The sequence below is a fragment of the Mesorhizobium sp. CA13 genome (assembly GCF_020165235.1).
In the GTDB taxonomy this organism is placed as follows: Bacteria; Pseudomonadota; Alphaproteobacteria; order Rhizobiales; family Rhizobiaceae; genus Mesorhizobium.
Genome location: NZ_JAIUHS010000010.1, coordinates 113406 through 168682, shown reverse-complemented (window position 1 = coordinate 168682; position 55277 = coordinate 113406). Strand labels below are relative to the sequence as shown.

57 protein-coding genes and 9 pseudogenes (2 of these 66 cut by a window edge) are annotated in these 55277 nt (G+C 62.0%); 40 read left to right on the top strand and 26 right to left on the bottom strand.

From position 1 onward, the window contains the following. Positions 1–763, top strand: partial view of a polysaccharide deacetylase family protein gene (locus LB566_RS22035; RefSeq protein WP_140551924.1) — the 3' portion only. The gene continues 182 nt to the left of window position 1, outside the view; the window shows 763 of its 945 coding nt (coding positions 183–945); its start codon lies off the left edge, out of view; the stop codon is at positions 761–763. Between the two features lie 590 nt (positions 764–1353). Here the strand turns inward: LB566_RS22035 and LB566_RS22030 are convergent. Then, positions 1354–1971 carry a TetR/AcrR family transcriptional regulator gene (locus LB566_RS22030; protein WP_140551923.1) on the bottom strand — a complete coding sequence of 206 codons (618 nt, stop codon included), beginning with the start codon at positions 1969–1971 and terminating at the stop codon, positions 1354–1356. A 123-nt stretch (positions 1972–2094) separates the two neighbouring features. Between LB566_RS22030 and LB566_RS22025 the strand changes: the two genes are divergently transcribed. Further along, positions 2095–3294, top strand: coding sequence for a RidA family protein (locus LB566_RS22025; RefSeq protein ID WP_224626952.1), 1200 nt, complete (start codon positions 2095–2097; stop codon positions 3292–3294). Continuing rightward, positions 3294–4451 carry a M24 family metallopeptidase gene (locus LB566_RS22020; protein WP_140551921.1) on the top strand — a complete coding sequence of 386 codons (1158 nt, stop codon included), beginning with the start codon at positions 3294–3296 and terminating at the stop codon, positions 4449–4451. The genes LB566_RS22025 and LB566_RS22020 overlap by 1 nt, the downstream gene beginning before the upstream one ends. A gap of 6 nt (positions 4452–4457) precedes the next feature. Here the strand turns inward: LB566_RS22020 and LB566_RS22015 are convergent, their stop codons facing one another. Then, positions 4458–5219, bottom strand: coding sequence for an IclR family transcriptional regulator (locus LB566_RS22015; protein WP_181172535.1), 762 nt, complete (start codon positions 5217–5219; stop codon positions 4458–4460). A 122-nt stretch (positions 5220–5341) separates the two neighbouring features. Here LB566_RS22015 and LB566_RS22010 point away from each other — a divergent pair, with 122 nt between their 5' ends. The 6 genes from LB566_RS22010 to LB566_RS21985 all read left to right on the top strand — a co-directional run bounded on the left by LB566_RS22010 (position 5342) and on the right by LB566_RS21985 (position 10246). After that, a complete protein-coding gene (locus LB566_RS22010; protein ID WP_140551919.1) occupies positions 5342–6013 on the top strand; it encodes an amino acid ABC transporter permease in 672 nt (223 codons plus the stop codon). After that, positions 6010–6660 (top strand): amino acid ABC transporter permease, encoded by a 651-nt coding sequence (locus LB566_RS22005; RefSeq protein WP_140551918.1) that lies wholly within the window; start codon positions 6010–6012, stop codon positions 6658–6660. The genes LB566_RS22010 and LB566_RS22005 overlap by 4 nt, the downstream gene beginning before the upstream one ends. Further along, on the top strand, positions 6647–7378 hold the full coding sequence (locus LB566_RS22000; protein WP_140551917.1) for an amino acid ABC transporter ATP-binding protein: 732 nt from the start codon (positions 6647–6649) through the stop codon (positions 7376–7378). The genes LB566_RS22005 and LB566_RS22000 overlap by 14 nt, the downstream gene beginning before the upstream one ends. A 35-nt stretch (positions 7379–7413) precedes the next feature. Further along, on the top strand, positions 7414–8202 hold the full coding sequence (locus LB566_RS21995; protein WP_140551916.1) for a transporter substrate-binding domain-containing protein: 789 nt from the start codon (positions 7414–7416) through the stop codon (positions 8200–8202). Between the two features lie 80 nt (positions 8203–8282). After that, positions 8283–9299: a succinylglutamate desuccinylase/aspartoacylase family protein gene (locus LB566_RS21990; protein WP_140551915.1), complete on the top strand. Its 1017-nt coding sequence runs from the start codon at positions 8283–8285 to the stop codon at positions 9297–9299. Next, the gene (locus LB566_RS21985) at positions 9296–10246 is read left to right on the top strand and encodes a threonine/serine dehydratase (RefSeq protein ID WP_140551914.1); all 951 of its coding nucleotides are present in this window, start codon (positions 9296–9298) and stop codon (positions 10244–10246) included. The genes LB566_RS21990 and LB566_RS21985 overlap by 4 nt, the downstream gene beginning before the upstream one ends. 300 nt (positions 10247–10546) lie before the next feature. Here LB566_RS21985 and LB566_RS21980 read toward each other — a convergent pair whose 3' ends face one another. Next, positions 10547–11578 carry a LacI family DNA-binding transcriptional regulator gene (locus tag LB566_RS21980; protein WP_140551913.1) on the bottom strand — a complete coding sequence of 344 codons (1032 nt, stop codon included), beginning with the start codon at positions 11576–11578 and terminating at the stop codon, positions 10547–10549. Positions 11579–11756: 178 nt separating this feature from the next. Here LB566_RS21980 and LB566_RS21975 point away from each other — a divergent pair, with 178 nt between their 5' ends. From LB566_RS21975 to LB566_RS21960, 4 genes are all read left to right on the top strand, one after another. Continuing rightward, complete coding sequence (locus tag LB566_RS21975; RefSeq protein ID WP_140551912.1) at positions 11757–12698, top strand: sugar ABC transporter substrate-binding protein; 942 nt, start codon at positions 11757–11759, stop codon at positions 12696–12698. Positions 12699–12759: 61 nt separating this feature from the next. Then, a complete protein-coding gene (locus LB566_RS21970; RefSeq protein WP_224626950.1) occupies positions 12760–14292 on the top strand; it encodes a sugar ABC transporter ATP-binding protein in 1533 nt (510 codons plus the stop codon). Further along, complete coding sequence (locus LB566_RS21965; protein ID WP_224626938.1) at positions 14289–15284, top strand: ABC transporter permease; 996 nt, start codon at positions 14289–14291, stop codon at positions 15282–15284. The genes LB566_RS21970 and LB566_RS21965 overlap by 4 nt, the downstream gene beginning before the upstream one ends. Positions 15285–15294: 10 nt before the next feature. Beyond that, positions 15295–16131 carry an N-acyl homoserine lactonase family protein gene (locus tag LB566_RS21960; RefSeq protein ID WP_140551909.1) on the top strand — a complete coding sequence of 279 codons (837 nt, stop codon included), beginning with the start codon at positions 15295–15297 and terminating at the stop codon, positions 16129–16131. Between the two features lie 344 nt (positions 16132–16475). On the opposite strand, the gene LB566_RS21955 is transcribed toward LB566_RS21960, so the two are convergent. The 6 genes from LB566_RS21955 to LB566_RS21930 all read right to left on the bottom strand — a co-directional run bounded on the left by LB566_RS21955 (position 16476) and on the right by LB566_RS21930 (position 20299). Continuing rightward, the gene (locus LB566_RS21955; protein WP_181172534.1) at positions 16476–16811 is read right to left on the bottom strand and encodes a hypothetical protein; all 336 of its coding nucleotides are present in this window, start codon (positions 16809–16811) and stop codon (positions 16476–16478) included. 190 nt (positions 16812–17001) lie between these two features. Continuing rightward, positions 17002–17886: a sensor histidine kinase gene (locus LB566_RS21950; RefSeq protein WP_140551908.1), complete on the bottom strand. Its 885-nt coding sequence runs from the start codon at positions 17884–17886 to the stop codon at positions 17002–17004. A gap of 431 nt (positions 17887–18317) precedes the next feature. Then, positions 18318–18563, bottom strand: coding sequence for a hypothetical protein (locus LB566_RS21945; protein WP_140551907.1), 246 nt, complete (start codon positions 18561–18563; stop codon positions 18318–18320). Between the two features lie 119 nt (positions 18564–18682). Further along, positions 18683–19168 (bottom strand): cold-shock protein, encoded by a 486-nt coding sequence (locus tag LB566_RS21940; protein WP_224626935.1) that lies wholly within the window; start codon positions 19166–19168, stop codon positions 18683–18685. A 475-nt stretch (positions 19169–19643) separates the two neighbouring features. Then, the gene (locus tag LB566_RS21935; RefSeq protein ID WP_140551905.1) at positions 19644–19919 is read right to left on the bottom strand and encodes a hypothetical protein; all 276 of its coding nucleotides are present in this window, start codon (positions 19917–19919) and stop codon (positions 19644–19646) included. A 170-nt stretch (positions 19920–20089) separates the two neighbouring features. Then, positions 20090–20299, bottom strand: coding sequence for a cold-shock protein (locus LB566_RS21930; protein WP_027145347.1), 210 nt, complete (start codon positions 20297–20299; stop codon positions 20090–20092). Between the two features lie 273 nt (positions 20300–20572). Here LB566_RS21930 and LB566_RS21925 point away from each other — a divergent pair. Then, positions 20573–20710: pseudogene (locus LB566_RS21925) on the top strand (IS91 family transposase); the annotation flags it as partial. Between the two features lie 119 nt (positions 20711–20829). Here the strand turns inward: LB566_RS21925 and LB566_RS21920 are convergent. The 3 genes and pseudogenes from LB566_RS21920 to LB566_RS21910 all read right to left on the bottom strand — a co-directional run. Continuing rightward, positions 20830–21174, bottom strand: a pseudogene (locus LB566_RS21920) (transposase zinc-binding domain-containing protein); the annotation flags it as partial. 13 nt (positions 21175–21187) lie between these two features. Beyond that, the gene (locus LB566_RS30395) at positions 21188–21589 is read right to left on the bottom strand and encodes a tyrosine-type recombinase/integrase (protein ID WP_140551904.1); all 402 of its coding nucleotides are present in this window, start codon (positions 21587–21589) and stop codon (positions 21188–21190) included. 24 nt (positions 21590–21613) lie between these two features. Further along, positions 21614–22395, bottom strand: a pseudogene (locus LB566_RS21910) (SDR family oxidoreductase). A gap of 170 nt (positions 22396–22565) precedes the next feature. Here LB566_RS21910 and LB566_RS21905 point away from each other — a divergent pair. The 5 genes from LB566_RS21905 to LB566_RS21885 are packed head-to-tail and all read left to right on the top strand — an operon-like array spanning position 22566 to position 27278. Continuing rightward, positions 22566–23072, top strand: coding sequence for a ferritin-like domain-containing protein (locus LB566_RS21905; RefSeq protein WP_140551903.1), 507 nt, complete (start codon positions 22566–22568; stop codon positions 23070–23072). 25 nt (positions 23073–23097) lie between these two features. Next, the gene (locus LB566_RS21900) at positions 23098–24651 is read left to right on the top strand and encodes an FAD-dependent oxidoreductase (RefSeq protein WP_140551902.1); all 1554 of its coding nucleotides are present in this window, start codon (positions 23098–23100) and stop codon (positions 24649–24651) included. After that, a complete protein-coding gene (locus LB566_RS21895; RefSeq protein ID WP_140551901.1) occupies positions 24651–25256 on the top strand; it encodes a cupin in 606 nt (201 codons plus the stop codon). Before LB566_RS21900 ends, LB566_RS21895 begins: the two co-directional genes overlap by 1 nt. A gap of 13 nt (positions 25257–25269) precedes the next feature. After that, positions 25270–26274, top strand: coding sequence for an ATP-dependent DNA ligase (locus LB566_RS21890; protein ID WP_140551900.1), 1005 nt, complete (start codon positions 25270–25272; stop codon positions 26272–26274). A 53-nt stretch (positions 26275–26327) separates the two neighbouring features. Next, entirely contained in the window at positions 26328–27278 is a 951-nt protein-coding gene (locus LB566_RS21885) for a DUF72 domain-containing protein (RefSeq protein WP_224626917.1), read from the top strand. 290 nt (positions 27279–27568) lie between these two features. Here LB566_RS21885 and LB566_RS21880 read toward each other — a convergent pair. From LB566_RS21880 to LB566_RS21855, 6 genes and pseudogenes are all read right to left on the bottom strand, one after another. Beyond that, a pseudogene (locus LB566_RS21880) lies at positions 27569–28087 on the bottom strand (alcohol dehydrogenase catalytic domain-containing protein); the annotation flags it as partial. Between the two features lie 30 nt (positions 28088–28117). After that, positions 28118–28585 (bottom strand): DUF3788 domain-containing protein, encoded by a 468-nt coding sequence (locus LB566_RS21875; protein WP_140551899.1) that lies wholly within the window; start codon positions 28583–28585, stop codon positions 28118–28120. Between the two features lie 71 nt (positions 28586–28656). Next, a complete protein-coding gene (locus LB566_RS21870) occupies positions 28657–29367 on the bottom strand; it encodes an FMN-dependent NADH-azoreductase (RefSeq protein WP_140551898.1) in 711 nt (236 codons plus the stop codon). A gap of 43 nt (positions 29368–29410) precedes the next feature. Beyond that, the gene (locus LB566_RS21865) at positions 29411–29956 is read right to left on the bottom strand and encodes a carboxymuconolactone decarboxylase family protein (protein WP_140551897.1); all 546 of its coding nucleotides are present in this window, start codon (positions 29954–29956) and stop codon (positions 29411–29413) included. 34 nt (positions 29957–29990) lie between these two features. Next, entirely contained in the window at positions 29991–30731 is a 741-nt protein-coding gene (locus LB566_RS21860; RefSeq protein ID WP_224626915.1) for a nitroreductase family protein, read from the bottom strand. Positions 30732–30861: 130 nt separating this feature from the next. Further along, positions 30862–31200: pseudogene (locus LB566_RS21855) on the bottom strand (helix-turn-helix domain-containing protein); the annotation flags it as partial. Positions 31201–31241: 41 nt separating this feature from the next. Between LB566_RS21855 and LB566_RS21850 the strand changes: the two are divergent. The 4 genes from LB566_RS21850 to LB566_RS21835 all read left to right on the top strand — a co-directional run bounded on the left by LB566_RS21850 (position 31242) and on the right by LB566_RS21835 (position 33469). Next, positions 31242–31403, top strand: coding sequence for an SRPBCC domain-containing protein (locus tag LB566_RS21850; protein ID WP_140551896.1), 162 nt, complete (start codon positions 31242–31244; stop codon positions 31401–31403). 69 nt (positions 31404–31472) lie between these two features. Further along, positions 31473–31730, top strand: coding sequence for an antibiotic biosynthesis monooxygenase (locus LB566_RS21845; protein ID WP_140551895.1), 258 nt, complete (start codon positions 31473–31475; stop codon positions 31728–31730). 136 nt (positions 31731–31866) lie between these two features. Then, positions 31867–33075 (top strand): epoxide hydrolase family protein, encoded by a 1209-nt coding sequence (locus tag LB566_RS21840; RefSeq protein WP_224627028.1) that lies wholly within the window; start codon positions 31867–31869, stop codon positions 33073–33075. A 10-nt stretch (positions 33076–33085) separates the two neighbouring features. Beyond that, positions 33086–33469, top strand: coding sequence for a nuclear transport factor 2 family protein (locus LB566_RS21835; RefSeq protein WP_140551894.1), 384 nt, complete (start codon positions 33086–33088; stop codon positions 33467–33469). A gap of 410 nt (positions 33470–33879) precedes the next feature. On the opposite strand, the gene LB566_RS21830 is transcribed toward LB566_RS21835, so the two are convergent. Beyond that, positions 33880–34341 carry a MarR family winged helix-turn-helix transcriptional regulator gene (locus tag LB566_RS21830; protein ID WP_224626897.1) on the bottom strand — a complete coding sequence of 154 codons (462 nt, stop codon included), beginning with the start codon at positions 34339–34341 and terminating at the stop codon, positions 33880–33882. A gap of 66 nt (positions 34342–34407) precedes the next feature. Between LB566_RS21830 and LB566_RS21825 the strand changes: the two genes are divergently transcribed. Then, positions 34408–34887, top strand: coding sequence for a cupin domain-containing protein (locus tag LB566_RS21825; RefSeq protein WP_140551893.1), 480 nt, complete (start codon positions 34408–34410; stop codon positions 34885–34887). 217 nt (positions 34888–35104) lie between these two features. Here the strand turns inward: LB566_RS21825 and LB566_RS21820 are convergent, their stop codons facing one another. Further along, positions 35105–38833 (bottom strand): autotransporter domain-containing protein, encoded by a 3729-nt coding sequence (locus LB566_RS21820; RefSeq protein ID WP_224626893.1) that lies wholly within the window; start codon positions 38831–38833, stop codon positions 35105–35107. An 803-nt stretch (positions 38834–39636) separates the two neighbouring features. On the opposite strand from LB566_RS21820, the gene LB566_RS21815 reads away from it, so the two are divergent. Then, positions 39637–40023 (top strand): hypothetical protein, encoded by a 387-nt coding sequence (locus tag LB566_RS21815; RefSeq protein ID WP_095204923.1) that lies wholly within the window; start codon positions 39637–39639, stop codon positions 40021–40023. Continuing rightward, positions 40020–40544 (top strand): RES family NAD+ phosphorylase, encoded by a 525-nt coding sequence (locus LB566_RS21810; RefSeq protein WP_140551891.1) that lies wholly within the window; start codon positions 40020–40022, stop codon positions 40542–40544. Before LB566_RS21815 ends, LB566_RS21810 begins: the two co-directional genes overlap by 4 nt. A 37-nt stretch (positions 40545–40581) precedes the next feature. Here LB566_RS21810 and scpB read toward each other — a convergent pair. Beyond that, a pseudogene (scpB, locus tag LB566_RS21805) lies at positions 40582–40920 on the bottom strand (SMC-Scp complex subunit ScpB); the annotation flags it as partial. 6 nt (positions 40921–40926) lie between these two features. On the opposite strand from scpB, the pseudogene LB566_RS30590 reads away from it, so the two are divergent. The 11 genes and pseudogenes from LB566_RS30590 to LB566_RS21745 all read left to right on the top strand — a co-directional run bounded on the left by LB566_RS30590 (position 40927) and on the right by LB566_RS21745 (position 50865). After that, positions 40927–41220 (top strand): annotated as a pseudogene (locus LB566_RS30590) (DUF1403 family protein). 391 nt (positions 41221–41611) lie between these two features. Then, positions 41612–42295: a hypothetical protein gene (locus LB566_RS21795; RefSeq protein WP_181172532.1), complete on the top strand. Its 684-nt coding sequence runs from the start codon at positions 41612–41614 to the stop codon at positions 42293–42295. A gap of 203 nt (positions 42296–42498) precedes the next feature. Then, positions 42499–43178: pseudogene (locus LB566_RS21785) on the top strand (ABC transporter ATP-binding protein); the annotation flags it as partial. Positions 43179–43372: 194 nt separating this feature from the next. Continuing rightward, complete coding sequence (locus LB566_RS21780) at positions 43373–44533, top strand: transporter substrate-binding domain-containing protein (RefSeq protein WP_140551888.1); 1161 nt, start codon at positions 43373–43375, stop codon at positions 44531–44533. Next, positions 44530–45174, top strand: a complete 645-nt coding sequence (locus LB566_RS21775; RefSeq protein WP_140551887.1) for an ANTAR domain-containing response regulator — start codon at positions 44530–44532, stop codon at positions 45172–45174. The genes LB566_RS21780 and LB566_RS21775 overlap by 4 nt, the downstream gene beginning before the upstream one ends. A gap of 17 nt (positions 45175–45191) precedes the next feature. Next, positions 45192–46421, top strand: a complete 1230-nt coding sequence (locus tag LB566_RS21770; RefSeq protein WP_140551886.1) for an urea ABC transporter substrate-binding protein — start codon at positions 45192–45194, stop codon at positions 46419–46421. An 80-nt stretch (positions 46422–46501) separates the two neighbouring features. Next, positions 46502–47365, top strand: coding sequence for an ABC transporter permease subunit (locus LB566_RS21765; RefSeq protein WP_140551984.1), 864 nt, complete (start codon positions 46502–46504; stop codon positions 47363–47365). A gap of 8 nt (positions 47366–47373) precedes the next feature. After that, complete coding sequence (locus LB566_RS21760) at positions 47374–48429, top strand: branched-chain amino acid ABC transporter permease (RefSeq protein ID WP_411910498.1); 1056 nt, start codon at positions 47374–47376, stop codon at positions 48427–48429. Positions 48430–48431: 2 nt separating this feature from the next. Continuing rightward, on the top strand, positions 48432–49148 hold the full coding sequence (locus LB566_RS21755) for an ABC transporter ATP-binding protein (protein WP_140551884.1): 717 nt from the start codon (positions 48432–48434) through the stop codon (positions 49146–49148). After that, on the top strand, positions 49141–49851 hold the full coding sequence (gene urtE / locus LB566_RS21750; RefSeq protein ID WP_140551883.1) for an urea ABC transporter ATP-binding subunit UrtE: 711 nt from the start codon (positions 49141–49143) through the stop codon (positions 49849–49851). Before LB566_RS21755 ends, urtE begins: the two co-directional genes overlap by 8 nt. Positions 49852–49875: 24 nt before the next feature. Next, positions 49876–50865 carry an acetamidase/formamidase family protein gene (locus LB566_RS21745; RefSeq protein ID WP_140551882.1) on the top strand — a complete coding sequence of 330 codons (990 nt, stop codon included), beginning with the start codon at positions 49876–49878 and terminating at the stop codon, positions 50863–50865. Between the two features lie 118 nt (positions 50866–50983). Here LB566_RS21745 and LB566_RS30585 read toward each other — a convergent pair whose 3' ends face one another. From LB566_RS30585 to LB566_RS21735, 3 genes and pseudogenes are all read right to left on the bottom strand, one after another. After that, complete coding sequence (locus LB566_RS30585; protein ID WP_411910501.1) at positions 50984–51172, bottom strand: DUF1330 domain-containing protein; 189 nt, start codon at positions 51170–51172, stop codon at positions 50984–50986. Further along, a pseudogene (locus LB566_RS30580) lies at positions 51142–51279 on the bottom strand (DUF1330 domain-containing protein); the annotation flags it as partial. The gene LB566_RS30585 and the pseudogene LB566_RS30580, both read right to left, overlap by 31 nt. Before the next feature lie 48 nt (positions 51280–51327). Continuing rightward, on the bottom strand, positions 51328–51867 hold the full coding sequence (locus tag LB566_RS21735; RefSeq protein ID WP_140551881.1) for an isochorismatase family cysteine hydrolase: 540 nt from the start codon (positions 51865–51867) through the stop codon (positions 51328–51330). A gap of 125 nt (positions 51868–51992) precedes the next feature. On the opposite strand from LB566_RS21735, the gene LB566_RS21730 reads away from it, so the two are divergent. The 3 genes from LB566_RS21730 (at position 51993) to LB566_RS30385 (ending at position 53354) form a co-directional block, all read left to right on the top strand. Further along, complete coding sequence (locus tag LB566_RS21730; RefSeq protein WP_140551880.1) at positions 51993–52520, top strand: amino acid synthesis family protein; 528 nt, start codon at positions 51993–51995, stop codon at positions 52518–52520. Positions 52521–52601: 81 nt separating this feature from the next. Next, complete coding sequence (locus tag LB566_RS30390; RefSeq protein ID WP_263493258.1) at positions 52602–52856, top strand: transposase; 255 nt, start codon at positions 52602–52604, stop codon at positions 52854–52856. A gap of 12 nt (positions 52857–52868) precedes the next feature. Further along, on the top strand, positions 52869–53354 hold the full coding sequence (locus LB566_RS30385; protein WP_281408265.1) for an IS5 family transposase: 486 nt from the start codon (positions 52869–52871) through the stop codon (positions 53352–53354). 91 nt (positions 53355–53445) lie between these two features. Here the strand turns inward: LB566_RS30385 and hydA are convergent, their stop codons facing one another. Continuing rightward, a complete protein-coding gene (gene hydA, locus LB566_RS21720) occupies positions 53446–54807 on the bottom strand; it encodes a dihydropyrimidinase (RefSeq protein ID WP_140551879.1) in 1362 nt (453 codons plus the stop codon). A gap of 137 nt (positions 54808–54944) precedes the next feature. After that, positions 54945–55277, bottom strand: partial view of an ABC transporter substrate-binding protein gene (locus tag LB566_RS21715; protein ID WP_140551878.1) — the 3' end only. The gene runs 1338 nt beyond the window's last position; 333 of the gene's 1671 nt are visible here — the last part of the coding sequence; the start codon falls outside the window, past its right edge; the stop codon is at positions 54945–54947.

The window sequence follows — 55277 nt, the reverse complement described above, 5'->3', positions numbered from 1 at the left end:
TATTCCGAACTGGTCGTGGCACGAATACGGCATGCGGGTGGGCTTCTGGCGTATCCACGAGAGCCTGACATCCCGAACAATTATTCCGACGTTGGCCCTCAATGGATCAGTGTGCGAGGTCTATCCTCGGATCGTGCATGCCGCGCACGGCGCCGGATGGGAACTGATGGGTCACGGTTGGCTGCAAGGGCCGATGCACAATCTCGAAGACCAGCGCATTGCTATTCGGCGCACTATCGACGCGCTGTGCAAGATTTCGGGCAAGCCGCCGGTAGGATGGGAAAGCCCAGGACTTACGGAGACGTCAGACACGGCCGACATCCTCGCTGAAGAAGGCATTCGATATGTCGCCGATTGGGTGATGGACGACCTGCCTTGCGAACTGAAGACGACGGCCGGCCCGCTGGTGACACTCCCTTACACGGTAGAGATCAACGATGTCGCCATAATGGCTGTAGCGCAGCACTCGTCGGCGGAGCTGCTCGAACGTGGCAAGCGCCAGTTCGACCGGCTGTATCAGGAGAGCGCGACCTCGCCACGGATCATGTCCATCAGCGTCCATCCTTATCTCAGCGGTGTTCCGCATAGAATCGGCTATCTGGAGCAATTGCTGGATTATATCTCATCGCATAGCGACGTGGCATTCTGGACGGGCGAGCAGATCTATAATTGGTACACTTCCGCGCAGCTCGCTGCAGGGTCGGTAGAGATTTCTGGCACGATAGGTATCTCGATGGGCGACATGCAGCCGAAAACGACATAGTAACCGAAAGGCGAACGGAACTGGAAAGCGTACGAGGAACGCGAGACCAATACCGGATCGCTACATGGGATTTGAATCGAACTCTCCGCCGATATCCGTGTGCGCCGAACTATGATGTGGCCGAAGAATTATCCGCGGAATTCCGCTATCGGACCACAAGGCACCAAGGTGGCCATAACGCCGATTTTAGACCAAGCCCGTTCCTCTTTGCCATTCAGAATTATCCGTCGCCGTCTGGAATTAAACCGGGCTCCGGAGGTCGTGCCGGCGCTCTTGCAGAGTTCCCGATCGGCCATATCGTTGGAAGCTAGGACCTTGATCGTGTGTTGGGCTCGGGCAACCTTATTCGCTCCCATGACGTCTATGTGCCCATCCTGGTTCTTGTGCTCCTCGGGGGTGCACGAACAACGAAGGAAGCGCCAAGAGAAGCCAAGACCAAGTAAGATGTCCGTAAAACGTTCCCCAACTTGGCCAAAATCGTAGCTAAGGATGATTGGGTCAGAAACCGAGAATGAAAAGTAACCGAAGCAGACGACTAATTCTCGGACAGAATGTCAGATGAAGCGAAGCCTCATTACTATGATATGAGGTTAACATTGTCTTTGGCATGAGTCAGATTTGATCATCCGTATCAGGCTGCGATAGGTTTTCTCCAGCGCATCAAAGCCGCCTTCGCCCAGCGTGATTGGCGCGGCGTTGTCGGCGATCGCCGCAAGCAGCAGGGCTGCATCGCCGGGCACGATATTCAGCGCCAACTCGCCGCGCCGGCCCGCAGCCGATAATGCATCGGCAAACAACGCCGAGAGTTCCGCGCTGAAATGGCCCAACATCTTCTGGCCCTCGACATCAAGGAGGTCGGCATCCTGCCGCAATCTCGAAATCAGGCTCCAGTTGTGTCCTTCTGTACCGGCTGGGTTGAAGTGCCGGAAGCGGGCGCGGCTGTAGGCGATCATCGCCTCGACCTGCTCGGCGAGGCTCGACCCCTCATGCGACCACACTGCCCGCAAGGCGCTCAGCGTCTCCTGCATGTAGTCGCCCAGCACCTCGTCGACCAAGGCCTGCTTGTTGCCGAAATGGTAGTGAATGTTGGCGCGCGTCGTTCCAAGCGCCGCCGAAATATCGCCGAAGCTGGTGCCACGATAGCCATGGCGCACCAGAAGCTCCAGCGCCGTATCCTTGATCGCCTGTCTGGTGTCGGTCTCGTCCATGCTTCCATCATAGCCAAATGCGTTGGCCTTGGACGCCGAAGCTTTGCGGCATCCCCAGCATTTGACGGAATACTGACTTGCAGGTAAGTAAGTAAAAGATCAGGGGGAGGGTACGTGGTGCGGATGCAGACATTCAGCGATATCGAAGGATCGGCGCCGCAGGCCGTCCGCGCCGGTGACCTGGTCTTCATCGGCGGGCTGATGGCGACGGACGCGAACGGCGACATTGTCGCCGCCGACATTGCCGGCCAAGCGCGCGTCATCTTCGAGCGGCTGGCGGCACTTCTCGCCCAGGCCGGCGCCACAATGGCCGATGTGGTCAAGCACAATATCTATTTCAGTTGTGACGCCAATGCCGTCTGCGCCTTCCTCGACGAACTCGATGCCGTGCGCGCCGGCTATTTCACCGCCCCCGGCCCGACCACCACCGAAATCCGCTGCGGCCTCGACCGCGAGGGCGCGCTGCTGATGGTCGACGCCTGGGTGGTGGTCGGCGGCAAGCGCGAACTGCTCGACCCGCCGGGTCACTGGCGCTGGCGCAGGGAGCTGCCCTTCGTCCATGGCTGGAAGGTCGGCGACATGCTGTTCATCGGCGGCCAGCGCTCGCTCGATGCCGACGGCAAGGTGCTCGGGCTCGGCGATATCGAGGTGCAGACCGAGGAGGCCTTCCGCAACCTCGACACCATGCTGCGGCAGGGTGGCGGCGATCGCCACAGCCTGATGCGCCAGAACACCTATTTCCGCTTCTTTGGCGAAGGCCGCGAGGTCACCGACTACTGGGAGAAGATGACCAGTGTGCGCCGCCGCTACATGTCGGTGCCTTCGGCGGCCGGAGCCGGACTGCGCATTCAGGGCATGGGCAATGCCGACGAACTGATCCAGGTCGAGGGCATCGGCATGCTCGGCGACGACAAGCAGCGCCTGCAGCCGGCCAACCATTGGGACTGGAGCATCCCCAACACCCAGTTCACGCAAGGTTGGAAGATCGCCGGGCTCGCCTTCATCGGCGGCCAGATCTCGGCCGACGACAAGGCGCAGGCCGTCGGCGAAGACATGGAGACGCAGGCCCGCAACGTCTTCGAGTTCATCCGCCGCACGCTGGCCGAAGGCGGGCTCGACGAAAGCGACGTCGCCAAGCTCTATATCTACTATCATGCCGAAGGCAGCTGGGCCGGGATCGAGGCGACGCGCGCGGTGATTGCCCGTGTGCAGCGCGAATTCTACCCCGAGCCCGGTCCGGCGGTGACCGCGATCCGCGTCGCCGGCTTTGCCTTCGAGAACCTGCTGGTCGAGATCGAGGCGATGGCGGTGACGCGAGGCTGATGTCGAAACACGATTTCACCGCCGCCGAGTTCGCCGATCGGCTGGCGCGTGTCTGCGCCGCCATGGCCGCACGCGACCTCGATTGGCTGGTTGCCGTCCACCCCGCCTCCATCCATTGGCTGACCGGCAGCGACGCCAAGAGCTACCAGGAATTCCAATGCCTGCTGGTCGGCGCGCGTGACGAGCCGCTGGTCGTGCTGACACGCCAGGGCGAGGTGCATGAATTCGAGACGGACGCCCTTGCCGGCGAGGTACAAGGCTATGGCGGCGGCGAGAACGAGGATCCGGTCGCGGCCTTCGCCGGGATGGCGCGACGCCACGGCGTGCTCGGCAGGCGCGTCGGCCTCGAAGTGCCGGCCTACTATCTTCACCCGCATCACTATCTCGGCCTTCGCGCCGTCATCGGCGACGCCCTGGTCACCGAGGCGACCGAGCTGATCGCCGGCATGAAGCTGGTGAAGTCGCTGGCCGAGATCGACTATATCAGGCGCGCGGCGGCCCTTGCCGACCTTGGCATGGAGCGCTTTGCCGGCGAGCTCGCGGCGGGCCTGTCGGAACTGACGCTGGCCGGCGGCATCCAGGAGACCTTGCTGCGCAATGGCAGCGGCATCGCCGCCAGCCCGATCAACCTCGTCTCCGGCCCGCGCTCCGCCTACAGCCACGGCGCGCCGACCGCGCGCCGGCTTGAACATGGCGATTTCGGCAACATCGAATTCGGCGCCACCTTCAACCGCTACACAGCCACCATCGGCCGCAATTTCGCACTGGGCAAGCCGACGCCGCGCATGGCCGAATTGCACGACATCGTGCTGCGCGCCGGCGACGCCATGATCGCGGCCATTCGCGACGGCGTGCCGGCATCCGTGCCGCACCAGGCGGCCCGCGCCGTCATCGGCGAGGCCGGGCTCGAAACCTGCCGTGTCCACACATCCGGCTATGCGCTGGGGCCGGGCTTTCCGCCGAGTTGGGCCGAGCCGCTGCACATGATCGGCGACAGCCCGCATATTCTGAAGACCGGCATGGTGGTCACCATAGAGCCGCCGGTCTATATCGGCGCCGAAGGCCTTGGCGCCCGCATCATCGACAATGTGCTTGTCACCACGACCGGTGCGGAGGTGCTGTCCCGCACGCCGCGCGACATCATCATCGCGGGCTGAGCGTCCCTACCCTCCAAGCTCATGCGCGATCTCGGCGCAGGCGAGCTTCAGCCGCGCCAGCATGGCCTCGAAATTGGGCGCGGCACTGCGTCGGCTGACCGCCGCCACCGTCACGCAGGCCACAGCGCGTCCGTCGCCGGCGATGATCGGACAGACGACGTCGGTCACGCCGATGATGTCGCGGCTCTCGTGGATGATGGCACCACGCTCGCGCACGGCGTCGAGTTCGGCGGCGAGCGTCGTCGGGTCCGGCGGCTCGCGCATCAGCATCAGACATTCGGCGATCATCCGGTCACGCACGGGCTTGGGCTGGAACGCCATCAGCACCAGGCCGGAATGGGCATCCGCCAGTGGCCGGCGATAACCGAGCTTGAGCGAGAAGTTCATGTCCGCGCCACCAGATGCCGCGGCGATGATGACCGTTTCGCCGCGATGCGCAACGACGAGGTGCGCTGCCTGGTGCACCTCCTCGGCGAAGCGCTCGACGATGGGTGCAGCCGTGCTGACCAGGTCGCGGGCGCGCGCCGTCTGCATGCCGAGCCCGAACAGCTTGTTCGACAGCATTAGCCCCTCGCCGCCCTCAACGCGCTGGATGTAGCCGCGCGCAAGCAGCACATGGACCATGCGGAAGATCTCGTTCTTCGATCGCCCCAGTTCTTCGGCGATCTGGCGCGTGCCCATGGGCTGGCCGGCATTGGCCAGCAATTCGAGGATATCCAGCCCCTTTTCGAGGGCCGGCGCGCTGTAATTGAGCTTGTCGTCCGTCATTTGCACCCGCTTCATAGATGACGCTTGACGTCACATATGAAGCGACGATAGCGTGGTGTCCAGCAAATCCGAGTGGAAAATAGCGGTCTGCCTGGAGTTGCATAAGGGGACGCTCTGCATCCATGAGCTATAATTTCAAATTTGATGTCCTGCTGCGCTATATCCCCGAGATCGTGCAAGGCGTGCTGCTGACCTTGCAGTTCTCGGTCGTTACCATGCTCTGCGGCCTTGCCATCGGTTTGATCGTCGCCATGGCCTCGATCAGCCCGTTGATGCTGCTGCGCGCCTGCGCCCGCGTCTATGTCGAGGCGCTGCGCAACACGCCGCTGCTGGTGCAGCTGTTCATCGTCTTCTTCGGCCTGCCTTCGATCGGCATCAAGCTTGGCGCCAACACCGCCGCGCTGATCGCGCTGTCGATCAACATGGGTGCCTATGGCGCGGAAATCCTGCGCGCCGGCTTCCAGTCGGTGCGCCAGAGCCAGGTCGAGGCCGGCCGCTCGCTTGGCCTCACCGCCGGCCAGACCTTCCGCCATGTCGTGCTGTTCCAGGCGGTCAAGACCATCTACCCGGCGCTGGCCAGCCAGTTCGTGCTGATCATGCTGACCACCAGCGTCGTCTCCTCCATCGGCGCCACCGAGCTGTTCCACCAGGCCGCCTTTATCGACTCGCGCACCTACCGCTCCTTCGAGACCTACACGCTGATCACCGTTTCCTATCTCGTGCTGACGCTGGGCTTCCGGGCCTTCTTCGCCGGCGTCTACTGGATGGTCTTCGTCAGGAGGCCGCGCCGATGATCCGCGAATTTGGCGGCACCGATATCGTCTACCTGATCGAGGCCGCGCGCTGGACGCTGCTGCTGGCGCTCACCGCCACCGTGGGCGGCGGGCTGCTTGGCATCGTCGTCGCCGTCATGCGCGTCATCCCGTTCAGGCCGCTCAACTGGTTGGCGGTCGCCTGGATCAACCTGATCCAGGGCACGCCGCTGCTCGGCCAGCTCTTCGTCTTCTTCTTCGGCCTGCCGCTGGTCGGCCTCTCGGTCGACGCCTGGACGGCGGCGGCACTCTCGCTATCGATCTACGCTTCAGCCTTCTTCGGCGAGATCTGGCGCGGTAGCCTGCAATCGGTGTCGCAGCGGCAATGGGAGGCAGGCGCCGCGCTGGGCCTCACCTATGCACAGCGCCTCGGCCATGTCGTGCTGCCGCAGGCGATCCGCATCTCCGTCGCGCCGACCGTCGGCTTCCTCGTCCAACTGGTGAAGAACACCTCGCTCACCGCGCTGATCGGCTTCGTCGAACTGACCCGCGCCAGCCAGATCATCAGCGGCGCGACCTTTGCCCCGCTGCCGGTCTACCTCACCGCCGCCGCCATCTATTTCGTCATCTGCTTTTCCCTCTCCCAGCTCGCCCGCATGCTGGAAAGGAGACTTCATGTCGCTCGTTGAAATCGCCGATATCCGCAAGCGCTTCGGCGCGCTCGAGGTGCTGAAGGGCATCTCGCTCAACGTGGAAAAAGGGGAGATCGTAGCAATCATCGGCCGCTCGGGCTCGGGCAAGTCGACCATGCTTCGCTGCATCAACGGATTGGAGAAGGTGCAGGCCGGTCGTATCGTCGTCGATGGGATCGACGTCACCGCCCCGAGGGCCGACCTCAACCTTCTGCGCCAGCGCGCCGGCATGGTGTTCCAGAGCTACAATCTGTTCCCGCACCTCAATGTCGAGCGCAATGTCACGCTGGCGCTGAAGCTGGTGCGCAAGCTCGACACACTGGCCGCCCGCGAAGTCGCCCGCGCCGTGGTCGCCAAGGTCGGCCTCGCCGACAAGCTGCTTGCCTATCCCGACGAATTGTCCGGCGGCCAGCAGCAGCGCGTCGCCATCGCGCGCTCGCTGGCCATGCAGCCGACCCTGATGCTGTTCGACGAGATCACCTCCGCCCTCGACCCGGAACTGGTCGGCGAAGTGCTGCGCGTGCTCGAAAGCGTCGCCAGCGAAGGCATGACCATGATGCTCGTCACCCATGAGATGAACTTTGCCAAGAACGTCGCCGACCGCGTGATCTTCATGCACGAGGGCCGCATCCACGAGGATGGGCCAGCGCGTGAGACCTTGCTCGAGCCTCGTACGGCCGAACTCAGGAGCTTCCTGAGCGCCGTCCTTCACTAAGAAAAGAAAGTCCAACCAGAAAAAGGGGAAATTCCATGTTCAAGCATCTCACCAGGATCGTCACAGCCGTGCTCCTGGCCGGCGCCGTCTCGGCAATGCCGGCGCGAGCGGCCGACCTGCAGAAAATCCTGACCGCCGGCACGGTGCGCATTGGCGTGCCGATCGACGTGCCGCCCTTCGGTTCGGTCGACGCCAAGAACGAGCCGGTCGGTCTCGATGTCGACATGGCCAAAAAGATCGCCGAGGCGCTGGGCGTCAAGCTCGAACTGCAGCAGATCACCGGGGCCAACCGCGTGCCCTATCTGGTCACCGACCGCCTCGACATCGTCATCGCCGCCATGGGCGCGACGCCGGAACGCGCGCTGCAGATCGCCTTCACCTCGCCCTATGCGGCGCTATCGATCGGCGTCTTCGGCCCCGACAGCATCACGGTGAAGAGCCCGGCCGAACTCAAGGACGAGACCATAGCCGTTGCGCGCGGCACGACGCAGGATCTCGAACTGACCAAGGCCGCGCCCAACGCCAAGATCGTGCGCTTCGACGACGACGCCACCGCCGCGGCAGCTTTCACCTCCGGCCAGGCGCAACTGCTGGCCACCGCCGATGTCGTGGCCAAGGATTTGATGGACAAGGACGCCAAGGTACAGCTGAAGCCCAAATTCATCCTGCAATTCTCGCCCTGCTACATCGGCATCCAGCAGGGCAGCCCCGAGCTGCTGCGCTGGCTCGACACCTACATCCATCTCGGCATGCTCGACGGCTCGCTCTCGGCGCTGTCGCAGAAGTGGATCGGCACCACCCTGCCGACCCTGCCGCCGATCTGAGCTTTCGGCGGCGGGGGCCTTCCGCTCCCGCCGCCTCTCCCTCGCCCGCTCCCAACCCCGCAGAGTTTCAAAGAGAGAACATGGCCCGCATGTCCACCGCCCGCACCACCATCGATTTCGACCGTTCCGGCAAGCAGATCGGCTTCGTCGACATTCCGCATTCGCCGCATGACGACGCCTGGGGCGCGACCCGCATTCCGCTCGCGGTGATCCAGAACGGCAACGGCCCGACCGTCATCCTGCAGGCCGGCAACCATGGCGACGAGTATGAGGGGCCGATCACGCTCGGCGAACTCATCCGCGATCTCGACCCGGGCATGGTCAGCGGCCGTATCATCTTCCTGCCGGCGATCAACCTGCCGGCCGTGCTGGCCGGCCGCCGTACCTCGCCTGTCGATGGGCTGAACCTCAACCGCACGTTCCCGGGCGATCCGACCGGCACTATTACCCAGCAGATCTCGGCCTATGTCAGTGACGTCGTCATGCCGCTTGGGCATGCCTATGTGGATCTTCACTCCGGCGGTTCCTCGCTCAACATCCTGCCCAGCGCCATCATCGAGCCGGCGCCCGACGCCGCCCACCGCAAGCGCAACATGGAAGCGGTGCTCGCCTTCGATGCTCCGCTCACCGTCGTCATCGACAATCTCGGCGAGCCGCGCACCTCCACGGCCACGTCGGTGCGGGCCGGACTGACCACCGTCGGCACCGAGATGGCCGGCGCGGGCACGGTTTCACTCGATGCGCTCGGCATCTGTCGCAAGGGCGTGCGCAATGTGCTGAGCCACCTCGGCGTGCTGCCGCCGACCGGCAAGCCGCCTGCCGCGAGGCCCGAAAACATCCTGCGCATCCCCGGCCATGACGGCTATGTGCTGGCAACCGTCAACGGCGTGTTCGAGCCGTTCCATGCGCTGGGGACGAAAGTGAACGCCGGCGAGGAAGCCGGCCGCATCCACAATCTAGCCGATCCCGGCCGAACGCCGGAAACTGTGCGCTATCTGTCCGACGGCATTGTCTATGGCCGCCGCCAGCCTGGCCGCGTCGCTGTCGGCAATTGCTGCGTCACCGTCGCCACCCGCTATGAAGGAGAGCTGGCGTGATCTCGCTCGAGGACATTCGCGCCGCCGCCGCCCGCATCGAGGGCAATGTCAGGCACACGCCGATGATCGCCGCCGGCAACCTCAAGACGCCGCTTGCCGGCGGCGTCAATCTGATGCTGAAGCTGGAACTGCTGCAGGTCACCGGATCGTTCAAGGCGCGCGGCGCTACCAACAGGCTGCTCTCGCTCGACCCCGCCGGGCTGGAACATGGCATCGTCACCGCGTCGGGTGGCAACCATGGCATAGCTACCGCCCGTGCGGGCTTCATGGCCGGTGTGCCGACAACCATCTTCCTGCCGACCAACGCCTCGCCCGCCAAGATCGAGAAACTGCGGGCCTGGGGTGCGGCCACCCGTATCGTTGGATCGGCATGGCACGAATCCAACGAAGCGGCGCAGGCTTTTGTCAGCGAAACCGGTGCCGTCTACTTCCATCCCTTCGCCGACCCGGCGGTGGTCGCCGGGCAAGGCACGGTGGGCCTCGAAATCCTCGACCAGATGCCCGATGTTACGACGGTGCTCGTCGCCATGGGCGGCGGCGGGCTGGTCAGCGGCGTGGCGACCGCGATCAAGGCGCTGGCGCCGCATGTGCGCATCGTCGGCATCGAGGCGACGGGCTCGCCGGTGCTGCTGCGCGCACTCGAAGCCGGCCGCAATATGGCGCTGGACAAAGTGACGACCTCTGTGGCGACGATGGCCTGTGCCAAGACCGACGACCGCATCTTCGACATTGTCCGCGACAAGGTCGATGAGATTGTGCTGGTCGACGACGACGAGATGCTGCGCGCCGCAAAAAACCTGTGGTTCGAAATGGGCCTTGCGGCCGACCTCAGCGGCGCCGCCGCGATGGCGGCGCTTGCCGAACACCGGGTGCGCCTGAACCAAGGCGAGCGTATCTGCGTGATCGTCTGCGGTGCCGGCCCGGACGCTATTATACAGGTCAGCTAGACTAAGCCTGTGGACTGAAAGTCACAAACACGCCAATTGGCGGCACTGTGATGTCCGCAATTATCTGTCGTCGTCCGGAATTAAGTGGGGCCGCTGACGTCGTGTGCGAAGTCGTTTCGGCGATCGTGTAGAAGCTTGAGCGCGTTCCCCGTTTATTCAGCGGTCGGATTATGGACTACGTGATGGCTCTCAGCGTGAAATTTGGTCTTCCAAACTATGGTCAATCTCATCGCCTGCCACCGCGCCGGTATCTTACTCCCCATCCGCCCTTGCTTAGGCTGCATGATCTCATTCGTTGCGTCAGAGTTCGCTGCCTGCGAGCAAATTTGGTCTGATTGGCGAACAACTTTCCCCCACAACGAGCGCTGGCTGGAAGACCACGTTGCGTCCAGGCAAGGCGACCTTTCCTTCGATACGGTCGATTAGCATGCGGAGTGCCTCATTTGTCATGTCAGTGACCGGATGCTCTGTTCGGGTCAAGCGCGGCTTCAACCCCCCTGCTCCCGCGACCGTATCAGTTGAGGCGATGGAGATGTCCTCGGGACAACGGAGTCCGAGATCGGCAATGGCGCGCATCACGCCGATTGCCATTACGCCATTGGCAACGTAAAGCGCCGTTGGTCGGTCCGGTTGTCCCAGCAGATCGCGCGCGACCGAATAGGCGGTGTCTTCGCGGAATTCGCCGGAACGGACATGCCCGTTTTTCGGGGCGAGTCCCCGTGCCGCCATCGCTTCGAGCATCCCTTGCAGCCGGCCGCTGCCCGTCGTCAAATGCATGGGCCCGGTGATCGAGCCAATGTCGCGGTGGCCAAGATCCAGCAGGTAATTGGTCGCCTGCTTGCCGGCAGACAGATTGTCGATCGTGACGGTGTCCACGCCGGCGCCACCGATCGAACGGCCGAGCAGAACAACCGGCATGCCGCCCTCGAAATCCCGTCGCTGGTAGTGGCTTTCGGCGCGCACTGGAACGACCACCGACCCATCGCACCCTAGTGTTCGAATGCGCGAAAGAATGCGTCTTTCGATGTCGGGCTTCTCGTCGCTATTGAACAGCACAAGCGAGTAGCCCCAGGCGGCGACCGCCGACTCCGCCGCCGTGACAATGCGGGCATAAAACGGGTTTGCCAGGTCCGCCACGGCAAGCGCGATCAGCTGGCTGCGGCCGCTGCGCAGATTCCGCGCCACCAAGGAAGGTGCATAGCGAAGATCGCGCACTGCGGCGAGCACGCGGCCACGCAATTCCGGACTTACATAGGCCGTGTCGTTGACGACGGCGGAAACCGTCGCCGTCGACACACCGGCGGCCCTTGCGACGTCTTTTATGGTGGCCATCTGCCCTCTTAGCTAATCGTTTAGCTGACCCTTGACGCGAATCCTTTGCCTATTTTATGCCTCTTTGCACGAATTTTCTTGCGAAGCCGCCTAAGATCGGAAAATCTGCCGAAACGGTTAGGCGGTCATCGGCATTGAATTTGAAGGTGCGCGTCCAACCTCACAGGGAGAGAGAACCATGAAAAACCTGACGTTCGGCATTTTCGCCGCAGCCCTGGCATTGTCCGGCGCGCGGGCCAGCGCGGCCGACAAGCCGCTGCTCGGCATCGTGTCGATCAGCGCCACGGAAGCCAACAATGTCCGCTACATCCAGGGCGCAACCAAAGCGGCCGACGAACTCGGCTGGACAGTCACCGTCGTAGACGCGGCGGGCAATGCAGACCAGGCCAACGCAGCCATTCAGAATTTCGCTCAGTTGGGCGCGCACGCCATTGTCGACATGGTGTTCCCGTTCTCGTCGATCGGCGCAGGGCTCGACGCTGCGGGTTCCACAGGCATTCCGGTCGTCACCTGGGGCGGCGGCCTAGGCGGCACCGTTGCCGCCACCAACGGCTCGGGCGGCCCGATGGCCATCCCGGTGGTGGACCTGATGCTCAAGAACATGAACGGCAAGGGTTCCATCCTAGCGCTCACCTATCACACCGGTGAAGTTTGCCGGAATCGCGAGCAGGTCATGGATGAAATGGTCGCCAAATACCCTGATATCAAAGTGACCAAAAACGAGGTGCGCATTCCCGGCTACTTTGAAGATGGCGCGCAGTACGCCAATGCATGGCTCGCCTCGCATCCGGCGGGCGCCGAGAACCTGGCGATCTGGGGCTGCTGGGACGATCCGGCGATCGGCGCGATCGGCTCACTGCGTGCCCAGAACCGCACCGATGTGATGGTATATGGCATCAACGGAAATGCCCAAGCCCTTGAAAATATCAAAAACGGCTTCATGACCGCAACGGCATGGCAAGACAGCTATACCGAGGGCTATAACATGGCAAAGATGATTGAAGAGATCACCGCCGCCGGGAAGAGCTGGACGCCCAAGGCCGCCGAAGTGCCGGCCGTGCTGGTGACCAAGGATACGGCGGCGGATTTTCTGGCCAAGCATCCCGACGCGATACAATAGGTGCAGCCAGCTTTTGACCGATAGGGTGGCAGGAGATACGGCAATGGAGGCGGGGGTACCCATGGCGCCTCCATTTCTTGTCGTGCGCAACATCAGCAAGGCCTTCGGCGGCGCGCAAGCGCTGCGAGGCGCTTCCCTCGACGTTGTCGCGGGGGAGGTTCACGGGCTGGTCGGCGCCAATGGCGCGGGCAAGTCGACGATGATCAGGATCCTTGCCGGCCTCAACCATCCCGATAAGGGTTCGATCGAGATCGATGGGCAAACCGTCGGCATCGAGACGGCGCACCGCGCGACGGAATTTGGCATGAGCTTCATTCACCAGGAACTGGCTTTCGTTCCGGGCATGACTGTCCTCCAGAACATTATGCTCGGCGTGCCAAAACGGTCGCGCTTCGGCTTGACCGATTGGGCAGCCGTCGCCCGCGATGTCGAGCCCATTGCGAGACGCGTCGGCATCACCGCCCCGCTCAACGCAAATGTGAAAGGGCTGTCGACCGCTGAAAACTGGTTGATCAACATCTGCCGCGCGCTGGTCCGCAAATCGCGGCTTATCGTGATGGACGAGCCGACCGCCTCGCTCTCCGCCGCCGAGAGCGAGAAGCTCTTTCTTATCATCAAGGACCTCTCGGCCTCGGGCGTAGCTGTGCTTTACGTCTCGCACCGCCTGGATGAGATCCTGAAACTCTGCGATCGGGTGTCGGTACTGCGCGACGGCGATTCCGTCGCCGAATTCACCCGTGCCGGATTGGACAGGAGAACGTTGGTCGAGGCGATCGTCGGTGCAGACCATGCCAGCAGCGACAGCGGGCCTGGATATTCGCCGCAAAACCATGACATCGTTCTGCGCGTCCAGAACCTTGCACGCCTGCCCAAGGTGCGAGGCGTAAGTTTCGAACTTCGCCAGGGCGAAGTCCTGGGCATCGGCGGTCTGGTCGGCGCCGGACGCAGCGAACTGGTGCGGCTGATCTATGGTGCCGATCGCGCCGACTCGGGCAGCATGACGCTCAGAGGCAAGCCCTACGCGCCGAAATCGCCGGAAGCCGCAGTTGCCGCCGGGCTCGGCCTAGTTCCGGAGGAACGGCGTACGGAAGGGCTTTTCCTGTCGAAGAGCGTCGCCTTCAATCTTGGCCTGGTCAATTTGGACAAGCTTGTGCTCGGTCGCGGGGTACCGCTTCTCAGCCGAAAATCGCAGTCCTCGCTCGCTCGCGAGACGATGAAGCTGCTATCGATCAAGACGGCAAGCATGGACACCCCCGTTGGCCGGCTAAGCGGCGGCAACCAGCAGAAGGTGGTCATCGGCCGCTGGTTGCGGCGCGCGCCGCACATCCTCATTCTCGATGAACCGACCCGCGGGGTCGATATCGGCGCGCGCGCGGAGATCCACCGCCAAATCCGCGAGCTCGCCGCGGCCGGCATGGCGGTTCTCGTCGTCTCCTCCGAACCCGATGAGCTGCCGGAGCTTTGCGATCGCGTGCTGGTGATGGCGGAAGGCCTTGTCGTTCGCGAACTGAGCGGCGCATCGATGTCGCGCTCGGCTATTATCGAGGCAAGCTACGGTGGGCGGGAGCCCTCTACCGAGGGGATGATCACATGAGCGATGTCTCGAGGTACAACAGGCGCCTCACCCCACGCAGCAAGGCTGCGCTCGGAATGTTCGCGCGCTACGCGACCATCCTCGGGCTGCTGGCGATGATCGTCGCCTTTTCCACCCTGTCGCCGAGGGCCTTCTCGACTTTGGGCAACTTCACCAACGTCCTCAACCAGGCCTCGCTTGCGATGATCATCGCAGGCGGCCTGACATTGGCGGTCGTTGTCGGCGAGCTTGACCTGTCGATCGGCTTTGCCGCCAGTCTGCACGGCATTCTCGTCACCGGCTTCATCGTCCATGACAAGCTGCCGATCCCTCTGGCGATTTTTATCGTGCTTGCCCTTGGCGCGCTGATCGGCCTCGTCAACGGTTTCATCGTCACCAAAATGAAAGTCAATTCGGTGATCGCCACGCTGGGCGTCGGTACCATCATCACGGGCATCGCCTTCGCCTACTCCGCGGGGGTACCCATCGTTGCCGGCGTACCGGAGGCCTTCCTTCAGCTTTCGCTCGGCCGCTGGCTCTTCGGCATCCCCAACAACATCGTCGTCATGATTTTCGTACTGGGCATCCTGTGGGTGCTGGTCGAGCGCACCTCCATCGGCCAGGAGATTCAGGCAGTCGGCGGCAACCCTGCCGCGGCACGGCTGGCCGGCATCAACGTCGATCGTATCAAGACGCTTGGCTTCGTGATTTCCGGGATGTGCGCGTCCCTCACCGGCATTCTCCTGGCGTCGCGGCTGGGCAGCGGCACGACCAGCGCGGCGGATTCCTACCTGCTGACGGCGTTCGCAGCGGTATTTCTCGGCTCGGCAACCTTGCGCGACGGCGAGTTCCATGTCCTGGGAACTTTGGTCGGCGCCCTGATCATTGCTTTCGGCTTCAACGGCCTCAACATTTTCGGCGCCCCGACCTTTTCCCAATACGTGTTTCAGGGCGCCATCCTGATCATCGCGGTCGGGCTTTCCAGCCTTGGCCGCTCACTAGCGGAAAGCTGAAGAGGATCACATGGCACAGGCTGAGCATTGGGAGATCTATGTCATCGAGTTCGCGCGGTCGAAGGACCAGCCATGGGTAGATCTGGTCAACGGGATGTACGACGACGGCCCCACGGACCTGCCCTTTTCCTTTATTCTGGCGCGGTGCGGCGACCGCAACGTGCTTGTGGACACCGGCTTCATGAAGGACGAAACCGGCCCCAACTTCTCCGATAAATTCGGCATACCTTGGTGGATTTCCCCGGTTCGCATGCTTGCCGAACTGGGGCTGGCGCCGGACGACATCACCGACATTATTGTCAGCCATGCGCATTTCGATCACATGGGCTCGATTGATCAGTTTCCCAAGGCCCGCCTCTATCTTCAGAAGCAGGAGTTGCTGTCCTGGCACGAGGCGATGGCGCTGCCGCCGCAATACGGCTACCTGACCGCCATCATCGATCCGGACGATCTGCGCGCCGCCTTCGATGCCTCCGTGGAACACCGCCTCACACTGGTCGATGGTGACCGGGACGATCTCCTGCCAGGCATCCACGTTCGGCTGGGACAGGGCCACACGATGGGTCAGCAGTTCGTAATCGTTGAGACTTCGCGAGGTCGCATCGTCCTTTCGGGCGATTGTGTCTACTCATCTCGGCAGATCACTGGCCACAAGCACGACGGTATCTACCAGCCGCTCAACAATGCCGTCGGCAGCGTTTGGGATCAGCTCAAGACCATCGACCGCATCAACACCGAGATAGGAGGCAACCTCGACCGGCTGATTATCCTGCATGATTCCGATCGCTGGAAAGGCCTTCCGGTGGTCAAGGAGGTTGAGGGGTTCCGGATCGTCAAGGCGGCATGATCATATCTCATAGTGTGAAAGTCCCATTTTACATTGCCGCATTTTCCAAAGACCCAGACGTTCCGAAAGCTGCCAGTCTGCTCGTGGACCTAAGCGGAATGAAGGCTCTTCGCTTTCGATAGGTGGTGAGCAGCGTCGAACTCACAGATGATCAAGGCGAAGGTCGTCAACGACATGGCCGACAAGCCGGTCGGGCACGTCCGCGGGGGTTGAGCTTCGTCACCATCATCTCCTGCACCATTTTCGCTACAGTCTCGGACTCCTCGTGGAACAAGGGGCTCAATACGATCTGCCGGACGCCCATGAGCGGATCCTCGGGCGTTTCAAAGGGACGCCCGTGCAAATCAAAAGGGATCCCGTGGATTACTTCCGCCGTGAAGGGTGCCGACCTTGTGATCACTCGTGCGGCCCTGGCTATCGATTGCGACGTTTTCACCGGAGAGGGCGAGCTGCGCCCGATAGCCGTCGAACTTCATCTCGAAGAGCCAGTTCGTTCCCACCGGAATGCCGTCAGTCAGGGTGCAGAGCTGGAACGGGCGAAATGCTGGCAGCGAATATGTAGGGGTAGATTCTGAGTCCCGACGCCGTGGGCCTTTTTGCTGGAGGACGACCTCTACGACCGGCATGCGGAACTCGAATACGTGGCTCGATTCAATACCCTGAACGAGATTCGGTTCCAAATCGGCATTTCAAGACATTGAACCGGAAGAGTCTGGCTGCGTAAACCGCTTTCGCTTCATCAGTCCGTCCTTCGATGAAGGCCCGGACTCTAATCTCAGATGGAGGAAATTCTCAGTGGCAGGCAAGCTCCCAAAGGGCCCATCGGTCCGACTGAGACCAACCGGGATCATTCCACTCAAGGCCCTCCCATCATGTTGCCAGTTTGGCTGCGTTCATTGTGACCCTCACGATAATGCCGTCGTCCGACCAATCAGTCACGATGGAACCTCCAAGTTGGCCCGTCACGCTTCGTTGGAGCAGCTTGCTTCCATAGCCTTCGGGCCCGGCATGGGCGACCGACGGACCACCTCGCTCCGTCCATACTACACAGACCTCCGTCTCCGTGGACTCGCCCGAGATATCGAGGGTCCCCGATGTAACAGAGAGGGCGCCATACTTTAGGGAATTCGTCGCCAGTTCATGAATCACCAAGGCCAAGGTTGTTGCCGACTGCTCTCCGATTCCCATACGCGGAACAGCGACGCGAACGCGCCCACTGAAGGCGCCCGAATCGTCATAGGGCGCCAGGAGCACGGCTATGAGATCGCCCAGCAATGCCGCCTTCCCCTGGTTCCTGGCGAGGGGACGGACAACGTCGTGAGCTCGGCCGAGAGCTGTGAGGCCCTGTGTAAGCTCCCTCGCCATTTCCTCCACCGAAGAGACGGATCGAGAAGTCAGAGTGGTGAGACTAGCAGCGATGGCGAGGAGGTTCTTGACGCGATGGCTCATCTCTCCAGCCAGGAGTTCATGCCCCTCTTCCGCCTGCTTGCGGCCGGTGACGTCCAGGAAGACGCCCGACATTTGACCTTCGTGGAGGCCCTCGTCATTGCCCAGGCCGCGCGCGGAAATCCATCGGATGTGCTCGCCTAACAATATTCGGAAGTCGATTTCATACGCCCCCACCAAAGCCCGCGTTGCGGTAAATGCAGCACGCACCCTGTCCCGGTCCGCAGGGTGAATGCGAGACGAGAGGTCTTCGAACGTAACCTTGTTGGCCTGCGCCAATCCCCAAAGGGCGAAACCCTGCTCGTCCATCGCGAAGGCGTCCGTTTCTACGCTCCACGACCAGAGGGCGACCCCCGCCGCATGAAGAGCGCGCAAGGTTTTTTACCTGCCAAAGAGGATGATTCTCGTCGCTAAAGGGCATGGTCTTCCTCACTGTATGCGAGATTGCATAGGCGCGCATCGTCCTATGTGCTGGCGCGTACGCGTTGATGTACCGATAGGTTTGAGACGCAGGTATCATACTAAACCAGCGCTAAGATGTCCTCTGAAGCGGACGATAACGGCTAACGCCTACCAACGGGAAGGGCCAACGACCGGCCTGCTCCCGGCCACCTTTGCGCGCCGACCCCGGTCCCGCGCCAACTTACCCACATTGCGATGCCGTCGATCTCGCTTAATTGCCAGCGTCTAGCCGACACTCGATTCATTGGCGTATCGTTCAATCCTTGTGGCCGGATCTGTCACCCTGATCCTCGTTCGTTTTGCCAGGCCTTTTCGACACTGTTCTGTTCTTCGCCACCGTCCGGCCGGTTCAGCGTGACCGTGCAGCGGATTAGCGTGTTCCAGTCGGGTCCGTGCTCGATGATCAAGTGCAGCTCGGTAATCTCTTCGAGGAAATGTTCGATGCTGATGGGCCCATTCTCGTGCTGATATTCAAGCACGGCTTTCCACCGCTTGTCGCCGTGCAGCGTCACCACATTTGTCATCGGACACTCCCCGTCAGCGACACCGACTCATTAAATCTTAAAAATCTTATACCGATTCCCTGGGTACGCCGCCGCAGTCTTGTCCTGCTAGACGCAGGTACCTGGATGCAGCGTATCGGTCAGCACGCCCGAATTGTTCGCGCCTCAAGCCCCTTATGGCCTCGACTGTAAGTGATGATCACCTTCTGGCCGACTTCCAGGTTTGCCACGCCGCTGCGGGTCAAAGTAGTCGCATGGACAAACACGTCCTTCTCCCCGCCATCCAACGCGATGAATCCGAAGCCCTTGTTCAGATCGTATCGCTTTACGACGCCAGCGGCTTCCTGCTCTTCGCGTTCCAGTGCAGGACCTGCGGCTTCGGCGGATCGCTTCGCAACCGTCGGGGAGGACGCACCGTCTCCTACGCTTACAGAGACAACTTCGACAACCTGGGCCCCTTTCTGGCCGGGTTCGGTTCGGACCTTCAGGCGTGCCCCCTCGGGAACGCTGTCATATCCCGCGGCCTGCAACTTCGAGAGGTGAATGAAGGCATCAGAACCATCGCTGAGCCTCAAGAAGCCGAAACCCTTCTCGGCGTTTAACCAGAGTACCTCAGCATCATGCAAGAAGGTCGTCCCTGACGAAAGCCGGGTTGGTGCTGGCCTGCGGTCGAAATAACTCGGTTCCGAACTCTCATGCTGGCTATCGCGCTCGAAGCCCTGGCTTCGCGACTGACGGTGTTCCCGATATTTGCCCATTCCAGCAACGGCCCTAGAGGAAAAGATTGCATTATCACCGGGAGTGAGCAGCGAGCAATATCAATCCGGTTGCTGAGGTGGTGCACTGGAAAACTTCACCGTCGAAGGTGGGTGAGCAACTCAGTTCAATGGATCGGTCGGGCATCAGCCGGATCTGGGGCATGGCTGAAACCCGCGTGGAGGATTATGCTTTCTCTAAAGGTGTGCAAGCACTTCAGGCGGGCTGATGCATGTGCCCGGAAATAAGCGTCGGATTTCGCAACAATTACATGAAAGGTTAAATTTCAAACGTGCGTTAATGCGCAAAGGCCAACAAGCCGTTGTCGCGAAGGCTGGCTTTGCCTCAGACCCGATTGAAGGTGAAGGATGTCAGAAGCGTGGTGACGAAGTTGCTTGCCTTCTCCTTGACAAGAACCTCGGTCCATTCGTCGGTCCCTCGAAGCCTCAGGTCCGTGTAAATACTGTCGACCGCAGCTTCTTCGATGCGCTTGATATGTGACTTGAACGCAGCTTCACCGTCCGTCCTGTAAATATCCCGCACAATCATTCGCAGGATCTCCTGGATGGCGATCTGCCAGGCGGTATTAATCGTCTGAAGCTCGCTGGATTTTTCGGACATCCAGATCTCCTTGGTCTTGACAGCCATCGACAAGAGGCGGCGATACACGCCAAAATTAGCCGGTCGGTGGGCCGGAAATAAAAAAGGTCAGGCTATTTCAGCCTGACCTCGCTTGGTCTCACGCTTTCATCAGTGCCAGTACATCCGTGGTCAAAGGAAAGCTGAACCAATCAAACGGCCTGCAGGTTGCAGGCAGACATCTTGCCCGACTTGTTGTCGCGCTCCATTTCGTAGCCGATCTTCTGGCCTTCGACGATTTCGCGCATTCCGGCGCGCTCGACGGCAGAGATGTGAACGAAGGCGTCTGCGCCGCCATTGTCAGGCTGAATGAAGCCGAAGCCCTTGGTGGAATTGAACCATTTAACTGTGCCAGTGGTCATGATGAACCCTTTCATAGCAAGATTGTACGACGGCGACGCGAGAGCGCTGCCGATTTGTGATGATGACGATTTTGAAGGGAAGGTTCGTTCAGGGCGCGGTGCCAAACGCGCGATAACCAAAGCTCAGCAAGCAATATCGACGCGTAAATTCATACGCTACCTCAAAGGCGACGTCAACTTTTGGTTTTGGAAATCGTTACCTCAACTTTTTGTTGCCGACCTGGAGATGCCATCGAGGTCCCGCCCTAGAGGGAAGCGACTGGGATAGAAGCAGACGAACCGGAGGACTTCCGACCGCCATGCCCCTGCTGTGGCGGACGAATGATCGTCATCGAGGTTTTCGAACGGGGGAGGAGGCAGCCGCGGGGACCTCCGAACGCATCGGCACCGATCCGGGAGACCGCTCCATGAACCGGCATGCCCTGATTCAGCCTCCAGCCGCAGGCGCTCAATCTGCGGCGATGGACCCACGCGCGCCCATGGTGTCCAGCCGCGATCGTCAGCATCGCCTCCGATGCCGCCTTGAACTACAGGTCGTAGACCAGCGCCTTGTTGTGGAAGGCAATGGCGGCGACCTCGGCGGGCAGCGTGAACACGACATGGAAGTAGCCGACCGGCAGCAGGTCGGCCTCGCGCTAGGCCAGCCATGTACGCACGGCCGCGCCCTGGCACCTGGGACAGTGCCGGTTGCGGCAGGAGTTTATAGGCGATCCGCCATTGGCCGCAGTCCTCACAGGGCTCGACGTGACCGCCGAGCGCCGCGGTGCGGCAATGCTCGATCGCCGACATCACTTTGAGCTGGGCGAGGCTCAGATGCCTGCATGGGCGGCCCGATAGGCGGGGCCGGCAGCACGGAAGATGTCGGCAACCTCGATCGAGGCGCACGGCTCAGGCGGGCGGCGTCTTGCTTTCCATCAGCGCCATCAGCCGGTCGAGCCGTCCTGCGACCGCATGGATCGTCCGCGTCGAGACCTTGGTGTAGAGCGCGGTGGTATCGAGCTTGCTGTGGCCAAGCAGCACCTGGATGACGCGGATATCGACATCCTGTTCGAGCAGGTGGGTGGCGAAGCTGTGGCGCAGCGTGTGCGGGCTGACGCGCTTGCGGATGCCGGCGGACCGCGCAGATCGGGGCACACGATGGTGCGATTTGGCGGCTACCAATGGCGCGACACGGTGCCAGTTGCATAACTGCGCTGATGGCCATGCAGCAGCTGCAGAACAGGACGACCGGAACCGCCCTGACGGACGCCAACACCGCCCACATCGATGAAGTTTGAGGCCGTTGAACATGCCGGGGGCAACCCGATGAACTCGTCAAGCCACTCCCTTGCCGCCGGTAATACCGTACACCTCTCCATTGATTGAAGCTTGCCTCCTGCGAGGCAAGCAGCACGAAGACGGGTGCCAGCTCCGCCGGCCGCCCTGGCCGGCCAAAGTCGCTGCCCTTGCCGAAATTCTCGACCTTTTCGTCCGGCTGTCCGCCGCTCGGTTGCAATACAGTCCACACCGGCCGGGCGCCACGACATTCGCGCGAATACCCCGCTCAATTAGCTGCTTTTCGAGTGCTTTGGTGTAGGCGACGATCCCAGCCTTTGGTCGTGGCATAGTCCAAAAGGATCGGTGAAGGCTGATAGGCCTGGATCGAAGCCGTCGTGATGACAGAGGCGCCGGCCGGTAGATGGGGAACTGCCGCCTGCGCGATCCAATGCAGCGCATAGAGGTTGGCCTTCATAGTCTTGTCGAAGTCGTCGGTCGACAGTTCCTCAATCTTCTCCCGGTACTGCTGCCGGCCGGCGTTGATGACCAGAATGTCCAGACCCCCGCTTGGCGTCCGCCTCTTCTTCCGGCAGATAGGAAATAGCGACGTCCGCGCCTTCGGGCAAAAGCGATCGCAGCGGCAAGGCCGATTCCTGAATCGCCGCCTGTCACCAGCGCCTTGCGCCCTTGCAGCCGACCAGAGCCGCGATAGCTCTCCTCGCCATGGTCGGGTACCGGATCCATTTTTCGGGCGAGGCCCGGCATGGCCTGCGGTTGCTCGGGAAAAGGCGGCGCCGGGTATAGCTTTCTGGATCTTGAAGGGACCAGCGATCGGTCATGGGGTCTTCCAACATTGGGGAGGCCGGGCTTTCGTTTGCCCGACAAGCCGCAACGGTGGACGGACGCATTCGTTCTTGTGACATTGCCGATCGATCACGGCGACCGGAACGGCTGGTAGATCCGCGCGTTCTCAACAGATCTTCCAGAAACGCGAAACCAGGAGCGCGCCGTGGGGCTGTTTACGAAAGACATCAAGACGATGGACGATCTGTTCCTCCATGTACTGCAGGACATCTATTATGCGGAGAAGCAGATCCTGAAGGCCCTGCCCGACATGGTCGAAAAGACAACCAACCGGGATCTGACGGCGGCTTTCAAGGCGCACCTTGATGAGACGGAAAAACACGTCCAACGCCTCGAGCAAGCGTTCGAGCTCATCGGCGAGAAGCCCAAGGGGACGACCTGCCCGGCGATAGACGGCATCATCAAGGAAGCAAACGAGATTGCCAGCAACGTTGCCGAGAAAAAGGTGCTCGACGCCGCCTTGATCACTGCGGCGCAAGCAGTCGAACACTACGAGATCACCCGCTACGGAACCTTGATCGCGTGGGCGCAGGAGAGCGGCAATGCGGCTGTCGCCCGCCTTCTCACCACAACGCTCAACGAGGAAAAGGCGGCCGACAAGAAGCTGACCACGATCGCCGAACGAAAGGTCAACCAGAAGGCATCCGGCTGACCGGCAGTGGTCCGAAGGTATCGGCATGAACGCGCTTGACGAACAAACCCGATCGCTCTGGATGAATGTGGACGTCTATCCTGACGCGCCGCGATTCAGCGGCAAGGAGAGCTGCGACACCGTGATCATCGGGTCCGGGATCGCCGGGCTGTCAGTGGCCTACGAGCTTGCCAGCGTCGGTCAAAAGGTGATCGTCATCGATCGCGGCCCGATCGCCGGCGGCATGACATCGCGGACCACGGCGCACTTGGCGCCGATTTGCGACGACGGCCTGAGCGCGCTGATCAACTTGCGCGGCGAAGAGACGGCAAGACTATTTCAGAAAAGCCAGGAGGCAGCGGTTGCGCGCATCGAGCAGAACGTCGCCGAGTTGGGGATAGATTGCAATTTCCGCAGGCTGGACGCCTTCCTGTTTCCGGCGATGGGGGTGGACCCCAAGGAGGCCCGCGATCAGCGACAGGAGGAATTCGAGGCGGCACAAAAGGTTGGCGCGGCCGCTAAACTGGTCACCGGCGTGCCGCTCAAAGGTTTCGAGAAGGCGCCTGTGCTTCGTTACGCCAATCAGGCGACCTTCCATCCGCTGCGATATCTCCGCGGTTTGTCCACGGCAATCCGCGACAAAGGCGGACGCATCTTCGCCAACAGCCCCGTGATCTCCGTTGAGGAATTGCCGGAGGGCGGCGTGCGCGTCTCGACCGAAAACGGTGGTGTGATTGAAGCGGCGACTACCGTTGTCGCCACAAACTCGCCGATCAACGATCGCTTCGAACTGCACACCAAAATGTCGCCATATCGCACTTATGCGATGGCGTTCACCTTACCGCGCGGCGATCTGCCCGATGCGCTGTTCTGGGATACCGGCGACCCCTATCACTACGTACGGATCAATCCCGGTCCGGGCTCAGTCGATTATCTGATCGCCGGTGGCGCCGATCACAAATCGGGCGAAGCCGACGATGGCGACATACGCTTCGAGGCGGTCGAGGCATGGATCCGTGCCATCGTTCCGACCCTCGGCAAAAAGGTGAACCGCTGGTCGGGGCAGGTCCTCGACACGATCGACTACTGCGCCTTCATCGGGCTCAATCCCGACAGCAAGTCGGTCTATGTTGTCACCGGCGACTCCGGGCAGGGCATGACGCATGGCGCGCTTTCCGGCCTGCTCGTCAGGGACCTAATCTTGGGTAACGAGAACCCGTGGACGTCGGTTTATGCGCCATCCCGCAAAACGCCCTCCGGCGTAGTCAACTATGTTCGGGAAAACCTGTCCGCAGTCAAAAATTTCGGCGGCTATCTGCTGCCGGGCGAATTGAAGTCACCGGGCGAGCTGGCGTCTGGACAAGGGGGGATTCTTCGCCAGGGCCTCCACAAAATCGCCGCCTGCCGCGACATGGGCGGAAAGCTTCATCTTCATTCAGCCGTCTGCACGCATTCCGGATGCGAAGTGGCCTGGAATTCCACCGAGCAGTGCTGGGACTGCTCCTGTCACGGGTCGCATTTTGCTTCCGATGGGACCGTACTCAACGGCCCTGCGGTCGCCCCTCTGCACCCAGTCGACGCGCCGGCCGGAGAGACATGATGCCCATACTCGAAAGCGCAAAGAAGATCGTCGAGAAGATGACGGGCTGGCAGCGGCCCTCGAGCGACGATCTCGATCGGTTGGTCCGCTCGCGCAAGGCGAACACTTTCGGTTTCGAGGATGACGGCATCATTCCCAACCACCCGTTCTGGCCGCTGATCGTCTATCGCGGCGTGGCGATGTTGCCTGCCGATTTCGATCCGGCCGCAATCTTTGAGGACCTCTTCGCACGCAATGGCTGGCAAGGGTCCTGGCGAAACGGCATCTACGACTATGTGCATTACCATTCCCGTATTCATGAGGTCCTTGGGATCGCGCGTGGAACGGGGAAGGTGCAGTTCGGCGGCAAGCGTGGGCGCTCTCTGACAATCAAGGCAGGCGACGTCGCCATCTTGCCGGCGGGCACGGGCCACGAGTGTCTCGACGCCAGCGACGACTTTTTGGTCGTCGGCGCCTATCCGCCGGACGGGACCTACAACGAATGCAGCAGCAGCGAAGACCATGCCTGCGCGGTCAAGACCGTTCCGAAAGTCGCGAAACCCCGACAGGATCCCGTCTACGGTGGCGACGGTCCGCTTATCGACCTTTGGAAAGCACCTCGCTGAGCGCGGACGACAGATGAGCACCTCGGCCCCATTTCCCCTGTCGACCGACACAGCTCCCATGGAAGCGAAACGTGCTGACGCCATCCCGGATGATCAGGGTGTCTGGCAATACGAGCCCAAGTGGGACGGATTTCGCTGCCTGGCGTTCAAGGCCGGCGATGCGGTCGACATCCGCGCCAAGTCCGGAAAGCCGCTCGCACGGTATTTTCCTGAGCTTGTCGAATTCTTACGCGACCTGTCGGGGACGCAAATCGTCATCGACGGCGAGATCCTGATCGAATGCTGCGGCGAGTATTCCTTTGACGCCTTACAGATGCGTCTTCATCCGGCCGAAAGCCGCATTCGCAAACTTGCGGTCGAGACGCCCGCCAAGCTGATGCTGTTCGATATGCTGGCTGATCAAACCGGACAGATTCTCACCGACCGGCCGCTCTCCGAGAGACGTGCCGCGCTGGAGGCGTTGGTCAAATCCATAGGAAACGCGGGAATCGAACTTTCTCCTGCGACTTTGGACTTTAAACAGGCCCAAAAGTGGCTGGGGGACTCAGGCGGCAAGACCGACGGTGTGGTCGCGAAGCAGCTCGACGGTCCGTATCTGCCTGGCGAGCGAGCCATGGTGAAGGTTAAGCGGATGCGGACGGCCGACTGCGTCGTCGGCGGCTTCCGCTATCTTGCGGAGAGGCGCGAAGTAGGATCCTTGCTGCTCGGTCTCTATGACGAGGACGGCAAGCTCGACCACGTCGGCTTCACCTCCACTATTTCCAACGACGAACGGGCCGCGCTGACCGGCCGTCTGGAGGCATTGCGCGAATCGCCAGGTTTCACGGGCAACGCGCCTGGCGGGCCGAGCCGCTGGAGCACGCAGCGCAGTGGCGACTGGGAGCCGCTGCGGCCGGAACTGGTCGTCGAGGTCCGTTTCGATCATGTGACAGGCAACCGTTTCCGGCATGGCACAAAGCTGCTGCGGTGGCGACCGGACAAGGCGCCTCGCCAGTGTACGTTCGACCAGTTGAGGTAAGACAACTCGGAGCTATTGGCCCTATTCCCCGTTGAGAGGGCAGAGGTCATGCAATGGACATCAGCGCCCCGAAGAGAGAAATTGGGCTCGAAGAGCGACGCGAGCGCCGCCGGCTGCGCCGTGAAAAGCAGCGCGCCGACAACATTGGGCGCGCGGAGAAAATGCACCTCGCGCGCTTGGCGGCGAAAGAGCCGGGCAGCTCACCTACGCAACTGGCGAACTCGTATTATGTCGGCTGCTCCGGATGGTTCTACTGGAAATGGCGCGGGAATTTCTATGCGGCCGAGATGTCGACATCTGAATGGTTCAATCATTATGCGCAGCAGTTCGAAACGGTCGAGATAAACGCATCCTTCTATTCCTGGCCGACCGTCGCGAACGTTAAAAGCTGGCTTCGTCAACCAGGATCGCGCACGTTCGTCTACACCGTAAAGGTCTGTGAGTTGATCACACATATCAGGAAGTTCGAGGACACCGAGATCCTGGTCAAGGACTTTGGACTGATTGCTGACATCCTTAGCGAACGGATGGGCTGTTTCCTATTCCAACTCCCGCCGAGCTATCGTTTCACCGAGGAAAGGCTCATCGCTATTCTCGGCCAGCTCGATCACACACGCCGCAACGTCGTGGAGTTTCGTCATAAAAGCTGGTGGAATGAGACCGTCTATTCCGCTTTCCGGGAGAAAGGCACGATATTCTGCTCTTGCAGCGCTCCCCGACTTCCGGACGTTCTGGTTCGCACAGCCGACGATATCTACGTGCGAATGCACGGCCCGGAGCGCTGGTACCGGCACGACTACACTGACAGCGAGCTGATCGAGTGGGCCGAGCGGATACGCGACAGTGGGGCGCGGAGAGCCTGGGTTTATTTCAACAACGACTACGAAGGCTTCGCACCCAAGAACGCTTTGACCATGCGACGACTGCTCGGACAGGCAGGCTTCGATAATGGGCGATCCGATTCCTACATCGCGTCCGCCGATAACCCAGTCACCACGGTGTGAAATCAAGTATCCGGACGGACCCGTCGACAATACTAACAAACCAGCCGGATGGTCGCTTCCACGTCATCCATTTAAATTACTTCGAAGCGCGTGTGCATATGTAGCGCAGGGGCACCGAGCGGAGCCCCGTCGCCACGCCGCCCCGATTGGTATGGACCAGACGCGCGTCGGTCGGGCTTTGTCCCCATAGGCCTGGAGCTGGTAAAGGATTCCGTCCTCGTCCGCTGCGGCTTTCAGCAGGTCGAATACGACGGGATTGGTGTGCCGATGACATAGGCGCCAGCCTCTCATGCGAGCTGCGTTACCATAGAACCGACTGCGCCTGCCGCGCCGTGCGCAAGCACACTCTGGCCTGCCTGAAGGCGGCCGTGCTGGAACCGTCCCTGCCACGCGGTCAGACCTGAGATCGGCAGGCTCGCGCCAACCGTGAAGTCGACATCGCCAGGCAGTGGCGCGAGGTTGCGAGCCTCCATGGCCACATATTCTGCCAGCGTGCCGTCGCGGTGATAGTCGGCGAGTCCGAACACCCGCTGCCCCAGCGACAGCCCCGTCGTGCCGTAGCCGAGAGCGATGACCACTCCAGCCAGCTCGTGACCCGGAATCGACGGTGTTCGTTCACGGTTGCTGCGATCGATCCAGGTCGAGGGCCACGCCAACTCAGTTCCGACGAATCCCGAAGCATGAATCTGAACGACGACATCGTTTATCGCCGCCTGCGGCTCGGGCCGCTCCACCAGCTTCATCCCGGCGGTACCTGCCGCCTGGTCCGTCACTACGGGGTAAATTGCTGCTCTGGTCGTCGGAGCCATTTGCGCCCCAAATCCGGATTTTTGTGACCATCAGCCGCGCGGCTTTGGCGGGCGCTTCATTATAAGAAGCTCCTTTACATCATGCAGATCGTCTGCCGACGATATGGCGATCGTCAGCCATTTTCCGTCGATGTATGACTTGGCTTCGTCGTAGAGGTTGATCAGTTGCGGACGCCAGATATAGCGTTGCTCCTCAAACTTCTCTCGCTCCGCTCTGCCCATGACCACGACGGCCGAAAGCCGTCGGTATTCCGGCACCAGGGTGGTGAACGCCTTGGTCTTCTTGTATCGCAAGGACCAACCGCGCTTCTTACCGCCGTAGAGCCAGTCCGGCGTAAAAACTGCGGGGTAGAATTCGTCGATCCAGTTCCGCAGCTCGGCCCAATGCTCGAACGTCCCGGGTCCGATCCATTTGCGGACGGCACTGTCATCGGGCGGTGTTGATTTGTCGGTGATCCTGTCGCCGATCTGGGGAAGCGTAGCACTAGGTAAAACCATCGAAAGACCTCGTTAAGCCAGGCTAAGGGCGGCGGATTAGAATGCGGACGTGCCAAGAGCTTGCTGCGCCGTCAGAATACGGTCGGTGCGACGCTTCCCGGGGCCGCATGCGCTTCGCAATGTAATCGACCGGTACTTGCCAGCACTGCACGCCAAGCATCGACGTCCCCAAGCTCTCGCACGACCGTCAGGTCGATGACCGCGAGGGCCTTCTCCCTCGCCAGCGCGGCTTGCTCCCGGTCCATGAACCCGGTTCCCTCTACTGAGAGGAACTGCAGGGTTTTCAGTCCGATGGAGTTGAGTACCAGCGACAGATACGGCATGAGAAAATCGGGCTGGTTTGCTCGCGGGCCGGAGAAGACGCCCCCTGAAGCGACGCCGATGAACACCGGACAGTCCCGAAGCATTCCCACCTTTCCGGCGCGCGTCGACTTCATGGTGCGGCCAACGCGCAGGATCTGGTCGATCCACGCCTTGAGGGCCGAGGGAATGGTGAAGTTGTGCATGGGCGTTCCGATGACGATCACATCGGCGGCCTCGACCTCCTCGATAAGCGCTTCGGAAATATCCAAGGAACCCTTTGGTGGAGACGCCAAGGTGGCCGGCGTCGACAGTGCAAACGCGTACTCGGCCAGGGTGTGGGGCAAGGGTTTGACGCCCAAATCACGGCGACTGATGCTCGCCCCCGGTGCAACCTCGAGAAGCCTTTCGACGATCGCCGCCGAAAGCTGACGGCTATGCGATTCTGATCGCGGACTGGAATCAATATGGAGAATATTCATTTGATAGTTCCAATGGCTTCGTGAGGTTGCGAGAGGACCGAGCTCAGATCGAGCCGGCCGGCGCGACGGCCGGAAAGTCGTTGTCGTGATCGAACACGTTGTTGAAGAAGTTCGTCAGCGAGTACATGGCCACGAGCGCGACGATCTCGATGACGTTCGCATCCGTGTAGCCGGCATCGCGGACGGCTTTCAGATCGGCGTCGTTGACGTGGCCGCGGGTCTCGATGACTTGGCGTGCAAACTGGACGGCGGCGTCCCGCTTCGGGTCTTTGGCCCGGCCCTTTCGGGCGAGGATGATGTCATCGGCCGGCAGCTTGGCCATATGCTCGGCCGTGAAGCTGTGAACCGTCAGACAGTAGTTGCAGCCATTCACTTCGGAGACGGCGAGGCCGATGCTGTCGCGTGTCTTCACATCCAGCGCCTTGCTTAAAGCACCGAGCAGGGTAGCCCAGGAGTTGAACGCGATAGGGCTCTGCGCGAAGGCCGCCATCATGTTGGGGGTGAAACCGATGTTCCTCGTGAAAGCATCGAGCGTCTGCTTCGATGCCGCCGGCACTTGTTCCTGCTTCAGAGCAACAGTTCTAGCCATTGTAGTCTCCATAAGGTCTTAAATTGATTTTGAATTATGCAAAGTCCAGGACATCGGCCACGGGCATGCGGGGCTTCTGCGGCCAGTTGCCGGCTCGCTCCGGCCCTACGGTCAGCAGCATGACCGGCACTTCGTCTTCGGCCAGGCCGAACTCGCGGTGCACCGCCTCGGCGTCGAAACCGATCATCGGCGTCGAACCCAGGCCCAGCGAACGGGCCGCGTAGATGATCGCCGCGGTGCCGAAGGTCGCCGAGCGCACGGCTTCGTCGCGCTGGCGCTGCGGCTGATCGTCATACAGACCGCGAGCGGGGATCTCCCATTCCGGCACCAGCTGCGCCGGCATGATACCGGCTTCCACCACGGGCGCCAGACGGTCGGGGACCGTGCTGGCATCGGCCAGCCTGCCGATGATGATGAAAGCCACGGCCGCTTCGGTGATCGCGGGCTGGTTCCAGGCGATCGGACGCAGCCGCGCCTTGGCTTCTGCCGAGCGTACGGCAATGAAGCGCCAGTTCTGCAGGTGGAAGGAGGTCGGGGCAGATGTGCCGATGCGTACCAGGGCGCGGATCTGATCATCGCTCAGGGTGGCGGTAGCGTCGTAGTACTTGGCGGCGCTGCGGCTCAGGATGGTTTCGATGACGGCGTTGGTTGGCAACGGCCGCGTGGACGAAGGGGACGATTGGGGTGCGGGAGTTCCGCTTTGCTGGGCCTGCGCAAAAATCTCGGCGATTGCGCCGCTAGCGGGTTCGTGAGCGGCGAGGTTGATGCAGTTCATTGGGTGGCTTCCTCATCGAGTGATTATGGAAGCCACTTTACGGGTAAGGGTGATATTTTCGAGACTGGATCGGCTCAATATGATGCGTGAAAGGATCAAGTTGCATGTGCCTGATCCCAGGCTACACGCCCTACTCGCTCGTGTGCGCCAGTCGCCGCCACTCCCCCGGCGTCATCCCCATCCTGTCGGCGAACACATGCCGGAATGCCGATACGGATTGATACCCAACGGCCTCGGCTACGGCCTCGGTGCTGATCGCTGGCTTCCTAAGCTCATTGGCGGCCAGGCTCATGCGAAGGTCCGTCAAGAAGTCGAGGGCGGCGCGACCTAACTTGTCCTGAAACTGCCGCATGAACGTGGCGCGTGACATGCCGCACAAATCGGCCAGATCGGGCAGTTTCCAGGGCCGTGCCGGATCAGCGAACATTGCCGCAATGACGGGAGCAAGACGCGGATGGCCGGCCAAGGCCGCGGTGGACGGAAGGGCCGCCTGAATATCCCCCAGGTGGCGTGACCTCACGCATCACCTACGAATTTTCCGCCGACGGCACGGGAACGCGTCTGACCTTCACGAAGGAAGGCCTGCTTGATCAGGAGGAAGCCGACAGCCACAAGCAGGGTTGGAGTGAGGCGCTCGACAAGCTCGGTGCGATCCTCGGTGAGCCGCAATGATCATCGTGTCTGGCCACATGCGGGTGAAGTCAGGTAAGCGCCAGCTTCTTGAAGGCGTCACACGCAGTAATGGAAGTGGCCCGCAAGGCGGCGAGCTGCCGCGACTTCATCGTCGCCGCCGATCCGATCGAGGACGACCGTGTCAATGTCGACGAGGTATGGGAAACCGTGAAGGCGATGCTCGCCTTCCGCGGCGACAGGCCAGATTCCGGCATGAATGATCTGATCGTGGAGGCAAACGTGGATCGTCACTCCGTGAAAAATCGCGGTCCAGCCTGGGCGGGGATCGAACAGAGAGGAGACTGTAATGATCAACAACAACAATGATCTGACGGCGGAGGTTCCCAATTCGCCCTACAGGCTTGAGGCAGCCTGGCAATGTCCCGTAGAGGGGGACGGACCCTCTGGGTATGAATGCACGCTGGAGCGTCGCTGATCATGGCGGCGCTCATTGTCTCGCGCCGTGCGCTGCTCAAGGGCGCGGTGGCGTCCCTCGCGTTTTAGCGCGCTGCCCGCTCGGGCGCAGCAGACCGATCCATTCACGCCCTTCAGGTATCGCGCACCGGATGAGGCGCTCGCCGACCTGAAGCGACGGCTTGGCGCCGTGCGCTGGCCCGAAGCCGCGACCGAGCCCGGTTTTGCCCAAGGTCCATCTCTCAAGGAGCTGCAGAACCTCATCCGCCATTGGCGTGATCGCTACGATTGGCGCAAAACCGAGAGCCGCCTTAATGCCTGGCCGCAGTTCAAGACGGAGATCGACGGGCTCGGCATCCACGTCCTGCATGTGCGGTCGCCGCACGAGAACGCGCTGCCGATGATCCTCACCCACGGCTGGCCGAGTACGATCCTCCTGTTCCAGAAGGTTATCGAACCGCTGACCAATCCCACTGCGCACGGCGGAACCGCTGCGGAAGCCTTCCATGTCGTCGTCACGTCGCTGCCCGGCTTCGGCTTCTCCGACAAGCCGACGGAGCCCGGCTGGAACGCGGAACGCACAGCGCGGGCGTGGGCTGAGCTGATGCGCCGCCTCGGCTATGAGCGCTATGTCGCACAGGGTGGTGACTGGGGGGCTTTCGTCACCACCGCGCTCGCGCAGCAGAAGCCGAAGGGCCTCGAAGCAATTCATCTAAACTTCGCGCAGACCATTCCGGACAAGATCCCTGAGAAATTGGAGCCCGACCAGAAAAAAGCGGTCGAAGCATACACGAAATTCCGGGAGAGCGGCTTCGCCTACGGCATGCTGCAAGTGACCAAGCCGCAACTAGCCGGCTATCTGCTTGCCGACTCGCCCGTGGCGCAGGCCGCCTGGCTCTACGACATTTTCGACGGCGGCACCGGCGCAACAGGCAGGCCGGAAGATTTGATCCCTGTCGACGACATGCTCGACGAGATCACACTCTACTGGCTGACCAATTCGAGTGCATCGTCCGCCCGCTTCTACCGCGAGCAGGCTGCGATCCTGAAAGGCCGCAACAATCCTGGCGTCGTCGACCTGCCGGTCGGAGTGAGCGTCTTCCCGCATGATTTGCCACCGGCAAGAAGCTGGGCGCCGCTCGTCTACCCGAACCTATTCTACTGGAACGAAGTCGACCGCGGCGGTCACTTCGCGCAACTCGAAGTGCCAGACTTATTTGTTGCCGAACTACGAAACTGCTTCAGTAAAGTCAGATGAGGAGACAGCCATGTCCGGACCGCTCGATGCCGTGAAGAAAGCCCTGCAAGCCTATGTAGACAAAGATCGCGAAGCCATCGAGGCCGTCATCGGCGATCCGTACAGCTTCACCAGTCCGCTCGATAATGCTCTGAGGCGCGAGACCTACTTCGCCCGCTGCTGGCCCAACAGCGAGACCTGCACCGGGGTGAAGTTCGTACAGGGCGCCGAGCAGGACAATTGGGCCTTCATCGTTTACGAGGGTAGTTCCGCTGGCAAGACCTTCCGCAATGCGGAACTGCACCGCGTGCAAAACGGCAGGATCGTCGAGACTCAGGTCTACTTCGGCTGGAATGTGCCGCATGAGGCAATGCTGGGTGGCTTCATCGAGAACAATGGCGAAGGTCACCCCTAAACAGGAGGCGAAGATGGCCGGCAAACGCGATGCGCGGCACCATGCGCAGGCGGTGTTTCTCGGCGATTGGAAATTGCCGAGGGCGCTTTGGGCCCCATTGTCCGGCCCATGAACCAGAGCACCGAGTAGAGCAGCACGCGCCGCAGGCGAGGGTGCTCACGATCTGTCGCCAGAAGTTCGCAACGAAGTCGTGGAAACATACGTCGGGTTCGAGGCGCGTTCCTTCCGGTTCGAATGGGGCCGACAGCGGACTATCCGGTCCCAGTGTGTGCCCAACGGATTGCCGCCATTCGGCAACCGACCTGCTCTCGGCCATCCTTCTGTGATCTCGTGAAGGACCCGAACAGGTCCGATTTTCCGAGCCACCATCTACGAGTCGGAAAACGAGATGGGGTAGCAGGTGCCTTCGGTTAGCGCACCAGCGGACTCTCCCAGACAAGCGTCAGCAACGCCTTGAGCTGGGTGAAACGCTTGGGGCCGAGTTCACCGCTCCACTCGCGCTCGATGTCGCGCAGTGTGGCGACGATCTTTGCGTAGGCAGCGTGTCCTCGTTGAGTAAAGCGGACAATGCGCGCGCCGCCTTCACCTGGCGCGTCGGTACGGACAATATAGCCGAAACCCTCAAGGCTCCCGAGCAATTGGTTCATGGCTTGCTTGCTGATGCCCGCCCGCTCGGCGAGCATGGCCGGGCGAGCCCCGTCCGGCCCGGGAAATTGCAGCACCGAGATATGTGGCAGGTGCAGGTCGTCGAAGCCGGCGGCGTTGAGCTCCTTAATGATCCGGCGATGGATCGCTTGGGCGGGAACGCGCAGAAGAGCGCCGATCAGCATATTCTCCGCATTGACAGGAAAACTTTGCGAAGGCGGCATCATTGACATTCCTGGTAAATTTCGTTTACTTAAAAGCAGTAAACTTAGTTTACTCGAGGAGAAGGTGCAATGCCACAGGCCGCCATGGACCCTCACGTCAATCCTGCTAATGAAACCATCGCCACCAAGGGACTCGCGGTTCGCTTTCTGCTGACCGGAGAGAATTCGAATGGCAGCGTCGCGGCTTTTGAACTCGATGTCCCGGGCGGGCAACCGCTGCCAGCCCCAGCCCACAGCCATGACGGTTACGAAGAGACGATCTACGGCGTCGACGGGGTGTTGACCTGGACGGTTGACGGCAAGGCGATCGAGGTCGGGCCCGGACAGGCGCTATGTATTCCGCGAGGTGCCGTTCATCGGTTCGATAATAACGGCAGCCGCGACGTGAAGGCGCTCTGCGTGATTACTCCGGCCGCAATCGGTCCGGAATATTTCCGCGAGACATTCGCGCTTCTTAACGCTGCGGCCGGTGGTCCGCCCGACCGGGCCAAGATGTCCGAGATTATGCGCCGCCATGGCCTCACCCCGGCAGTGCCGCCGCCGACATAGCGTTTGGCGGTTGCTGAGAAGGCGCAATTCTGCCGGGCCGCTTCTGGCGGAAACGGGGCCGCGAGCTGACCGTCAGCTTCTGGCTTTCGCAACGAAAATTGCCGACATTAAGTCTACTGGGACCATAACGGCGAATTGACCCGATCCTGACGACCAAGCGTTCGCGGCGAATGGCAATTTCGCTGGCAATAGGAGCCTTCACAGATTCCGCCGCCGATCAAAATTTCACGGAAAGATCCGCCCTGAACCCGTGGTCGCTGGTGCCGTGGCCGATCTGGCCGGAATAGGAGACGCCGAGCGAGGTCTTTTCCGAGAGGGCGAGATCAAGCCCGGCTTCGAGCGCGAGCGCGTCCTCAGCGATCGGCGTCCCGGCGACGGTGAAGGCCTCACCGCCGGTGAAGGCAAAATCGGCGAGCGGCGTGACGTCGCCGAAGGCATGCCGCCAGCCGAGCATGCCGCGCGCCGTGGCCTTCATCCCACCAAGCCCGAACTCGGTCGAAGCACGCAGGCCGAGCGTGGTGAAGGTGGCGTCGGTGCTACCGCTGGCACTTGTGAGCGCGGCCGCCCCGCCATCCTCGGTAAAGCCGTAGCTATGCACGTTGACGTAGGCGAGATTGCCAAAAGGCTCCAAGGCGAAGGAGCTGCGGTCGATCCGATAGCCGAGCTCGCCGAAGACCTGAGCCGTGCCGGCGTCGTAGTCGGCGGCGAGACGGTCGGTGAAGCCGGGAAAATTGACGGAGCGCGCCGTCTCGATGGCGTGCCATGTGTAGGCCGCACCGGCCCGCAGGCCAAGCGCGCCCCACTGGCCGCCACCATAAACACCGAGATGGTAATTGTCGCTGTCGCCGGAGGACGCGCGATCATTGACATCGAACGAGCTGCGACTGTAACCGGCAAGCAGGCCCAGCCGCCAGTTTTCGGCGATCATTCCGTCTGCGCCGACAAGGAAGCCGCCGGTCGAACGGTCAAGCGAAGCGGCGTTGCCATCGCTGTCCCATGTCCCCCATGAACCGAAGGCCTGCCCCCACACCGCAAAGCGCTCCGTATCGGCCGCAGCGGGCGCTGCCCCTGGAGCACTATAGCGCGCGCTCTTGCCTTCTCGCACCAGCGCCTGTTCCTCAGGCGTCAGGGCGGAGCCATCCGGCCCATACGCCAGCACCGGCATGGAGGATCCTGCGCCATCCCCGAAGGCAGCCCGCACCCTGTTCGTTGCCGCCTCACGCACGAAGCGGCTGTCGTCCAGCATGGCGCCCTTTATCGAAGCGTGTATCTCACCAGAAAGCCGGTCGAGGGCATCCCGGGCCGTTTCCTCGTCGGGCGAGCCGACGATCGCGTCATAGATCGGATTGCCAGGCCCCTGGCTCTCGGCGCCATTGCCGACCGCACACTGGTTCGCAGAGATTGCGACATCGCAGAACGACGCGTCGTTGCGGGCAACGTCGAGATAGATGGCGGTTGGATCGTAGGCGAGCGAAAGGTCGACGAAAGGCGCGTTCTGGTCAAGTGTGCCATAGGTGCCGGTAACGCCGCCAGCGGCGGTCAGGATGGTGTAGCGGGTGCCGGGGTCGTAGCCGCCTGGCGCCTTCAGGGCAAAGACGGTGCCGCCCTCGATCCCGGCAGCACCGGTCACATCGATCAGGTCGGAACTGCCGTCCGGGTCGATTTCGGCTTCATAGGTGGACCCGGCAAGCTGGGTGTAGTCGCCGTCGACCGTAAGCGTCCCAATGGAGCTGCCTGGTGCGATGGTGCCCGCCACCGTTGTGGTTCCAACCGTGCCGTTACCTTGCAAACGGCCGTTCGCCAGAACATCGATCGTGCCACCGAGCGTTCCGTTGACCGTAAGCGTACCAGCATCGACGGTCGTGGCGCCGGCGAAGGCAGCGGAATTGCCGGTGACTTCCAGAAGGTCCGCACCCGTCTTCAGCAAGTCGCCGGCGCCCGAGATGCTGCCGGCGTAGGTTGCATTCGCACCTTGCTCAAACGTGAACGACGCGCCGGAGCCGATCGCGACATCGCCGCCGAAACGCTCGCCCGCGCTGACGAGGTCGCCGGCATCGACGGACCAGTCGAGCGTACTCAGGCCGGCGAGAACCAGTGTGCCAGTGCCGTCCTTCACCATATTCCCCGAGCCGCCGATATCGCCGGCGAAAGTCGCGTTGCCATTCTGGTCGAACACCACCGCGCCGTCATTGCCGATATTGCCGCGGAACGATGCGGCATTGCCGACAAGTGTACCGGCCTCGATAAGCGTGTTCCCTTGGTAGCTGTTGGCGCCGGTGAGCGTCAGCGTGCCCGCGCCATCCTTGGTCAGGCTGCCGGAGCCGGAGATCGCACCGGTCACGGCGAGATTCGAATCGGTCTGGAAGATGCCGCCGCCAGCCTCAAGCGTGACGCTGCGTCCCGTTGCAAACGCCGCCGTATTCTGCAGTGTGCCACCGTCGAAGGCCAGCCCGCCCGAGGCGGCGCCGAGATTTGCGTCGGCTGAAACCTGCAGTGTGCCGTTCAGGATGGACGTGCCACCCGTGTAGCTGTTGGCACCGGACAGCGTCAGCGTGCCGGCGCCGGTCTTTATGAGGGAGCCGCCGCCTGCGATGACGCCGGCGGCCGTGAGGTCGGCCCCAGTCAAAAAGGTGCCGCCGCCTGCGTTCAGCGTGATGTTTCGCGCTGTCGTGAGGGCCGCCGTGTTCCGCAGCGTACCCCCGTCGAAGGTAAGCCCGCCCGATGGGGCGCCGAGATTGGTATCGGAGGAGATCGACAGCGTGCCCCGGTTGATGGTCCAGGGTGTCACCGTGCCTGTTACTCCCGTCAGCGTCCAAATGCTGGTGCCTGTCTTCGAGAACACGCCGAAGCCCTGGTACTGAGCGCCCACGCCGATCTGTGAGACGTCGAAGCTGGCATTCGCGCTGCCGCCCAATGCCAAGGTGTCGGCGCTGCTGAAGGCGACGACGTTGCCCGTGATCATCGAGCCGGCTTCAAGGGTCAGTGTGTTGGCACCGCCAGTAAAGACAATCGCGTTGGTCCCGGATGCGCCCGAGATCGAGCCCCTGTTGACAATCGTGAGATCGCTGCCGCTCACCCCGAAGCCGGCGGACCCAGCCGTACCGTCATTGGTGCCTCCGGTCCCGGCAACGCCGCCAGTACCTCCCGTGATTGTTCCGCTGTTGCTAACTGTTGCGCCACTTCCGGTGACGCCTATCCCGCCATTGCCGCCATTGCCACCCGTGGTGGGAACCGCATTGTCGTTGCCACCGCTGCCCCCATTGCCGCCGGTGATCGTCCCGAGGTTGGTGAATGTGGCTCCGGAGACAAGCGAAACGCCGGCGCCTCCATTGCCGCCATGACCGCCGAGCACCGGGATCGTTTGCGTCGAGCAGCAGCCGACGTTGTTTCCGCCGTTGCCGCCGTTGCCGCCGGAAATTGTGGAGCCGTTGGTAATTGTCGAGGCGCCCGCCGTGGCAAGTCCGATACCTCCATCGCCGCCGTTGGCGCCAAACGGATTTTGAGAAATTCCCCCGTTGCCACCGTGGCCAGCGGTGATTGAGGCGTCAACGCTGACAGACGCGCCATTTTCGACCACCACGCCATAGCCGCCGGCGCCGCCGCCTCCGCCTGCGCTACCAAGCCCGTTGCCGCCATTTCCGCCATTGCCACCAGCGATTGGGCTGGACACGCTGGAATTCGTCGTCACCATGTGGCCGTGCGCGCCACCGCCACCACCGCCGCCGTTAACGGTTAGAAAGGCGTCGGCATTCGCGCCGCTCACGCCGTTGCCGTTGTTGATCCCCAAGACGCCGCCGGTGCCGCCAGAAGCGCCATTTTGGCTGGTGCCACCGGTGCCGCCGGTCGTGCCACCACCACCGCCACCGCCGGCGCCCGTGTTCGTTTGGCCGTTCCCGCCATTCACGCCGGCAGTCGTGGCATTGCTCGCACCGCCAGGTCCACCCACGCTGTCCCCGTTGTTAAAGTTGCCACCACCCGTGCCGCCGCTTTGTGCCAGCGCTGGAGCCGAAAACGCCAGCGGGCCGACCAGCGTTGCGGTCAAGCAAACAAGCGCAGTGGAGCTTACAAGCGCGGTGCGCCAGGACAGGTTCCGAGGCATGAGCCCCTCCATGATGGCCGGCTTCGGCATTCCCGAGCCCGATGAGGCGGCCCCAAAGCCTGTCGTCCCCAAGACCCGGCGGAGGCGCGGAGGCGCGGAGGCGACCAAAAGTCGCCACCCGCGCCAGCCCGTCACCCGCGTTCGCGCACGTTAACTCAACCCAAGGCTGTCGTCCCGCAGAGGTGGCGAATGAGCTGTCTATGACGTGACAATGATGCCGCTTTTTCGGCGCCTGTTACCATAATACAACAATCTGCGCGGGTATCGTTGCAGGCCCGAATCTACGGGATAGGAGCCAGGGCGGGATGCGAACGAAATGGTGGCCGATGAACATTTATTACCGCTGTTCTTCGCGACAGATTACAGACACCCGATGCACAGTTTCCCCGCGGATCGCGACGCTCGCTGCGTCCCGCGCAAATGTGGGCGGTTGGCGCAATCTCGCCCGTGGCGTTGACACCAGTGATGTCCGCTTCTGGAGAACGGCAGGGGTCACCCGAATGACCGATTTGAGGGCGCATTGCTGCCGCATCCGCTACGAGGATGGGGAAGGACAAGCAGTGCGCTGGAATGGCGCCAGACGCTCTGTTCACTTGCTATGCCTAGAAATGTGCATATAATGTGCGTATAAGAGAGGTCGGAGATTTGTCATGACCCACGCACAGCTCGCACAATCGAAAGTGGTTTCAGGTTTTGTCGACAGCCTGCAGGAGCCGCGCACGCCTTATATCTCGCCGAAGCGCCTGTCGCAGGCGCTGGGCGTGAAGGTGGCCAACCTGGCGCAGTTGACCGGCGTCCACCGCAACACGCTCCGTAACCCGTCATCGGAGCGACTGCAGGGTCGGATGCGCGAGATGGTGAAGGTGATTTCGGCCGCGACGGAACTCACCGGCGACGTCAAGAAGGCGATCTTTTGGTACCGCAATGAACCGATTGCCGACTATGGCCATCGCACGGCTGCCGAACTCGTCGCGGACGGCCAGGTCGAGGCGGTTCTGGCCTTTATCCGGGATCTCGAGAATGGAGCGCGTGGGTGAGGATCACCCGCGTCGGTCCAGACGAGATCTTCCATCGCTATCTGACACCCAAATGGGCATTCCTGCCCACGAGTGGCGCAGGAGCAGCGATCGACGGCGGGCGCTTCAATCGACCCGGCGTCGAAGCGCTTTACCTGTCCCGCGCGCCTCAGACGGCGTTGGAGGAATACAAGCAGGGCGCTAGCATCACCCCGCCCGCCACCCTTGCCGCCTACAAGCTCACGCTTTCCGAGATCGCCGATCTTTCGCAGGGGTTCGACCCAAATGCCTGGGATAATGCCTGGAAGGAATGGGATTGTGCCTGGCGCCAGATCGCTCGCATCGACAGGAATATACCTTCATCGTGGAAGCTTGCGGACGTAGTCATTACGACGGGGCTTCGGGGTATCCTGTTTCCGTCGCTGCGCCACGCCGGTGGCACCAATCTGGTGATCTTTTCAGCCAACCTTGTCGAAGGCGACAAGGTCGCGGTCCATGATCCCGATCACCGGCTGCCGCACGATCAGTCATCGTGGCCCTGAGTTGTTAGCTGTCGTAAGCAACCGATTTCCGATTGGTTCAGAGCGCCTCATCCTCAACGACGCCTGTCGTTGGCTCGCCCTCTTCGCCGTCGCCCTCCCCCCGGCCAAGACCGTTCGGTATATCCCCGGCCAGCAGCTTCTCCTTCGACAGCAGCCCTGCGTCCTCGAGCGCCTCGAAATCCGGCAGCTGGCGCAGCGTGTCGAGCCCGAACTGTGACAGGAAGTTTTTGGTCGTCACATAGGTGTACGGCGCGCCAGACTGCGGCGAGCGCGGCCCCGAGGCAATCAGCCCCTGCCCCCGCAGCACGCCGATCAGGTCGCGCGACACCTCCTTGCCGAAGAAGGACGATAGCTCGCCACGGGTGATCGGCTGGAAGCACGAGTGGGCCGGCGCAAGCGCATCCGGCCCGGTGAAAAAGGTTTTGAGCGCGCGGTCTGCCTGGCGCTGGTTGAAGCGGCGGCCGATGCATGCCGGCTGGCTACCGAGCTGTCGCGCGCGCCGAAAAACTCTTGGCGGTGACGCCGAACTGCGCGCCAAGGGTGCCGGTGACGTGATTTTTTGCTCCTGAATGAAGATGCCGTCGCCGGATCGCTCGTGACAAAGAACCTGTCGCGCTTTGCGACGCGGCGCCTGTTCGAACGGCTGCAGCAACTCGATGTCGTGCGCGCTCTCTAGCCGCACCACCTTCCGGCTGCTTGGGCTCTAACGATGAGCGAGGCGGCCCGATCCGAACGCCCGCGAGGCAAGGGTGATGGCCAGCGAATGCTGGTCGACACCGAGCTTGAGCACCTGCCGCCGGAACTGCGCTGGCGTGAGTGGATTTGGACGATTAGCGTCGAGCGATGCGATTTTTATTTGATATTTTTAAATCTTACGTGCTCAGTTGACACGTTAGGGATTTCTAGCAGGCAAATCAGCTTCGGACGATCCGGGCCATATGAATTGGCCGCGAGGGGGCAATTCATGGGGCGTTTGCAGAATTCAGCTGATTGTGGGTCTCCGGCCCAAGGACGAGTATCATCCATTTCGGCCCAACTCGGAAAACTGTGCTCGCAGGCGAGCCTTCTTGCCCCACGATCCGCGCTCGGCGGCACCAGCCACGCCAGTCGGGCTGGCTCTGTCGTTGGCGCTGATAGCGCCCGCGTTCGCGGATGGCGGCAGGGGAGGCGGCACCGGAGGCAGCGGGGTAACGGGCGTGTCCGGTGGCGCGGATAGCGCGACCGGTGCCGGCGGCGACGGTAGCATCGGCATAAACGACGTGGGCATAGCGTCCGGCGGCGGCGGCGGCGGCGCCGGCATGATGGGAGGAAGCGGTGGGGGTGGATACTTCTTTGGGTCGGTTGTCGCCGGCGGTGGCGGTGGCACCACGGCGGGCGCCAATGGCGTTGATGGCAGCAATGCCATCGACCCAGGCACCGCTGGCGGCGGCGGCGGTGGTGGTGCCCATGGCGTGGTCGTTTCGACCTCCCGCGCGCTTTCCAGCACTGGCGGAAACGGCGGAAACGGCGGAGATGGACCGCCCGGCCCCGGTGGGTCCGGCCCCGTTGGCGGTGGCGGTGGCGGCGGTGCAGGTGGCTACGGAGCGGTGGTCACCGGGAGCGGCCTGTCGCTGACCAGCAGCGGGACCGTAGCAGGAGGCAAGGGCGGCAATGGCGGCAACGGTGGCTCCGGCGGTGGCAGCCCTGGCGGCCCCATCGAGCTGAAAGCAAAATACCGTTCGAATGGGGGGCTTCAGGTTGCGGCAAATTAGGCAGAAAGGCCGCAATGAGGTCGAGAGCCGGAAATCTCGCGTCTTCACCTTAATCTCATCGATGTGCCCGTAAGCGTCTTATCCCAAGCCGAAGACTATGCCGAAGCCGCGGGATTTCCGATAAATTAAACTGTCGGGCTCGGCATAGCCGCGTTTATGCGGTCCTTGCCGCCCTTGCCGTGCTCGACACGTACCACTCCGCGACCGCTGTCGATGTCGCCGGCCTTCAGCCCGACGGTCTCCGAGGCACGCAGGCCGGCGGCGTAGGAGGGCCATCTACGATCGTGGCGCCGACAGGAGGCGGCCAGCAGCAGCGCGTCGCCGTCGCCCGCACCATCGTTCTGGAACCTCAAGTCCTGCTGTTCGACGAGCCGTTGTCGAACCTCGACGCCAAGCTGCGCCGGCGCGTGCGCGAAGAGATCCGCGATTTCCAGCAGGAGCTGAAGCTGACCGTGGCCTACGTCACCCACGACCAGGAGGACGCGCTGGCCGTCTCCGACCGCATCATCGTCATGAATGCAGGCAAGATCGCGCAGGACGGCACGCCGCGCCAACTCTACAACCAGCCGGACAACCGCTTCATCGCCGACTTCATGGGCGATGCCAACCTCATACCGGTGACCGTGGCCGACGGACGGCGAGCATGTCGAGGTCCAGGCGGGACCGGCGCGGCTGAAAGTTCGCCGCCGCGGCGGACAGCCTTGCCGGCACCGTGCTGAAATCGTCCTATCTCGGAAACCATATGGAATACCGCGTCGGCCTCGTTGATCCCGCCATGGAACTGTTTGTGTCATCGCCCGATACGACGAGGCCGATCGCCGACGGCAGCGCGGTTTCCGTAGTCGTCGAACCTGCCTACGCGGTGCTGATCGGCGGCGGCTGAGCATTCTCCCGATCGCCGGACCGCGATGCGTTTGCAGAGGCCGCCGCATCGATGCTTGACACGGCTAATGTTTCATTGAAGTATGACAATGCGCAGGGCAAATGAGCCCATGCAGCGCGAAAATTGCGTGACATATTGATGGCAAGAACGCCCACAGTGCCGACTGTTGGGCGTCTTTTTGCGTCGAGGGGGTCATGGCAAGAACGCAGTACCATATTGGCGTCCTGTTCTCGCAAAGCGGGCCTTACGGCGTGGTTTCGCGTTCCATGTTCAACGGCGCGATGCTCGCCTTCGATGAGATAAGGGCGTCTCCCGACTTTCCTTTCGACCTGGTGCCGATCGTGGCCGATCCGGCAGGTTCCTTCGGCCAGTACGCCGTTTCGAGCCAAGAGCTTCTCGGCCGGAACGGCGTGCGCCATGTCGTCGGCTGCTACACCTCGTCCAGCCGCAAGGACGTTATCCCCCTCTTCGAGAAATATGACGCGCTGCTCTGGTATCCCTCGCATTACGAGGGGTTCGAGAGTTCGTCCAACGTCGTCTACACGGGTGCGGCGCCCAACCAGCACATCATTCCGCTGATCGAGTTCCTGCTTACACATATGGGCCGGCGGGCATACTGCATCGGCTCCAACTATATCTGGGCCTGGGAGAACAACCGCATCCTGCGCGAGGGGCTGTCGGTAGCCGGTGGAACCGTCCTCGCCGAACGCTACCACGCGGTGGGCGACACAGATTTCTCCAAGACCATCGCCTCGATCCTCGACGCCAGGCCGGATTTCATCTTCAACACGCTGATCGGCACCAGCGCCTACCGCTTCTTCCAGGATTTCCGCGCCGCGTGCATTGAGCGCGGCATCGACCAGCCCGCCGAAATGCCTGCCGTCGGCTGCAGCCTTTCCGAACCCGAACTTGGCGAGATCGGCGACCGCGCGATGGATGGGCACATCAGCTCGAGCGTGTACTTTTCTTCCATAGACACGCCCGCCAACCGCCTTTTCATCGGCGCCTATCGTCGACGCTGGCAGGATGCCGCGCCATCGGCGGATGCCGAGGCTTCCTATGTCGCGGTGAAGATGCTCGCAGCCGCTATCGCCGCGGCCGGGTCGGACGACGTCCAAGCCGTGCGGCTCACGCTTCCCACTCTTTCGATAGACGCTCCTCAGGGAACGGTCAGCGTGGACGGCCCCACCAATCACGCCTTTCTGACACCACGCATCGGCCGATCCAAAGCCTCGGGCCAGTTCGAAATCCTTTGGCAGGCAAACCGTCCCGTCCAGCCCGATCCGTATCTCGTTCAGACCACCCCACGCTACGCGGTCCGCAACAGCGTTCCGAAGCTGAGGTCAATCAAATGAGCGAGCCGCGGGTCATCCAGAATTTCATCGGCTATCGCGCCACGATCGCCACGGAGCAGCCCGCGGCCATTGAACAGCTCCTGGATATGCTGGCGAAGCTTGGCATCTCTTCCGCCGCCGCCGAGATCAATGACTGCAAGATCCAGATCGATCCCAGCGACAAGGACGTGCTGTTCATCGATTCCGATCTCAACGTCACCGTCGAGACGGGAGCATCGGAGCCCAGCCGCTGCCTGCCCGTCATCGGCATCATCGGCGTCGAGGCGCCAAGCCGGCTGCGCTCGCTTATGCAACTTGGCGCGACGGCCACCCTGCGCAAGCCGGTCCATCGGGCGACCGTCTATTCGGCGCTGTTCGTCGGCATCAATGAGTTCCGCCGCCGGCGCTATCTCGCCGATCGTGTCGAGGAATACGAGCGGCGCCGGCTCCTGCGCAGGAGCCTGGTCAGGGCGGTGTTGATCGTCATGCAACGCACCGGCAGCGACCACGCTGCCGCCTACGATCATCTACGTCGTGAAAGCATGCGCTCGCGGCAAAGCATCGAGGAGTTCTGTGCATCGTTCGTCCAGGCACATGGTCCCGACTTGGATGAAGCCGAGCCGCCCATCGGGACAGGCTTACCCTACGCAAAAAAACTGTAACCGGAGGAGAAATCGATATGACTGCAAAGTGGTTACGGGCCGGGACGCTGGCATGCGCCTTTGCCCTCTCGGGAGCGGCCTACGCCGCGGACCCGATCAAGATCGGCGTTCTCGAGGATCAGTCGGGCGACTTCGCCGCGGCGACCATCGGCAAGGTCCACGCCATCCAGCTCGCGACCGACGAGATCAACAAGGCGGGTGGCATTGCCGGGCGCCAGATCGAGCTGGTCATCTACGACACCCAGTCGGACAACAACAGATACCAGGAATTCATGCGCCGCGTACTGCAGCGCGACAAGGTCGATGTCGTCTTCGCGGGCTTCTCCTCGGCTTCGCGCGAAGCCTACCGCCCGATCGTCGACCAGCTTGACGGGTTGGCCTTCTACAACAACCAGTACGAAGGCGGCGTGTGCGACTCGCACATGATCGTGACCGGCGCCGTGCCGGAACAGCAGTTCTCGACTCTCATCCCCTGGATGATGGAGAAGTACGGCAAGCGCGTCTACACGATCGCGGCCGACTACAATTTCGGCCAGATCTCTGCCGAATGGGTCCGCAACATCGTCAAGGAGAATGGTGGCGAGATGGTCGGCGAGGAGTTCATCCCGCTCGGCGTCTCGCAGTTCTCGCAGACCATCCAGAACATCCAGAACGCGAAGCCTTCCTTCGTCGTGACGCTGCTGGTCGGAGCCGCGCAGGCGTCCTACTACGAACAGGCGTCATCGGCCAATCTCGGTCTGCCCATGGCGTCATCGGTCAACGTCGGCCAGGGTTACGAGCACAAGCGCTTCACCCCGCCGAGCCTCGCCAACATGTATGTGACGACGAACTACATCGAGGAAGTCGACACGCCGGCCAGCAAGGCTTTCCTGGAGAAGTTCCATGCGAAGTTCCCCAACGAGCCATACGTGAACCAGGAAGCCGCGAACTCCTACATCGCCATGAATCTCTACAAGGAGATGGTGGAGCGCGCGAACGGTTCGACCAAGCGTGACGATCTGCGCAAGGTGATCGCCCAGGGCGACGTCTGTTTCGACGGCCCGTCCGGCAAGGTCTGCCTCGATCCGAAGAGCCAGCACATGTCGCACACCATCTTTCTCGCCCATGTCAACAAGGACCACTCGATCGACTTCCCGAAAGTCTGGGAAGACATCAAGCCATACTGGCTGGGCCAAGCCGGCTGCGACCTGACGAAGTCGGACCCGATGGAACAGTACACGCCGTCCAATCCTCCGCCCAAGCAGTAGACCGACTTGCCGGGCGGGCGCATCGTCGTGCCCGCCCGGCGGCATGCCCGCCTGTTCGACCGGAGCCGCCCATGCAGTTCATGACAGCACTCGTATCGTCGGCCTACCAGTTCGGTGACGCCTTCGCTTTCCTCGTCTTGTCGGCCTGCGGGCTCGCTGTCATCTTCGGCATGATGGGCGTCATCAATCTCGCCCATGGCGAATTCATCATGTGCGGCGCCTATGTGACCGTCTTCGCGGTTCGCTGGGGCATACCGCTGCCCCTTGCGATCATCTGCGGCAGCCTGTTCGCGGGTCTGGTCGGCATCGTCATAGAACGGCTCATCGTGCGCAGGCTTTACGCCAGACCGCTCGATTCCATCCTCGCCACATGGGGCGTGAGCCTGATCGCTTCGCAGGGTACGCTCATCCTGTTCGGTCCGACCATGCGCGGCGTCGGCACGCCGCTCGGCAGCTTCACGGTGGGGAACCTGTCCTTCTCCTACTACCGGCTGGTTCTTATCGCGACCGCCCTGGCGGTTTTGCTGCTGCTCTATTTCATATTCAACAAGACCCGCTTCGGCGTGCTTGCGCGGGCGACCATCCAGGCGCCGCACATGGCCAGCGCGCTCGGCGTCGACACGAACCGCGTCTACGCCCTGACCTTCGGCATCGGCGCGGCGTTAGCCGGCCTGACCGGAGGCATCTACGCCCCCACCATGACGATGGTGCCGACGATGGGGACGACGTTCATCATGGAGGCCTTCGTGACGGTCGTGGTGGGCGGAGCCGACATCTTCATCGGAACCGCTCCGGCCGCGGCGCTACTCGCGGTCGTGAAGGCCTCATTGACGTCCTGGCAAGGCCAATTGGCCGGGCAGATCGGCCTTCTGCTGGCGGTCATCCTGGTCATCCGCCTGCTGCCCAAGGGCATCACCGGCTTGATCCTCAAGGACCGAGCGTAGGCAAGATGATGCTGTCACGGATTTTCAAACGCTTCGAGGGGCCGCAGACCATGGGCCGCGGGCCTGTGTTCTGGAGCCTGTTCGGGCTGGTTCTCGTCGCCGCCCTCGTCTATCCGCTGTCCGCCGACGGCTACGATGTCGGCAACAACATCTACTTCCTGAACTGGACGTTCATGGCGCTCGGCCTCAGCGTCATCTGGGGATATGGCGGCTCGCTGTCCTTCGGCCAGACCGCGTTCTTCGGCATCGCCGGCTACAGCTACGGCATCCTAACGGTCAACTTCGGCACCGCCTACGGTTTCGGCCTTGTTTCTGTCCTGCTCGCCGTCGCGATCGCGGCGCTGTTCGCGGCAATCCTGGGCTACTTCCTGTTCTTTGGTCGCATCAGCGGCATCTTCCTCGGCATCGTGACCTTGTCGGTCACGCTCGCGCTCGAGCGCTTCATGGCGCAGACCGCCGGTCCGGAATGGAAAGTCGGATCGGCGCGGCTCAACGGCTTCAACGGCATGAGCGGCATGCCGCCGCTCACCCTGCCCTGGTTCGGCGGCGAACTGGTGCTCTTTCCCGACATCGGCCTCTACTACGTGGTTCTAGGCCTGGTCGTCGCCGTCTATCTCGGCCTGCGCGTGCTGGTCAATTCCAAGTTCGGCAACGTGCTGGTCGCCATCCGGGAAAATCCCGGACGCGCCGAAATGCTGGGCTACGACGTGCGCAGATACCAGCTTGCGGCCTTCATCCTCGGCGCTGCCCTCGCCGGGCTGAGCGGCGTGCTCTATACCAGTTGGGGCCAATACATCACGCCCTCCTCCATGGGCATCACCTCGGCGGCGCTGCCGATCATCTGGGTGGCGGTTGGCGGCCGGTCGGACCTCACGGCGACGCTCATCGGCACGCTCGTCGTCCTATCCGCCTTCCAGGCGTTGACGATCTACGGCAGCCAGTACGCGCTGGTGGTGATGGGCCTGTTGCTGGTCTGCACGGTCCTGCTGGCCCCCAAGGGCCTTGTCGCGAATGCAGGGCTGCTCCTGGCCTCCTTGTTTTCGCGCAAGGGCGGGAGCAAGTGACGATGGCGCTGCTCAGGACGGAAAAACTCAACAAACGCTTCGGCGGCCTTCATGTCACCGCCGACGTCAGCTTCTCGCTGGAGGCCGGCAAGATCCACTGCCTGATCGGGCCGAACGGCGCCGGCAAGAGCACCTTCTTCAAACTCCTTCTGGGAGAGCACCAGCCTTCGAGCGGGACGATCCTGTTCGACGGCGAGGACATCACGCACCTCAAGCCGTTCCAGCGCATCAACCGGGGCATGAGCGTGAAATTCCAGGTGCCGGGCATTTTCGGCGCGCTGAGCGCCCGCCAGAACCTCGAAATCGCCCTGCAGCACCGTGTCGGGCCAGCGACGCTCGACGAGGAAGTTGAGCGGCTGCTCGATTTCCTGCAATTGCGGCCGGTGGCGCTTCAGCTGGCGGGCAACCTCAGCCATGGCTTCAAGCAGTGGCTGGAGATCGGCATGGCCATCAGCCTCAAACCCAAGCTGCTGCTTCTGGACGAGCCAACCGCGGGGATGTCCCCCGAGGAAACCTTCATGACCGGCGAGATCGTCAAGCAGCTCAACGCCGAGGGCATGACGGTGCTTGCCGTCGAGCACGACATGGCGTTCGTTCGCCAAGTCGCCCAGCGGGTCTCCGTCCTTCATTTCGGGCGGCTGTTCGCCGAAGGCACGATCGACGAGATCGTCGCCGACGATCGGGTCGCGGCCATCTATCTGGGACAGAACCATGACTGAGGCCCTGCTCCGGATCAAAGGCCTTCGCGCCGGCTATGGCGGCAAGCCGGTCCTGCAGGGCATCGACCTCGAGGTCGCCAAGGGCGAGATCGTGGCCGTCATAGGCCGCAACGGCGTCGGCAAATCGACCCTGATGAAGACCCTGATCGGGCTGGTCGACAGCATGGCGGGGACAATCCGGCTGGATTCGACCGAGCTGACGGGACTGACGCCATTCCGCAGGGCGCGGCTCGGGATAGGCTACGTCCCGCAAGGGCGAGACGTTTTCCCCCGCATGTCGGTTCGGGAAAACCTCCAGGTCGGGGAATCCATGAAGGGGCGCGTCGCGCCCGACATCTACGAGCACATCTACCAGCTCTTCCCCATACTGAAGGAAAGATCGAAACAGCAAGCCGGCACCATGTCCGGCGGCCAGCAGCAGCAGCTCGCCATCGGACGCGTCCTCGTCGGATCGCCGCGACTTCTCCTGCTCGACGAGCCGTCCGAAGGCATCCAGCCGTCGATCGTGCAGGACATGGGCCGCATCATCAAGCAACTAAACAGGGACAGCGGCATGACGATCATGTTCGTCGAGCAGAACCTCGACATGATCAAGGCCTTGGCCCAGCGCTGCTACGTGATCGACAAGGGCAGGATCGTCGCGCATGTGACGCCGCACGAACTCGAAGACCGCGACACCATCAGGAAATACCTGGCCGTCTAGGCCGGATCATAAGGAGAGAGACAAATGTCCTGGCTTGAAAACTCGATCATGGCTAGACGGGGCGTCGCCAAGGGAAAGGTCAAGACCGTCCACAACATGACGGAGGCCGACCAGGGCAAGTACCACTATGTCTACGGACCGTATGTGGAGCCGGTGCTGCGGGTCGATCCCGGCGCCGAGGTGTCGGTGGAGACCCATGACGCGTTCGAGGGCGTCATCAGGAAGGAAACGGACGTACCCAGCAAGCTTCTGAATTTCCCCTATCTCAATCCACAGAACGGACCGATCTTCGTCAACGGCGCGGAAAAGGGTGACTGCCTGGCCGTTTACATTAAGGAGGTCCGCCCCCGCGGGGAACAGCCATGCGGCACCACCTGCCTGATTACCGAATTCGGGGGGCTGGTGGGCACCGGCGATACGGCCGTGCTCAACGCACCCCTTCCCGAGCGGGTCAAGAAGCTGCATGTCGATGCCAAGAAGGGCGTGGTCTGGAACGACAAGATCACGATCCCCTACGAGCCCTTCATCGGCACGATCGGCACCTCCCCGGAGATCGAGGCGATCTCCTCTCTGCAGCCGGACTATTACGGCGGGAACATGGATCTGCCGGATGTCGCACCCGGCGCCGTCATCTACCTGCCGGTCAATGCGGCCGGCGGCCTGCTCTATCTCGGCGACTGCCACGCCAACCAGGGTGACGGCGAGCTTTGCGGCGTCGCCATCGAGCACCCGACCGTGACGACCGTGCAGATCGACCTCATCAAGGGCTGGAACTTCAAATGGGCCCGGCTCGAGAACGAGAAGTCGATCATGACGATCGGTTCCGGGCGTCCGATGGAGGACGCCGTCCGCATCGCCTATCGCGAACTGGTCCGCTGGATGGCCGCCGAATACGGCTTCACCGAGCTCGACGCCTATATGCTTCTGACACAGGTAGGCCGGGTCAGGCTGGGCAACATGGTGGACCCGAAATACACGCTGGGTGCCTCCATCCTGAAGCACTACCTGGCGTGACGATCTTTTCGAAGCCGGATCTTCGGTGCTGAACTGGCGCGGCCGGTTCATCGCCAATGTCGGTCATGTCCTGCGCGCCGAAGGCAACAGAGTGCTATCGGCGTTCAGTCTGCGACCATCATTGCAAAGGATCCGAGAGCACGCCCTCGACAACAATTATATCGTTGATCGACGCGTCTTTCCGAAGGGCAATCGCCTTCCGGTATTCCAGGGATTCGTAGCAGGCGAGCGCGGTGTCGTAGTCCGGAAACTTACGGTCCCGCCCTGGCCTTCCACAACCTTCGAACGCCCTGCCCTTACAAGATATCTGCCGCCATACTTGCCGAACGGCTCGAGGACGTAGTCGAGATACTGCTTGTATTTTTCCGCGTCCTCGACATGCACGGATGCAGTCCAGTAGGCTTTCTGTTTCATCTGACTCTCTTCCGGCGACGACCGTTTCCCAGCGTAGACAACTCGGGATCAGCTTTCGGCACGTGTCCCGATCTCGGCCAGAATTTCGTCGGTCGTCACCACGTCGGCGAAGAGATGCCGCATGGAATCCAGCGAACTGTTGTGTTCCTCGTCGGTGTAGGTCGCGGTGGCGTCCGAAACGACGATCACCTTGTAGTTCTGCATCATGGCGTCGCGCGCGCTGCACTCGCAACAGATGTTGGTGGCGGTGCCGACGATCACCACGGTGTCGATCCCCCGCCCGGCCAGGAAATCCGGCAGCTCGGACGAGTTGGACCACTCGGCATGCGCCTGCGCATCGATCGTATTCAAGGTGAAGATGACTGGTGCGCCGGCGGCCCGGAAGGCCTGAGACAAGGCATTGATGTTCGGCGCGATTTCACGGGCCACGGGAATTTCGGCCGGCATGCCCGGCTCCATGTATCCGTTCTGCATGTCGATGAAGACCAGCGCGGTTCGTTGGGGATCGATCTTGTCGAAAACCCGGAACTTGCCGCGGCGGGACAATATCCGATTGCTTATCGATGGAGATTCCTGGCGCTTGTGCATGTCGATGTCTCCGGTCGTGGCGGCGCGCGAAAGGCTCTTGTTTTCGGTGCGGCTGATGTCAGGCAGCCGAAGTTTCTGGCCCGGGTCAGCGGTAAGCTTCGCCCCGGAACTTCAGCAGCAGCTCGTTGAACGGTTTCGGGCTGTCCAGCGAGGACAAGTGGCTTCCGCCGGCGATGATGCTGAGCATCTCCGCGGTCACGCGCGCCGCCGCCTGCGCCGTTGTCCAGAACCCGCTGGCAGGCAAGGCTGCCGAAGACCTTTTGGAGCTTGTCTCCTATGGCGCCGAACTCGGAGACCTGCTCGTGCGCGAGGCGGCGATGCTTCTTTCGAAACCCGTCGTCTCCTATGGCAAGGCCGCTATTGTCGGTCCTGGCGGAGACATCGAACATGCCGCAGCGATCCTCCATCCGCGCATGGGCAAGCCTATCCGGGCGTTCATTGGCGGCGGCAAGGCGCTGATCTCGTCGACACAGAAGGTCGCCACGGCGGGAAGTTCGATCGACGTGCCGCTCGGCCACAAGGACGAAGCCTGGTCATTCGACCACATCGACACAATGACGGTGGCGGTGCGCAGCGCGCCACGGGCGGACGAGATCGTGGTTGTCGTCGCCTTGTCGGATGGCGGCCGCCCCAGACCCAGGCTTAGCGACTAGGTCCAATCTACATTCAGGATTCTCAACGCGGCATTGTGCTGATTCATGGCGTTCCGAAGTCTGTGATTCGGAGCGCGATGAATGGCCAAGCGATACGAACTGACGAACGCGCAGTGGGAGCACATTGCCTCGCTGTTGCCGGGTAAAGCAGGCGATCCGGGCCGCACCGCCGCCGACAATCGCCTATTCGTCGACGGCGTTCTGTGGGTGCTGCGCTCCGGCGCCCACTGGCACGACCTGCCGGCGCGATACGGCAAATGGAAGAGCGTCCACACCCGCTTCTCGCTGGGCCAAGAAAGGTGTGTGGGAGCGCGTCTTCAAAGCCCTCGTCGATGATCCCAACAACGAATATCTCATGCTCGACACCACCCTGGTTCGTGCCCACCAGCAGGCAGCGAGCGGAAAAGGGGGGACGAGAACCAGGCTCTGGGGCGTTCCCAGGGAGGACTGACCACCAAGATCCACATGCTTGCCGATGCATTCGGCCGGCCGCTGCGCTTCATGCTCACCGGCGGGCAGGTGCACGACATCGTCACTGCCCCGATGCTTCTGGAAGGCATCCAGGGGACTGCCGTAGTCGCCGACAAAGCCTACGACAGCAACGGCTTGCGCCAGATCATCGCCGACGCCGGCATGCGCGCCATCATTCCCTCCAAGCGATCCCGCAAAGTGCAGATCCCGCACGACGCCGTCCTCTACAAAACCCGCAACCGCATCGAACGCTGCTTCAACAAGCTCAAGCACTTCAGACGCTTCGCAACGCGCTTCGATCGTCGCGTCCTGCACTTCCTTGCTTTCATCCACCTCGCCGCAGCCATGCTATGGATGCACTGAATGTCGATACAGCCTAGTTCTGGCAAGCGCCGCGCTGCGGCGTGCCGCGCGTTTGGCGCGGCGAAGACAGCCTGGCGTATTTGCGCAACCTCTATGAGGAGCGCTTCCCTGTTCCCCGTTCGATGAACCGGCCACGCCCGGGCTTGCCCAGGAACGACCCGCCATCTGCGAGGACCTCGCCGCGGCTGATCGTCATTTGCGGATATCCACGCACCGATATGCCGTCGTAGGAGCTGTAATCGATGTCGGAATGGAGCGTCTCGGCCGAGAACGTGAATTCCTTGTTCGGATCGAACACCACCACATCCGCGTCGTAGCCGGGCAGGAGCTGACCCTTTTTGGGGAGGCCGAAGATTTTCGCAGGGTTGGTGCAGCACACCTCGACCCACCTGTTGCGGCTGAGCCTGCCTGCGTTCACGCCGAAATGATGAATCAGCGCCAGACGGGCCTCGATACCCGATATCCCATGGGCGGGTTGGCCCGGGGGCCGCTTGCGCGGACCATGGTCGGTGGACACGATGTCGAGAGTGCCATCCGCGAGAGCCTGCCAAAGCGCATCTTGATGGCGCTTCTCCCGTATCGGCGGGCTGGTCTGGATGGAGAAACCGTTGGCCAGGGTTCGCTCATAGTCGTCGCTGGTGTAAACCAGATAGGCCACGCAGACCTCGCCATACACGCTCTGACCACGTGCTTTGGCGTGCCTGATCTCGCGCACGCCTTCCTCGCAGGTCTGGTGATAGAGGATCAGGCGGGCGCCGGTGTGCGCCGCGAAGGCTATCACGCGATGGACGGCCTCGCCTTCGGTCGCGGAAGGAAGTGCCGACAGATACCACTCCGTGCCGGTCTTGCCTTCCTTCGCCAGACGGGCCTTCAGCATCCTGATGATGTCGTCGTTTTCGGCGTGGACCACCGCGAGGCCGTCGCGTTCGGCGATGACTTCCATCGCGCTGAAGATGGTGGCGTCGTTCAGCCGGTAGCCGTCATAGGCCATGAACATCTTGATGGAGGTGACCCCGCGATCGAAGATGTCGTGCAATTCTCCAATTCGCGACGGGTCGGTGTCGCGTATCGTGAGGTTGAACGCATAGTCGATCACCGCCTCGCCTTCGGCCTCCTTTTGCCGGACATCCAATTCCTTGACGAGATTGACGCCGGAATAGGGCGACGCGAAATCGACGAATGTCGTCACGCCGCCGATCGCAGCGGCCCTGCTGCCGACCCCGAACGAATCCGCACCCGGCGTATAGAGCGGGGCGTAGCGCGGGTCGGTCAGATGCACATGCGCATCGATGGCTCCGGGAAGCACATAACGACCCCGCGCGTCGATTTCCCTCTGCCCGACCAACCCCTGCCCAATGGCAGCGATCTGTTCGCCGTTTATGGCCACATCGGCAAGAAACGTATCATTGGCGGTGATCACCGTGCCGTTTTTGACAACCAGATCGTAGCTCATGGAGTTTCCACCTTCAGCTTGGTGAGAATTCAGAGGGGCGCACCGCGTGATGCGACGCCGATAGGGGCAAGGTCCCTGCCCTCCCAGATTTCGGGAGGGCGTGAACCGTCTTCCAGTCGACGGCGAGCCGGCGCTGTCTAGGCCTTCACGACTGCGTAATCCTTGGCGAAGATGAACTCCGACGGGTGCTTCTCGAAGCCCTTCACCTTCTTGTCCATCACGGTCTGCTGGTCGCGCCAGTAAGGCTGGATGATCGGGCTTTCGTCCTGCAGGATCAGCTCGATCTTCTCCATCACCTTGGAGCGCTCCTTCGGATCGAGGATGCCCTCGGCCTGGGTCAGCAGTTTGTCGAATTCGGCGTTGGAGAAATGCGACTCGTTCCATGCCACGTTCGAGCGGTAGGCCAACCCCAGCGTCATGATGCCGAGCGGCCGATGGCTCCATCCCGTGATGGAGAACGGAACCTTGGT

Excerpts from the sequence above, each read along its gene's own strand:
- LB566_RS22015 (WP_181172535.1), bottom strand. The coding sequence starts at position 5,219 with ATGACGGACGACAAGCTCAATTACAGCGCGCCGGCCCTCGAAAAGGGG.
- LB566_RS21960 (WP_140551909.1), top strand. The coding sequence starts at position 15,295 with ATGGCACAGGCTGAGCATTGGGAGATCTATGTCATCGAGTTCGCGCGG.
- LB566_RS21835 (WP_140551894.1), top strand. The coding sequence starts at position 33,086 with ATGTCCGGACCGCTCGATGCCGTGAAGAAAGCCCTGCAAGCCTATGTA.
- hydA (WP_140551879.1), bottom strand. The coding sequence starts at position 54,807 with ATGAGCTACGATCTGGTTGTCAAAAACGGCACGGTGATCACCGCCAAT.
- LB566_RS21780 (WP_140551888.1), top strand. The coding sequence starts at position 43,373 with ATGGCAAGAACGCAGTACCATATTGGCGTCCTGTTCTCGCAAAGCGGG.
- LB566_RS30390 (WP_263493258.1), top strand. The coding sequence starts at position 52,602 with ATGGCCAAGCGATACGAACTGACGAACGCGCAGTGGGAGCACATTGCC.
- LB566_RS21765 (WP_140551984.1), top strand. The coding sequence starts at position 46,502 with ATGACAGCACTCGTATCGTCGGCCTACCAGTTCGGTGACGCCTTCGCT.
- LB566_RS22000 (WP_140551917.1), top strand. The coding sequence starts at position 6,647 with ATGTCGCTCGTTGAAATCGCCGATATCCGCAAGCGCTTCGGCGCGCTC.
- urtE (WP_140551883.1), top strand. The coding sequence starts at position 49,141 with ATGACTGAGGCCCTGCTCCGGATCAAAGGCCTTCGCGCCGGCTATGGC.
- LB566_RS21895 (WP_140551901.1), top strand. The coding sequence starts at position 24,651 with ATGCCCATACTCGAAAGCGCAAAGAAGATCGTCGAGAAGATGACGGGC.
- LB566_RS21830 (WP_224626897.1), bottom strand. The coding sequence starts at position 34,341 with ATGATGCCGCCTTCGCAAAGTTTTCCTGTCAATGCGGAGAATATGCTG.
- LB566_RS21760 (WP_411910498.1), top strand. The coding sequence starts at position 47,374 with ATGCTGTCACGGATTTTCAAACGCTTCGAGGGGCCGCAGACCATGGGC.
- LB566_RS21775 (WP_140551887.1), top strand. The coding sequence starts at position 44,530 with ATGAGCGAGCCGCGGGTCATCCAGAATTTCATCGGCTATCGCGCCACG.
- LB566_RS30395 (WP_140551904.1), bottom strand. The coding sequence starts at position 21,589 with ATGTTCAACGGCCTCAAACTTCATCGATGTGGGCGGTGTTGGCGTCCG.
- LB566_RS21965 (WP_224626938.1), top strand. The coding sequence starts at position 14,289 with ATGAGCGATGTCTCGAGGTACAACAGGCGCCTCACCCCACGCAGCAAG.
- LB566_RS21970 (WP_224626950.1), top strand. The coding sequence starts at position 12,760 with ATGGCGCCTCCATTTCTTGTCGTGCGCAACATCAGCAAGGCCTTCGGC.
- LB566_RS21755 (WP_140551884.1), top strand. The coding sequence starts at position 48,432 with ATGGCGCTGCTCAGGACGGAAAAACTCAACAAACGCTTCGGCGGCCTT.
- LB566_RS22030 (WP_140551923.1), bottom strand. The coding sequence starts at position 1,971 with ATGGACGAGACCGACACCAGACAGGCGATCAAGGATACGGCGCTGGAG.
- LB566_RS21950 (WP_140551908.1), bottom strand. The coding sequence starts at position 17,886 with ATGGACGAGCAGGGTTTCGCCCTTTGGGGATTGGCGCAGGCCAACAAG.
- LB566_RS22020 (WP_140551921.1), top strand. The coding sequence starts at position 3,294 with ATGTCGAAACACGATTTCACCGCCGCCGAGTTCGCCGATCGGCTGGCG.
- LB566_RS21845 (WP_140551895.1), top strand. The coding sequence starts at position 31,473 with ATGGAAGTGGCCCGCAAGGCGGCGAGCTGCCGCGACTTCATCGTCGCC.
- LB566_RS21815 (WP_095204923.1), top strand. The coding sequence starts at position 39,637 with ATGACCCACGCACAGCTCGCACAATCGAAAGTGGTTTCAGGTTTTGTC.
- LB566_RS21900 (WP_140551902.1), top strand. The coding sequence starts at position 23,098 with ATGAACGCGCTTGACGAACAAACCCGATCGCTCTGGATGAATGTGGAC.
- LB566_RS21930 (WP_027145347.1), bottom strand. The coding sequence starts at position 20,299 with ATGACCACTGGCACAGTTAAATGGTTCAATTCCACCAAGGGCTTCGGC.
- LB566_RS21735 (WP_140551881.1), bottom strand. The coding sequence starts at position 51,867 with ATGCACAAGCGCCAGGAATCTCCATCGATAAGCAATCGGATATTGTCC.
- LB566_RS21745 (WP_140551882.1), top strand. The coding sequence starts at position 49,876 with ATGTCCTGGCTTGAAAACTCGATCATGGCTAGACGGGGCGTCGCCAAG.
- LB566_RS21860 (WP_224626915.1), bottom strand. The coding sequence starts at position 30,731 with ATGAACTGCATCAACCTCGCCGCTCACGAACCCGCTAGCGGCGCAATC.
- LB566_RS21945 (WP_140551907.1), bottom strand. The coding sequence starts at position 18,563 with ATGACAAATGTGGTGACGCTGCACGGCGACAAGCGGTGGAAAGCCGTG.
- LB566_RS21865 (WP_140551897.1), bottom strand. The coding sequence starts at position 29,956 with ATGGCTAGAACTGTTGCTCTGAAGCAGGAACAAGTGCCGGCGGCATCG.
- LB566_RS21825 (WP_140551893.1), top strand. The coding sequence starts at position 34,408 with ATGCCACAGGCCGCCATGGACCCTCACGTCAATCCTGCTAATGAAACC.
- LB566_RS22005 (WP_140551918.1), top strand. The coding sequence starts at position 6,010 with ATGATCCGCGAATTTGGCGGCACCGATATCGTCTACCTGATCGAGGCC.
- LB566_RS21935 (WP_140551905.1), bottom strand. The coding sequence starts at position 19,919 with ATGTCCGAAAAATCCAGCGAGCTTCAGACGATTAATACCGCCTGGCAG.
- LB566_RS21990 (WP_140551915.1), top strand. The coding sequence starts at position 8,283 with ATGGCCCGCATGTCCACCGCCCGCACCACCATCGATTTCGACCGTTCC.
- LB566_RS21995 (WP_140551916.1), top strand. The coding sequence starts at position 7,414 with ATGTTCAAGCATCTCACCAGGATCGTCACAGCCGTGCTCCTGGCCGGC.
- LB566_RS21885 (WP_224626917.1), top strand. The coding sequence starts at position 26,328 with ATGGACATCAGCGCCCCGAAGAGAGAAATTGGGCTCGAAGAGCGACGC.
- LB566_RS21890 (WP_140551900.1), top strand. The coding sequence starts at position 25,270 with ATGAGCACCTCGGCCCCATTTCCCCTGTCGACCGACACAGCTCCCATG.
- LB566_RS21980 (WP_140551913.1), bottom strand. The coding sequence starts at position 11,578 with ATGGCCACCATAAAAGACGTCGCAAGGGCCGCCGGTGTGTCGACGGCG.
- LB566_RS21770 (WP_140551886.1), top strand. The coding sequence starts at position 45,192 with ATGACTGCAAAGTGGTTACGGGCCGGGACGCTGGCATGCGCCTTTGCC.
- LB566_RS21875 (WP_140551899.1), bottom strand. The coding sequence starts at position 28,585 with ATGGTTTTACCTAGTGCTACGCTTCCCCAGATCGGCGACAGGATCACC.
- LB566_RS21870 (WP_140551898.1), bottom strand. The coding sequence starts at position 29,367 with ATGAATATTCTCCATATTGATTCCAGTCCGCGATCAGAATCGCATAGC.
- LB566_RS22010 (WP_140551919.1), top strand. The coding sequence starts at position 5,342 with ATGAGCTATAATTTCAAATTTGATGTCCTGCTGCGCTATATCCCCGAG.
- LB566_RS21975 (WP_140551912.1), top strand. The coding sequence starts at position 11,757 with ATGAAAAACCTGACGTTCGGCATTTTCGCCGCAGCCCTGGCATTGTCC.
- LB566_RS22025 (WP_224626952.1), top strand. The coding sequence starts at position 2,095 with ATGCAGACATTCAGCGATATCGAAGGATCGGCGCCGCAGGCCGTCCGC.